We start from the raw sequence: 56225 nt of genomic DNA, 5'->3' as shown, positions 1-56225 counted from the left end.
GAGGACGCCGTCATGCAGGTGTGCAGCGCCATCTCGGATTTCTACCGCCTGTCGCCGGCACTGAAAGGAGCCAAGCCATGATCGCGTTTTACGACTACCAGAGGCGCCACCCGCAGGCCAAGGCCGATCTGCTGCGCATCATCCGCGAGCGCGGCGCCAGCGCCGAGTTCATCCTCAAAACGGCGAGCGCCGAGTTGGAGGAGGCGCTTTGCCGCGGCACCGGCGCGGCGCACGCGGTGTGTGTCAGCTCGGCCACGTCGGCCATGATGCTGGCCATGAAGGCGCTCGGCATCGGCCCGGGCGACGAGGTCGTCACGCCCGCCTTTTCCTACATCGCCAGCGCGTCGGCGGTGGCCATGGTCGGCGCCACGCCGGTGTTCGCCGATGTCGACGAGGCCAGTTTCACGCTGGACCCGGCGGCGCTGGCGGCCCGCCTGGGCGCCCGCAGCAAGGCCGTGGTCGCGGTTCACCTGTGCAGCGCGCTGGCCGACATGCCGGCCCTGCGCCGGCAGATGCCCAAAGGCCTGGCGCTGGTCGAGGACAGCGCCACCAGCTTCGGCGCCAAGTTGGACGGGGTGGCGGCCGGTTGCCTGGGCGACGTCGGCGTGTATTCCTTCTTCCCGGCCAAACCCTTGGGCGGCATCGGCGACGGCGGCGCCGTGGTCAGCGCCGACGGCGCGCTGGCCGACACCGTGCGCATGTTGCGCAATCACGGCCAGGACGGCAAGACCCGCTTCACCCACCACCTGTTGGGCTTCAACAGCCGCATGGACGAGATCAACGCGCGCTGGCTGCAGCAGGGCCTGCTCGGCTATCCGCTTGAACTGGCCAGGAAGCAGGCCATCGCCCTGCGCTACGACGAGGGCCTGGCGCGGCTGGAGGGGCGCGTCGCGCTGCAACAGCGCAATACCCAGGACTTCGTGCCGCACGCGTATGTGATCCGGTGCGCCGAGCGCGACGCGCTGGCGGCCCATCTGCTGGCGCGCGGCATCGAAACGCGCGTGCACTTTTCGCAGGCCTTGCCGCTGCAGCCGGCGTTCGCCCACCTGGGCCACCGGCCGGGCGACTTCCCGGTCGCCGAAAAATTGGCGCGCGAGACGCTGGCCATTCCGCTGCACGCCCAGTTGAGCGACGCCGAGGTGGCGCAGATCCTGCAAGCCATCAACGGGTTCTGGCAATGAGCGCCGGCGCCTTCCTGACCGGTATCGCCGACGAGGCGGCCGCCGGCCTGGCCGAGCAGATCGCCTGCCACCGCGCGCTGGGCTGGCGCCACCTCGAGCTGCGCAGCGTCGACGGTGTCGCGGTGGCCCGGCTGTCGCCGGCGCAGCGCGACAGCGTGTGCCTCCAGCTCGCCGAGGCCGGCTTCAGCGTGCCCGTCATCGACTCGCAGATCGGCAACTGGAGCAGCACGATCGCCGCGCCGTTCGCGCACGACCTGGCCGAACTGGATACGCTGCTGGCCCTGGCGGCGCGCACCGGCACACGGATGATCCGTGTCATGTCCTACCCGAACGTGGCCGGCGCGCCGTGGTCCGAGTCCGACTGGTCGGCCGAGGTGGTGCTGCGCCTGCGCGCCTTGGCGCGACTGGCCGGCGAGCAGGGCGTGACCCTGCTGCACGAAAATTGCGCCGGTTGGGGCGGTTCGAGCATCGTCAACGCGCTGCACCTGGCGCGCGCCGTGGACGACCCGCACTTCCGCCTGTTGTTCGACATCGGCAATGGCCTGAGCTACGGCTACACTGCGCTGGACTACCTGGAGCAACTGCTGCCCTGGATCGCCCATGTGCATCTCAAGGACGGCCAACTGGTCGACGGCGAGGTGGTCTACACCATGCCCGGCGAGGGCGGCGCCGGCGTGCGCGACTGCCTGCGCTACCTGGCCGAGCGGCAGTACGCCGGCGGTTACGCGATCGAGCCGCATTTGCACCTGATCCCCCATTTGCGGGCGGGCGGCGGCGACGGCGCGCTGATGCTGTCGAGCTATCAGGCCTACGCGCGGCGCACCGCCGCGCTGATCGAACAGGCCGGCGGCGCGGCGGCGGGAGTCTTGCATGCTGCTTGATTCCGACTACACGGCCGCCTTGCTCGCGCTGATGCGCATCGACACCGTCACGCCGATGGAGGACGGCGACGGCGCCCTGCACGCCAGTGCCAACCAGGCCTATGCCGCGCTGGCCGAGGGGTTGGGGATGCGGGTGGTGTTCGCCGGAGCGGGCTGCCTGCCCGAGCAGGCCGACGCCGTGGTGCCGACCACGATCGCGCGGCGCATGGCCGAACAGGCCGACTTTTTGCAGCGCCAGCCGCATCTGGTGCTGGAGCTGGGCCGGGGCGACGCCGAGCACACCTTGATGTTCAATTTTCACATGGACTGCGTCGGGCCGCACCTGCCGGCCAGCCTGGACTGCGGCGTGCTGCGCGGCCGTGGCGCGGTCGACAACAAGGGGCCGGGCGTGGCCGTGCTGGCCGCGCTGGCGGCCGTGCGGCGCCAGTGTCCGCAGATCTTCGACAGCACCCGCGTGCTGGTGATGGCGGTGGCCGGCGAGGAGGGCGGCGCGATGGGCGTGTACGGCACGCGCCACCTGATCGAGCGCGGCTTCGTCGGCCGGCTGAACGTGTTTGTCGAACCGAGCGACGGCGCCTACTTCGACGCCTCGACCACCTCGATGACCTGGGAGGCGCGGGTCGACGGCCAGGGCTCGACCGACGATTTCCCCGACCAGGGCCAGAACGCCACCCTGATGCTGGCCTTCCTGGCGCAGCACATGGCGGCGGTGTTGAGCCCGCGCATGGTGGCGCTGGGCGTGAAGATGACGCTGGCCGGCCTGCACACCGGCCACCAGCACAACCGGGTGTACGGCGAGGGGCGCCTGCTGTTCAATTTCGCCTATGCCGACGCGGCCGGCGCGCAGGCCGCCCGCGCGGCGGTCGAGGCGGCCTTCGACGGCGGCCTGGCGGCCTTCGCCGACCGCTTCGGCGCCCGGCCGCCGTTCGTGCGCAGCGCCGCCAGCGTGCGCGAGGTGTGCCACGCCAGCTGGATCAAATGCGGCCTGCCGGTGTTGAACAACCGCCACGGCGAGCTGGAGTCGGTGCTCGCCAGCGTGGGCCTGCTGCGCAATACCAACATCAACGAGGCCTTCACCTGCGACGCGATGTGGGCGCAGCGGCCGGGCGCCTACAGCATCGTGTTCGGCCCCGGCTCGCTGGCGCGCAACGGCGCCCATACCGCCGCAGAACACGTCGCCATCGCCGAGCTGGAGGCGTTCGCCGTCGCCACCGCCCGCCTCATCGTCGCTTTCGCGCACGGGCACAGCCCGCTGCCAGCGGCCATCCTAGACCACTTCAACCCAGAGAAAACATGAAGCTTTCGACCATCCCCGCCACCGCGCTGTACCAGTTCACCGAAGACGTCTTCGCCGCCCTGGGTTACAGCCGCACCGCCGCCGCGCGCGCCGCCGCCGTGCTGCATTATGCCGACCTGCGCGGCCACGACACCCACGGCGTGGCCAATCTGGCCGGGCTGTACTGCCCGGCCGTCAAGGCCGGCGAGATCCGCCTGCAGGCCGTGCCGCGCTGGCACAGCCGGCGCGGCGCCTGCGGCCTGCTCGACGCCGACGGCGCGCTGGGCCTGCTGGCCGGGCAGGAGGGCATGCAGGGCGCGATCGCCAGCGCGCGCGACGCCGGCATCGGTTGCGTCGCGGTGAGTAACAGCTCGCATTTCGGCGCCGCCGGCTTCTACGCCCACATGGCGCTGGAACACGGCATGCTCGGCATCGCCTCGACCAACCTGGGCAACGACCCGGTGGCCAGTCCGCTGGGCAGCGCGGCGCCGCTGCTGGGCACCAATCCGATCAGTTTTGCCGCCGGCGCCGGCGACGCGGCCGACCCCTTCCTGCTCGACATGAGCACCACGGTGGTGGCCAGCGGTAAGATCAAACAGTATGCGCGGCGCGGCCAGAGCGTGGCCGACGGCTGGTTGCACGACGCCGCCGGCCGCCCGGTCAGCGAGCCGGCCCGCTATGCCGAAGGCCGGGCGCAACTGCCGATGCTGGGCGGCGCCTACGCCGAACAGGGCGGCCACAAGGGCCTCGGCCTGGGCCTGATGGTCGAGGTGCTGTGCGGCGCGCTGGCCGGCGCCCACACCAGCGCCGACCGTGGCGTCGGCGGCCGCAACAGCGTCGGCCACTTTTTCATCGCCATCGATCCGGCCTTTTTCGGCCCGTCGGCGGCCTTCGGCGCCGCGCTGAGCCGGCTGCTGGGCAGCATCAGCGGGGCGCCGGTGCAGCCGGGCTTTGCGCCGCTGAGGTATCCCGGCCAGCCCGACGGGCAGACCCTGCGCGCCCGCCAGGCGCAGGGCGTTCCGCTCGACGCGGCGCTGCTGGCCCAGTTGGACGGGCTGGCGCAGACACTGGGACTGGCGCCACTGAGCGGGGAGCAGGCATGAGCATCGGCATCGGCATCATCGGCATGGGCGTGATCTCGCACTATTACGTGGCGGGCTTCGCGCGGGTCGGACAATGCAAGCTGGTCGCCGTGTGCGACCTGAATCGGGCCAAGCTGGCGGCGCACGACGCCGGCCCGGTCGCCACCTACCTCGACTACCGCGACTTGCTGGCCGATCCGCGCGTGGTGGGGGTGGTCATCAACCTGCCGAACAACCTGCATTTCAAGGCCGGCATGGAGGCCCTGGCGGCGGGCAAGCACGTGTGCTGCGAAAAGCCGCTGACCTTGTCGCTGGAGGAGGCGCAGATCCTGGCGGCGAGCGCCGAGGAGCTCGGCCTTTGCCTGCTGACCTCTTTCCACCGCCGCTACAACCTGCACCTGATCGCCGCGCGCGAGGCGCGCCTGTTCGATCCGGCCGCGCGCGACATCCGCGCCGTGCACGCGCACTACGACGAGCGCATCGAGGACCATGCCGGGGCCGACACCTGGTATCTCAACCCGGCCTCCTGCGGCGGCGGCTGCATCGCCGACAACGGCCCGAACGTGTTCGACTCCCTGTCGGCGGTGCTGGGCCGCCTGCGCCTGGTCGACGTCAGCGCGCGCTACGACGAGACGGGGCTGGACGTGGGCGCGCAGGTCGAGCTGCTGACCGGCGGCGGCATTCCCGTCACGGCGCATCTGTCGTGGGACTACGCGCACGGCGAGCGCAAGGACATCGTGCTCGAGGACAGCCAGGGACGGCTCACCGAGGTCGACTTCCTGCAGGACTCGGAGGGCTTCAAGACCTCGCTCTACCATGAATACGAGGGGGTGCTGGCGCACTTCGCCCACGCCATCCAGGCCGGCGGCGAGTATGGCGCCGACGGCGTCGACGCGGCGCGCCTGGTGGCGCAATGCTACGCCATGCTGGCGGCCAAGCGCGCGCCGGCGGCCAACAAGCTGGTGCTGGGCGGACGCCTGGTCAAGCTGCTGCGCCACAGCAGCCATGCGCGCGGCATGACGCTGATCGAGGCGCGTTCGCGCTGCGTGCGCGCGGGCGAGCTGCACGAGCTGGTGAGCACCGACCAGGCCGGGTTGGGCAGCGGCGACCGGGTCGACCGGGTCGGCTTCATCGGCTTCATGGAGGCGACCGGCGCCGGCGTCATCGACGTCGGCGACACCTTCCATATCGGCGACCAGGCGATCGGCGTGGTGCTCGGCTTCGACGAATGCCATTTTCCGAACCACTACAACATTTTGATCTCGACCGACCGCCTGCTGACGGCGAGCGACATTCCACCGGCCACACCTGGCGCCGCCGTGCGCTTCGAGGAGACTGTATGAGCACACCGCAACAAATTGAAGTCAGCGCCGCCGCGCGCGCCCGCTATCCCGGCGTCGCGGTGTTGGCCTGCCATGTCGACGTCGGCGATTGCGCCGACGTCGCCGCGCCCGACTGGTCGGCCGCCCGCCGGCGCTGGCACGGCTGGAGCAAGCAGGACCTGCTGGGCCACTCCGGCGTGGCGCCGTTCGCCGACTTCCTGCGCAGCTTGGGTCTGAATCCGCTGCGCCAGCCGCCGTCGTTCGCCAACTTCATCCTGCGCGCCTTCGCCAAGCCGGACGCCGCTGTCCCCAGCGTCCACGGCATTGTCGACCACGTCAACCAGGTCGCCGTGGACAGCCTCAATTCGCTGGGCGTGTTCGACGCGGCGGCGGTGGTGGGCCCGCTCACCTTGGACCTGAGCCGGCCCGGCGAGCGCTTCGAACCGCTCGGCGGCGACGGTGTCGAAAGTATCGACGGCGGCGCGCTGGTGCTGCGCGACGGCGAGAAGATCCTCTCGCTGTTCTCGGTGCGCGACAGCGTGCACCAGGTCATCACCGAGCGCACCCGCGCCGTGTTGGTGCTCGGTTGCGTGGTGCCGGGCATCGCGGCCGGGCAAGTCGAGGCCGCCGTCGGCGCGGCGGCGGCGCGTTTGCGCTCGCTGCGCCGCGCCCCTGCGGCGCAGGCGTCGGCGTGGTTCGGCCAGTTCGGCGGCACCTTCATCCCGGAGACGCTGAGTCCCGCTGTGGCCGAGATGATCGCCGCCTACGAGCGCATCGTCCCCAGCGAGGCCTTCCAGACGCGCTACCAGAAGCTGCTGCGCTCCTTCGTCGGACGTGAAACCGCGCTGACGCTGGCCAGCAACCTGTCCGACGCGCTCGGCGTGAAGACCTATTTGAAGCGCGAGGACCTGGCCCACACCGGCGCCCACAAGATCAACAACGCGATGGGCCAGGCCTTGCTGGCGCAGCAGATGGGCAAGCGCCGCGTCGTCGCCGAAACCGGCGCCGGCCAGCATGGCGTGGCCACCGCCGCCGCCTGTGCCTTCCTGCGCATGGAGTGCGTCATCTACATGGGCACGCGCGACATGGCGCGCCAGCACCTGAACGTGCTGCGCATGCGCCTGATGGGGGCCACGGTGATCGGCGTCGACAGCGGCTCGCAGACCTTGAAGGACGCCGTCAACGAGGCCATCCGCGATTGGGTCGGCGATCCCGGCGCCACCTACTACCTGCTCGGCTCCGCGCTGGGGCCGCACCCGTACCCCACCATGGTGCGCGACTTCCAGTCGGTGATCGGGCGTGAAACGATGGCCCAGTTCGCCGCCGAGGAGGACGGCGCGCTGCCCGACGCGCTGGTCGCCTGCGTCGGCGGCGGCTCGAACGCGATCGGCCTGTTCCACCCCTTCATCGGGCTGCCCAGCGTGCGCCTGTTCGGCGTCGAGGCGGGCGGCGCCGGCGCCGCTTCGCAGCAGCATTCCTTGCGCCTCGATCCGGCCTCCGACAGCCGCCTGGGCGTGCTGCAGGGCTGTCGTTCGTACGTGCTGCAGGACTCGCACGGCCAGATCCGGGAAACCCACAGCATCGCGCCCGGCCTGGACTACCCGATGGTCGGGCCGGAGCATGCCTGGCTGCGCGAATCGGGCCGCGCCGAGTACCTCAGCGCGACCGACGACGAGGCCTTGAAGGCGCTCGAACTGCTGTCGCGCAGCGAGGGCATCATCCCGGCGCTGGAAAGCGCGCACGCCATCGCCGGCGCCTTCAAGGTCGCCCAACTGCTGCCGCGCGGCGCCAAGATGGTGGTCAATGTCAGCGGCCGCGGCGACAAGGACCTGGCCGTCATCGCCGGCCTGATCACCTCCCTGCAATCGTGAACGAGAGTGCCATGAACTTAATCGACAGCTGTTTTACCCGCCTGGCCGAGCAAGGCCGGCCGGCCCTGATGCCCTATCTGACGCTGGGCTATCCGCAACTGGATTCGGCGCTGGAGTTGATCCCGGCGCTGGTCGCCGGCGGCGCCGACGTGCTGGAGCTGGGCGTGCCCTTCAGCGACCCGCTGGCCGACGGCAAGGTGATCCAGGCCACCTCGCAGCAGGCCATCGACAACGGCATGACCATGCCGCTGGCGCTGGCCCAGTTGCGCGAACTGGGCGGCCGGATGGCCTTGCCGCCGGTGGTGTTGATGACCTACACGAACATCCTGATGCACCATGGCTTCGAGCGGTTTGCCCGCGACGCCGCCGCCGCCGGCGTGAGCGGCCTGATCGTGCCCGACATGCCGCTGGAGGAAAGCGGCACGCTGCGCGCGGTGCTGGAAGCGCAGGGCATCCATTTCATTTTCATGGTGACGCCGAACCTGGCGCAGGCCCGCATCGACGCCATCGCCGAGGTGGCGCGCGGCTTCATCTACATGGTCTCGGTCACCGGGGTCACCGGCGAACGCAGCGAACTGCCTGATATCGCCGATTTCGCCGGCAGGATGCGGCGCGCCACCGGCGTGCCGCTGGCGCTGGGCTTCGGCATCAGCACGCCGGCCCAGGCGCAGTCGCTGCGCGGCCAGGTCGACGGCGTCATCATCGGCAGCGCCCTGATGAAGCGGCTGGCCGACCCGTCCAGCGCCTGCGCCGAGGCGGGCGCCTTCCTGGCGCCGTTCAAGCCGGCCGCCGTGGTCGCCGCCCATGCGTGAGCGCGCCGACCCCGTCATCAAGATTTGTGGCATCACCCGTGGCGCCGATGCCGAGGCGGCCATCGGCGCCGGCGTGCAGATCGTCGGCCTGATGTTCGTGCCCGGTTCGCGCCGTCTGGTGACGCTGGCGCAGGCGCGCGCCCTGGCCGAGCAGTTGCGCGGCCGGGTCCAGTTGGCCGGGGTCTTCATGGACCAGCCCTACCGCGAGGTCGAGCAGATTGCCGCGGCATTGGACCTGGACCTGGTGCAGCTGCATGGCGACGAGGTGGCCGCCGACTGGCTGCGTCTTGGCCGGCCCTTGATCAAGCGCGTCCTGCCCGGCGCCGGCGGCGCCGGCCTGCCGGCGGGCGTCGTGCCGCTGTTGGATCCCGGCGCCGGCAGCGGCATCGCCTACGCCTGGGGCGACTGCCGGGATGACTGCGGCAACGCCCTGATCGCCGGCGGGCTGGCGCCGGACAACGTGGCGCAGGCGATCCTGGCCTGCGCGCCATGGGGCGTGGACGTCTCGTCCGGGGTCGAGGCGGGCACGCCCGGCCACAAGGACCCGGCGCGGATCGACAGCTTCGTCGACCAGGTCCGGCGCGCTTACCGGGAGCTGGCCGCGCGCAAGGTCGCCGCGTAAGCGTCGCCGTGCCCGTATTTGCCAGAACCGGCTGTGGCGCGCGCGCCGGCAAGCTGCGTGCGCCGCCGGTGGTGTGCGTGCTGGGTGCGCCGGCGAGCGGCCTGCCGATCGCGCGGCGCATCGGCGCGCGTTTGCCGGTGCTGTGTTTCGACACGGGCCGCAGCCACGCGCCAGGCGGTCGCGCGCATGCCGGCCGGCTGCGGCCCGCCCGTCCGTTGCGGCAGCTGGCCGGCGCGGACGTCTACGTGATCGCCATCGACCGCAAGCGGTTCGACAACGCGATCGGCACCGTCAGCCTGGTGCTCGCGCTGGGCGACATCATCGTGTTCGCCACGCCGGCGCGGATGCGGCGGCGTGACGGCCGCGCGGTCGACTATATCGAGGCCACCGTCGGGCTGCGCTGCAACCGCGATTTCTACGTTGCCCGTTGCACCGCGCGCGGCTGTTGCCTGCACGGCGCGCGCGGCACGCCAACCATGGTGGCGCGTTACCTGCAGGGCCTGCGCGGCCTGCCGTGCGCGCCGCGTCACCACCACGCATAGGAATAGTCCAGCATGAGCATCACAGCACAACAAGCACTGCAGCGCGCCGTCGCCGGCCATGATTTGCCGCACGAGGAGATGGTTTGTCTGATGCGCGCCATCATGGGCGCGGAGGTGGCGACCGACATGGTCGCCGCGCTGTTGATCGCCTGGCGCGCCAAACCGGAGAGCATCGCCGAGATCAGCGCCGCCGCCCAGGTCATGCGCGAATTTTGCGTGCCGGTGCGGGGGCCGCGCGACGCCCGCCATTTCGTCGACCTGGTCGGCACCGGCGGCGACGCCAGCCACAGCTTCAATATCTCGACCACCGCCATGCTGGTGAGCGCGGCCGCCGGCGCCGTGGTGGCCAAGCACGGCAACCGCAGCGTCAGTTCGAACAGCGGCAGCGCCGATGTGCTTGAGGCGCTGGGCGTGAACCTGATGCTCGACCCGGCCCAGGTGGGCGCCTGCATCGCGCACACCGGCATCGGCTTCATGTACACGCCGAACCACCATCCGGCGATGAAGCGGCTGGCGCCGTTGCGCCGCGCGCTGGGCCTGCGCACCCTGTTCAACATCCTGGGGCCGCTGTCGAATCCGGCCGCCGCACCGAATCAGCTGCTGGGCGTATTCCGCCCGGACCTGGTCGGCACGCTGGCGCGCGTCATGCAGCGTCTCGGCTCGCGGCACGTGCTGGTGGTGCACGGGCGCGACGGCATGGACGAGATCTCGCTGAGCGCGCCCACCATGGTGGCCGAGCTGCACGACGGCAGGATCAGCGAGTATGAGATCGCGCCGGAACAGTTCGGCCTGGCGCGCGCCGACAGCGCCTGCCTGCGGGTCGACTGTGCGCTGCAATCGCGCCAGATACTGCTCGAGGTGCTGGCGAATCGGCCCGGCGCGGCGCGCGATATCGTCATCCTCAACAGTGCTGCTGCCTTGTACGCGGCCAACCTGGCGCCGTCCATCGGCGACGGCATCGGCATGGCGCGCGAGGCCATCGCCAGCGGCGCGGCGCTGCGCCGGCTGGAGATGCTGCGCGCCTTCAGCGTCGCCTGCGCGGCGCCGGAGCAGCTGCGCGCTTGAAAAGGAGGGCTTGAGAGGCTGGCTTGAATGGTTGGCTTGAGAGGCGGGCTTGGAACGGGGGCTTGAGCGGAAGGCGGCAGAGGAGGGCGGAAAACCAGGGCGGAAAACGGGGGCTAGCGTTTGCGCTTGACGAACTTGGCGACGCGGCCCGGCGTGATGCCGAGGAAGCGGCGGAAATGGCGCGTGAAGTGGGCCTGGTCGGTGAAGCCGGTGGCGAACGCCGCCTCGGCCACGAAGGTGCCGGCCTCGATCATGCGCTGGGCGCGTTGCAAGCGCCGGTTCATATGGTAGGCGTAGGGCGAAATGCCGAACTCCTCGGTGAAGCTGCGCACCAGGTGGAAGGTGTTCATGTCGCCGACCCGGGCCAGCTCGGCCAGCGCGATGCTGCGGTCGCAGACGCTGTCGAGCATGTCGCGCACCCGCAGCAGGGCTCTGGCCGAGGCCTTTTTTTCCTGCGACGGGCCGCGCGCGATCTGCCCCAGACGGGCCAGCAACAAGGTGTATTCGCATTCGGCGGCCATCGATTCGGCGCCGGGAACGCTGGCCTCGGCCAGGGCCTTGAAGCGGGCCACCGCGAACGGGTCGTCCAGCACATGTTGGCGGAACCAGATCGGGCTGGCGTTGGCCTCCTTGCCGAGCGCGCCGAGCAGGGCCGACTGTTCGAGGAACAGATTGGTGTAGGTCCAGCCCTCGCAGTCGGCTTCGCCGCTGTGGATCTGTTCCGGATTCATGACGCACAAGGAGCCGGGACGGGCCGCCCAGCTGCTGCCGGCGCACTCGAAGCGGTTCACGCCGCTGTGGATCAGGCCGATCGAATAGCCTTCGTGCATGTGGCGGGGGAACGCGAAGGCGCGGAAGGTGCCGAGGATTAACAAGGCACCGGTGGTATTGGGTAGCACTTCGGACGCGATGAATTCTTTCATTGTCTCTGCGGTGGATCGCCAGTTGAAAACGCACGGCGACCGCGTCGTCATACCTGCATCAGGGACCGAGCCGGGCTTGGTTCCGTGGTCTGGGCAACAGCTGTGGCATGGTGTTAATGCGCGGTGTCAGCTGGTGCCGGTGCAGTGCTGCGCATGGCGGCGAGGGCGAGGAGGGGACTCGCGGAAATATTACCATAAATATAATTTTCGGCAAAGGTTGGCGGAAAATGGGCGCCGCGCGGGCGCTTGCCCGGTAAACGCTGCCGGGGGATACGATCATCTCCCCGCGCCAAGGCCCGACTGTGGCAGGCCGCCTGATTAATACTTGCAACTTGGTAAGTTACCCCCAAGTACCTCTGTACATCAACCCCTCAGAAAGTGAAATCCCATGCCTGCATTGCTCAATCGACTCGAATGGCGCTACGCCACCAAAAAGATGGACCCAAGCAAGGATGTTGCGCAGGAAAAGGTCGATCGCATCCTGGAGGCGGTGCGTTTGACGGCCAGTTCCAGCGGCTTGCAGCCGTATGAGGTCATCGTGGTCACCAATCCGGCGGTGCGCGAACAGATCAAGCCGCACGCCTGGAACCAGGGCCAGATCACCGATTGTTCGCATCTGTTGGTGTTTGCCGCCTGGGACAATTACACCGCCGAGCGCATCAACAATATGTTCGACCTGGTCAACGAAGAGCGCGGCCTGAAAAACGAGGGCTGGGAGGCCTACCGCCAAAAATTGCTGGGCAGCTACCCACAACGCGATGCGGAAACCAACTTCGAGCACGCCGCCCGCCAAGCCTATATCGGCCTGGGTTCGGCGCTGATCGCCGCCGCCTACGAGGAAGTCGATAGCACACCGATGGAAGGTTTCGACCCGGTCAAGGTCGACGAGGTGCTCAAGCTGCGCGAGCGCGGCCTGCGCTCGGTGGTCATTTTGCCGCTGGGCTATCGCGCCGGCGAGGGCGACTGGCTGGTGCAACTGAAGAAAGTGCGCCGTCCGCGCGCCGAATTCATCACCGAGGTGGCGTAAAGCCACGTTTTACCGGCCCGGCGGAGCGTGCGCCGCCGGGCCGGCAAGCACCATCCGACCCCTGTCCCAGGGTTTTTTTTACGTCCATATAATTATTGCCGAGTGAAAACTGGTTACTGAAAAAGCTTATAATTAGTTAAAATTGGATTTTTAATCATAACCCAGCGCTTAAGGGCACTTCGAAAAACCACCAAATTGTCGTTCCGCATCGGCGGACCGCCGCGTAGGCGGGAACCCATGCTGAGCCAATGGACATGCGGGGTATAGATTCCCGCCTGCGCGGGAATGACGGTTATTCGAGGTGTCCTTAATCGGTAAGGCGGTATGCATATGACCACGATATCCCCAGTTGGCGCGGCGAACGCGATCCCGAACGGCGCGTCCGTCAGCACGAACCGGGCCGACACGCCCGCCTCCCAAGCGGCGGCGGCCGACGCCCTCGTCAACCTCAGCCCGGCCAGCCTGGCGGCGGCCCTCCAAGGCACGCAGCGGGTGACGGACTCGACGGGCACGCCCCTGGTCTGGGAAAACAAGTTGCGCGACCCGATCACTTCCGTGATCGAGCGGAATTATTCGGCGCAATCGACCGCCGGCCGCTTCCGTGGCTTGGGCGCGGCGCTGCTCGAACGCTTCAAGAGCGACGGCGCGGACCTGTCGCAAGCGGCGCAGCAACTGCCGGCGGGAACGCATGTGGCCGGCTATGGCGCGCTGTTCTCGACCCAGCCGTCGTCGCTGCACGGCCGTGGCGACAACCAGATCAGCCTCAGCATCACCACCAAGAGCGGCGCCCAAGTCAAGTTGACGATGGACAGCCAGGACGACGGCATGGCCGTTGACATAAAAACCAGCGGCACGCTGAGCGAGGCCGATCGGGGCGCGTTGGCCGGCCTGTCGGCCGCTTTCCAGGACGCCATCGACGGCATGACGCAGGAGCCGCCGAAGCTCAATCTGGGCGGCCTGACGAAGTTCGATCGGACCTTGCTGGCGTCGGTGGACTTGCACGCCGCGGTGAAGTTGCCGGGCGGCCCGGATCAGACACAAACCCTGGACTTCCGCGCCGACGGCGCGCAAAGGAAGGTGAGCGTCAGCGGCCCGTCCGGCACGGCGCAGGTCAGCGTCGATGTGGTCAAGCTGGCCGGTCTGGGCAGCACGGAGCAGCAGGCCAAGGCGCTGAGCAGTTATCTGAAGCAGGTCGACCAGGCCGCCACGCGCGGCCGTGGCGACGCCGGACTGGTCGCCATGTTCAAGGATGCCTTCACCAGCATGAACAGCAATGTCGGCGCGGCGAACCAGCCGGCCGTCGGCGGCTACAAGTCCACCCAATTGACGCTGGCCGACGAGGACCACGCGATGTTGACCGGCCTGGCCGACTTCAGCGCCTCGATCACGCAAGCCGCGAAGTCGAGCAATCCCCTGCGCACCGGCGAGCTGGACCGGTTCTCCTACCAACTGTCGCAGAGCACCGACATCGGCGGCCGCAACCAGGGCGAGCGTTCGATCGGGCAGCAACAGAAGTCCGAGCTGAGTGCCGGCTTCCATGCGCCGAGCAAGTCCGGCACCCAGCTGCGCCTGGACCTGACGCAGGAGTCGCAGAACTACGACTACTATCAGATCGACGACGCGGCCAGCAGCAAGGTGGACATGGCCTACCACGACGGGCTGCTGACCAAGGCCACGCTGAACCAGGAGGCCAGCCAGTCGACCCGCCTGATGCGCTACGAGTTTGGCCGCCTGATCTCCGACAAGACCACGCCCGGCAAGCAGTCCTTGCAGCGCGACCTGGTGGCGGCGCTGGCGCCCGACTTGAAGGGCGAGCGTTACAAGAGCGCCGAGGAAATCTACCAGCACAAGCAGGAGTTGAAGGCGGTCAACGACCTGGTCTTCCTGCAGGCCTATCCGGAGCAGGCGGACAGCCCGTGGTCGGTCAAGCAGGATGCCTAAGCAGGCGTGACAGCACCCGCTGAGCATTCGCGAAATAATTCCATGAGGAAACCATAGTTTCGATAAAGTGCATGAATAATGCAGATTTGGATTTCAATAATGCAATTTGTATGTTCTAATGGCAATATACCTTAGAACATCGGATGGATTTGAAATGACATTTGCACGTATTTTTGCTGGCGCTCTGTTCGCCGTCGCACTGCTCGGTTCGGCCCAAGCCAACACCGTCACCCAGGAATTTGATTCGAGCTGGCAGGTTTCGCCGTGGAACTACTACGGCGACATCGCGGCGCAACAATGGCAATACCAGGCCTTCACACCCTTCGATTCGTCGCTGGGCACGCTGGAAAAAGTCACCATCAAGACCACCATCACCGGCAGCCGCGCCGATGCGGCCGACAGCGTCGCCGTGCGTTACTCCTTCTTCACCGGCTGGTCGCCGAACCAATACCAGTTCTACCAAGCCAACGTGATCGCCGGCGGCGCGACCACGTTCTCGGACACGCGCACCTTCACCTCGGGCAGCGACTTCGCATTGGACAACTTCGCCCACTACAATTATCTGCCGCAGGCGAATTACTACTTCGAAAGCAAGTCGACGCTGGCGCACACCATCAGCGCCAAGACCGAGCTGACCTATCAGTACGGCTTGACCTCCGCCGTGCCGGAACCGACCACGTATGCCATGCTGATGGCGGGCCTGGGCGCGCTGGCGCTGGCCAGCCGTCGCCGCAAGGCATCGCCGGGCGCCCGTTCGGCGAGCTAAGCGCGCCTTTCACGCCAACATTCGCAAGCAGTTGCCACGCCCCGCCGGGAGACTTCCCGGCGGGGCGTTTTTGTTTCTCGCTCAATCACCGACGCTCAATGACGCGCATTGCCGGCCAGCGTGGCGTCGAGCGCCGCCTGATGCTCGGCCAGGAAGCGGCGCAGCACGGCGCGGGCCGCCTCAGGCTGCTCGTCGAGCGGGGTGTAGAGCAGTACGACGGCGCCGTCGTCGCTGCCGTGCAGCAGTCGCTCGCGCACCGTCCACAGTTTGCCGACATAGTCGCTGGCGGTGCGGCGGCCGTCGATGGCGTACCAGTGCCACACCAGCAAACGGCCGTGGACGCTTTTCAGCACCGTTTCGTTCACCGCCAGCGTCTGGCCGGGCAGGCTCTCCTGGCGCAGCGTGCTGCCCGCCTCGTGCCAGACTTGATTCTTGCCCTCCTGGGTCAGACGGTTGCCCGAGCTGATCATCAGTTGCTCCGGCTGTTGGTTGCGGTAGTACAGCAAGGTCAGGCCGAGCCGCTGTTGGCCGGCGGCGTAGCTTTGCCGCAGTTGGGCGGCGGGCGCGGCGAAGGCCGGTTGCCAGTCGGCGAACGGGGCGCCGGCCGGCCAGCTGGCTTGGAAGCCGTCCAGGCGGGCCGGCTGCGGATTGAACTGGACCCGCTCCAGATAGCCCGCCGTGAACGGCCCGGCGGCTGCGGCCAACAGCACGGCCAATGCGGCCGCCGTCAGCCGCGCGGCGGAGGCCGACGGCATGGCGGCCGTCGCGGCGGCGCGGGCCTGGGCGGCGGCGCCGGGGACGGGCTGCTGGCGGTCCTCGCGCCACCGGCCGCCGATCAGGAACAGCAGCGAGATCACCAGGCCGAAGAAAACCCAGCCGTAGATCAAGTGGTCGAAGCCGACCGCCATGGTCATGCCGCTCAGGTGGCCCATCAGCACGATGCCGTAGGCGCGCACCGCGTTGGCGCCGATCGGCACGACGATGGCCAGGGCGATGAAGGCCAGCTGGCGCAGCCGCGAGCGGTAGGTGAGCCAGGCGTACAGGCAACCCAGCGTCAGCGAGGAGATCAGGTAGCGCAGGCCGCTGCAGGCTTCGACCACCGACCAGCTGCCGCTCGGAATCATGAAGGTGTTGCCTTCACGCAGGACGGGGATGCCGCTCAGGCGCAGGGCGGCGATGGTGGCGTTGGCGGTCACGTCCATCAACGGCGCAATGAAGACGTCGCCGAAGGGCACGGCGAACACCAGGAACAGCAGCGGGAAGGCGATGGCGCGGGCGATACGGTAACCGGGCAGCAGCAGCACCGACAGCGGCAGCATGGCGACCAGGGCGTATTGGCGCACGATCTGCACCTCGCCCAGTTGCGCCAGCAGCCAGGCGGCGGCGCAGGCCAGCAGCAGGGGCAGGGCGGCCCAGCAGGGGCGCAGCGGCAGGCGCGCCAGCGCGGCGCGCTGCTGCCAGATCAGCCACAGCGAGCCGGGCAGGATCAGGTAGGCGTGGGCGAAGGTGTCGGAGCGATTCCAGATCGCCACGATGGAGCGCGCCGTGGCCAGGTTCAGCAGCAGCGGCAACAGCAGCGCCAGCGCCAGGCAGAGCGCGAGTCCGGCGCCGGAACGCGGGGCGGGGGCGGGCGCGGCGACGGGAATGGCGGCGGAGGGGGCCGTCGTCGGCTGCGGCTGGGTCGGCTTGTCGTCCGGCATGTCTGTTCTTTTGCGGTGGGCTGTGAGGCACCGACCATCGAAGGCCAGCACAGATATTTTCCTGCTATCTTGATAATTATCGAAATTGCATCGAGGTGACTTATGTTACCGTAGTTTCCTTTGCATTATTGTAATTTTTTTGTGCTAAGGTGGCCGCTTCAGCCCCACTTTCCGGTGCCCCGCATGCCGTTTTTGCTTGCCCTTCCGTGTCGCCGACTAGCCACCGCGTTGTTGACGACGTTGCCGGCCGTATCTCTGGCCATCTCTTTGCTCATGCCCTTGGCAAGTTCGGCGCTGGCGGCGGCCGGGGCGGACGGGCTGGAGCAGACCATCGTCCGCGTCAAGCCGGCGGTGGTGGGCGTCGGCAGCATGCTGGCGGGGCGCAGCCCGCCGATCCGTCTGATGGGCACCGGCTTTGCCGTCGATGACGGCTTGAGTGTGGTGAGCAACGCCCAGTTCGCGCTCGGTCCGGCGCCGCTGGCGCCGGGGGAGACGCTGGGTGTGTTGTTGGGCGATGGCGCGCAGATCGAGTTCCGGCCTGCCACGGTGCGGGCAGTCGACAAGGTGCACGACTTGTTGCATCTGCGCATAGCCGGGCCCGCCTTGCCGGTGTTGCAGTTGGAGTTGGCGGCCGAGCGCGCGCCGCAGGAAGGCAGCGCGCTGGCCTTCACCGGTTTTCCGCTCGGCCTGGCGTTCGGCCTGCGCCGGGTCACCCACCGCGCCACCTTGTCGGCGGTGACGCCGGTGGTGCTGCCGGCGCTGGGCACGCGCCAGTTGAACCCGCGCGCGATTGCCCAGTTGAGCCAGACGCCGTTTTCCGTGTACCAACTCGACGGCACGGCTTTCGCCGGCAACAGCGGCGGCCCCGTCTATGAGCCGGACAGCGGCCGGGTGGTCGGCATCATCAACCAGGTGTTCGTCAAGGGATTGAAGGAAACGGCGTTGAGCACGCCGACCGGCATCACCTACGCGGTGCCGGCGCGCCATATTGAGGACTTGTTGCGGCAGAAGTGACGGGTTTAAAGTTCCCAGCGGCACTGGAAAACCCCAGCGGCGCAAATCCAGGGTCAGACCCCGAGGGGTCTGACCCTAGCTCTTTGCCGCTGGGGTTTGCCGGCCTCGCCAGCGCCTTAAGTACCCCACCGCGCGGCTAGGCGGGCGCGCCGTTGCAGCCGGCGCAAACGCCGTACAGCGACAGCGAATGCTCCATCAGGGCGAAGCCGCGCTCGCGGGCGATCTCTTCCTGGCGCCGCTCGATGTCGGCGTCGACGAACTCCTCCATTTTGCCGCAACGGGTGCAGACCAGGTGGTCGTGGTGCTCGCCCTGGTTCAGCTCGAACACCGAGGCGGCCGATTCGAACTGGCGCCGGCTGAGGATGCCGGCGGCGGCGAACTGCATCAGCACGCGGTAGACGGTGGCCAGGCCGAGGTCGATATGCTCGTCGCGCAGCAGATGGTAGACATCGTCGGCGCTCAGGTGTTTCTTTTTGCCTTCCTGGAACAGCTGCAACACGCGCAGACGGGGCAGGGTGGCCTTCAGGCCGGAATTGCGCAATTCTTTTGGAATATCCATTGGTCTCCTTGGGCGGTTCTCTCGATATTTTTGAGAACGATTCTCATTCCGAATGATATTCGTAATAGGAATCATTTGCAATAAAGAGTTGCATGAGTTGCACCAAGGGCGGGAGAATATGGCGTTCTTACTTAAACGATTTTGAATAAATGGATCTCAACTTATGCGGGGATGTATGGATGCCGTCGCGAAGATCAAGCCAGGCCGGGCGTCCGGCCGTCAACTCGGCTAAAGATGATCTACGTTAAGATCGGCCGCAGTTTCGTGTGTTAGACGGTCGGGCCATCCCGTATAATTGCCGTATGGTTACAAATGTGAAAAGAAGAATGTTGTGCGCTTGGGTGGCCTGTCTGGCGATCCTGTTCAGCGTGCTGGCGCCTTCCATTTCACACGCGCTGGCTGCGGCCACGCCGACATCGGCGTCCGCTTCGGCTTCGGCATCCGCGCCGGGCCTGATGGTGATCTGTCGCAGCGACGGTGCCACATTGGCCACTCCGGCGGCCAACGACCGGCAACCCGCAGCGCTGCAACACCATCTGGAGCACTGCCCGTATTGCATGACGCACGGCGGCTCCTTCGCGCTATTACCCACCTCGGCCCATGTCTTCCCGCTGCTGGCCGGACACGATTTCTACCCTCCCTTGTTCTACCGGGCGCCGGCGCCGCTGTTCTCCTGGTCGGCCGCCCGCCCGCGCGGCCCGCCGGCCGCCGCCTGATCCTCTCCTGAACCACGTTCCACCACGCCCGCGTCGATAGGCCGGGATGTGCCGCCGCGTCCAGTGCCGCTCCGTTGCCGGGCTGCGTTGCGCCGCGCCGTCACGTCGCTGCTTCCCTGCATCCCTGCGTCGTCGCGCCGTTGCGCCGTTGCGCCCCTCCACGGCGGCCCCTCGTATCCTTGCACGGCTGTAGTGCTGCGGGGCTGCGCGGCGGCGCCTCGGCGTCTCGGCCGGGCATAGCGTGGCTCGCTTCAGTAACGCATCGCTTTTGAGCACCCTAGAAAGGAAGTACCCCGTGAAATATCCCAAACAATTGTCCCCGCTCGCCATCGCCCTGTGCATGGCCCATCCCGCCATGGCGCAAAGCCTGGGCGTGTCCGGCACGCTGCCGGAAGTGCGCGTGGTCGGCCAGGCCATGCCGCAGCCGCTGGCCGGCAGCGACAGCAGCCAGTTGCTGTCCAACGTGGCTGGCTACAACGTCGCCGCCGGTGGCGGCGTCTCCGGCCTGCCGGTCATGAACGGCTTCGCCGACGACCGCCTGAAGATCCGCATCGACGGCATGGAACTCAGCTCGGCCTGCGCCAACCACATGAACGCGCCGCTGTCCTATATCGCGCCGAAGCAGGTCGGCAAGATCCGCATGCTGGCCGGCCTGACCCCGGTGAGCATGGGCGGCGACAGCATCGGCGGCAGCATCGAGGTCGAATCGACGGCGCCGGAATTCGCCGATGCGCCCGGCGTCCTGCGCAGCAGCGGCAGCGTGTCGCTGGGCGCGCGCAGCGTCGACCGCAGCGTCTCGGCGGCGCTCAGCGCCGGCGTCGCCAACGACCGGCTGAGCATCGCCTACAGCGGCAACCGCGTGCGCGCCAACAGCTACCGCGACGGCAATGGCGAGCAGGTGCTCGATACGCTGTACAAGAGCACCAACCAGAGCCTGACGATGGCGGCGCAGGGCAGCGGTCAGTCGCTCACGCTGCGCCTGGGCACCCAGCGCATTCCCTACCAGGGCTTTCCCAACCAGTACATGGACATGACGCGCAACCACGCCGATTTCGCCAACCTGAACTACGCCGGCACGCTGGGTTGGGGCAAGCTGGACGCCCGCCTGTACTGGCAATCGACCGAACACGATATGGGCTTCTTCAGCGCCGAACGGATGGGCAAGATGCCGATGACGACCGAAGGCCGCGACCGTGGCTACGCCGTCAAGGCCGAGCTGCCGCTGGCGCAAGGCGGCGCCGTGCGCCTGGGCCACGAGTTCCACAGCTTCCGCCTGGAGGACTACTGGCCGGCCGTGCCGGGCGCGATGATGATGTCGCCGCTGACCTTTTTGAACATCCACGACGGCCGGCGCGACCGCGTCGTGCTATTCGCCGAGTGGGAGCAGAACCTCGACGCGCGGTGGTCGACCCAGCTCGGCCTGCGCGGCGAGCGCGTCGACAGCGATGCCGGCCAGGTCCAGCCCTACAACTACATGGCGATGAACGCCGCCGACGTCGACGCCGCCAAGATCTTCAACGGCCGCGACCACGCCCGCCGCGACAACAACATCGACCTGACCGCGCTGGCGCGCTACGAGGCCGGCGCCGGCGCCAGCTACGAGTTCGGCTACGCCCGCAAGACGCGCTCGCCGAACCTGTACGAGCGCTACACCTGGGGGCGCGGCACGATGGCCATGCGGATGGTCAACTGGTTCGGCGACGGCAACGGCTACGTCGGCAACCTCGACCTCAATGCCGAGGTGGCGCACACCCTCAGCGCCAGCGCCGACTGGCACGACGCAGCGCGCCAGCGCTGGAGCGTCAAGCTGACGCCGTACTTCAGCTTCGTGCGCGACTACATCGACGCCGACAGCGTCGGCAGCTTCAATCCCTACGGCGTGAAGACGGCCGAGGGCAAGCTGCTGCGCTTCGCCAACCACGACGCCCGCCTGTACGGCGTGAATTTGGCGTGGAGTCTGGCGCTGGCGCAGGACGCCGGCTTCGGCAAGCTGACCTTGAAGGGCAACGCCAGCCTGACGCGCGGCGAGCGCAGCGACGGCCTGGACCTGTACCGCATGATGCCGTTCAACGCCAGCGTCGCCGTCGAGCAGGTGAAGGGCGCCTGGCACAACACGCTGGAGGCCAAGCTGATCGGCCGCAAGCACCTGGTCGACAGCCAGCGCCTGGAGCCGCAAACCGGCGCCTACGCCGTCTTCAACGCCCGCGCCCAGTACCAGGCCGGCCGCAACCTCAGCCTGTCGGGCGGCGTCGGCAACCTGTTCAACCGCTACTACGCCGACCCGATGGGCGGGGTCAACCTGGCCGGCCTGGCGGCCAGCCGCAGCGGCGCGCTGCAAGCCTTGCCCGGCTACGGCCGTTCCTTCGATGTGGGGCTGACTTACGCCTTCTGAGCCCGCACGCGCGGGGCTGCCTTTCCCGCCGCAAATGAGTCGAGCGGCCGGTGAGGATGGTGTTACCATGGCCGCTCAAAGATGCGCTGCTGCCGACCAGGCGGCGGCGTTTGATCAGCACTCCTGGCTGGTTGACGATATTTTTGTCCGCACGCCACCAGGAAAGCAGCTCAGATGCATACCGATCCGTCCCCCATCCCGTCGTCGACGGGAGCGTGGCTGCACCAGCGCACGCTGGACCAACTGGCCAGCCACGGCTGGTCGCAACAAAACCATTTTCTCTCCGAGGAACTGACGCTGGCGCTGGCGGCCGAATGCCGCCAGCTGGCCGAGGATGGCGCGCTGGCGCTGGCCGCCGTCGGCCGTGGCGACGCGTCGCTGCTGCGGCCGGAGATCCGTGGCGACCGCACGCGCTGGTTGGCGGCCGGCCAGTCCGACGCCTGCGACCGCTATCAGGACATCATGGAGCAGCTGCGGCTGGCGCTGAACCGCGCCTTCTTCCTCGGCCTGGACAACTACGAAAGCCATTTCGCCCTGTACGCGCCGGGCGCCTGCTACCAGCGGCACCTGGACCGTTTCCGCGACGACGACCTGCGCACCGTCTCGGCGGTGATCTACCTGAACGCCGACTGGCCGAACGGGCAGGGCGGTGCGCTGCGTCTGCATCCGCAGGGCGAGCCGATGCTCGACATCGCACCGCTGGGCAGCCGGCTGGTGCTGTTCCTGTCGGCCGACATGCCGCACGAGGTGCTGCCGGCCACCTGCGAGCGGCTCTCGCTGGCCGGCTGGTTCCGCCGCCGCGGCTAAGCCCGGCAATCACATTGGTGAGGAATCTATTCTCTTGGCAAGATGGAATTTTCACTATACTATGCGGTATAGTATGTTTATCAGCAGGTCAACAGGTCACCATGTCCCTAAACACTGAACCCAAACGGCGGGAAGCCAAGCTGCCACGCGTTGCCTGGTTGGAGGCCGGCTTGGGCCTCTTGTCCGAGCTCGGTCCGCAAGCCATCACGGTCGAGCAATTGTGCCAGCGGGTGGGACGCTCCAAAGGCTCCTTCTATCACCACTTTGCCGACGTCAAGGCCTACAGCGACGAGCTGGTGTCGTTCTGGGAGCAGCGCGCCACCGCCAGCGTGATGCAAATGGTCGAGCAATCCGCCGGCGCCTGGGAAAAGCGGCAAACCTTGGCGGCACTGGTCTTGTCGCTCGACCGCGGCACCGCGCGCGCCATGCGCCAGTGGGCGGCCAGCAACGCCGAAGTGGCCATTCGGGTGGCGGCGATCGACCAGCGCCGCATCGCCTACCTGGCCAGCCTGATCGACGAGATCAACGGCCACACCGATCCGGCCGACGCGCTGGACCTGGCGCGCATCGAGTACGCCGCCTTCATCGGCCTGCTGTATATCCTCCCCAACGGCGAGCGTAGCGAGTTGAGCCGCATGTTGCGGCGCTTCTTGATGCTGCTAACACCGCACGGGCCAGCGCTGCCGGCCAACTGGCCCGATGCCTGACGCAAGCTGGTCCGCCACACCTTCCTTGTCCGCCATGGACAACCGCATTTTTTGACTCAGTCCCTTGAAAGCACATATGAACCGACCACTGCTCGCCGCCACGCTCCTCGCCATAGTCACCACCCTCGCGCACACCGTTGTCGGCACGCCCGAAATTGAAGCGCCGCTGCTGCGCTCGGGCCTGAAGTTCGAATTGATACTGTTGCTGCTGGCCTGCTGGCATTTGGTCACCGCCGCGCTGGCAATCTCGTCGATCGCCCTGGGACTGGCGCTGCGGCCGACGGTGGCGCGGGTGCGGGCGCGGGCCAGGGTTCGGCTGGTGTCTTACCTGTGGTTGAGTTTTGGCAGTGTGTTTATTCTTGTCGCCTTGATGTATGCCGGGCCGTCCATGCTGCTCCAGTTGCCGCAATGGCTGTTGCTGCTGCCCGTCGGCGCGCTCGGCCTGTGGGGCGCCCGCGTCGACGGCTGGAAGCAGGTCGGCGGCGGCGCCGCCATCGCCTGATTGCTCAGGCCGCCATGGCGGCGTCGCGGCGCGCTTCGCCGACCAGGCCGCGCCGCGTCGCCAGCACCACGGCGTGGGTGCGCGCTGTGGCGCCGAGTTTGTCGAACAGGCCCTTGACGTGGGTCTTGACGGTGCCCACGCCAATGCCCAACTGGCGCGCGATCGACTTGTTGCAGCAGCCCTCGGCCAGCAGTTGCAGCACGTCGCTTTCGCGTCCGGTCAGGCCGACGCGGGAAAAGCTGTCGGCCACGCAGCGGCTCAGCTCCGGGCTGATGTAGCGCAGGCCCCGGCCCAGCGTGCGCACCGCCGTCAGCAGTTGCTCGGCGTCGCAGCTTTGCAGCAGATAGCCGTGCACCCCCGCCGTCATCGCCGTGCGCAGTTCCCATTCGCGTTCGAGCTGCGTCACCACCAGCATGCGCGCCACCGGCGCCGGGCCGTGGCCGTCGGCCGGGCGCACCCGCGCCACGCCCTGGCGGTAGTCGGCCAGGATGACGTCGACGCCATCGCCGGTGGCCTCGTCCAGATTCACCTCGATGTCGGCGCAGCCGCGCAGCAGCGCGACCAGGCCGGCATTGACGATGGCGTCTTCGTGGATCACCAGCACGCGGATTTTTTCATCGCGATTCATATACTCTCCCGTAAAAATGATGCCCCTTACGAATCGGGCTTGAATGGATCGGACGGCAGCAGCAGCCGGCGCCGGCCGAACAGGCGGGCGTCGAGTGCGTAGGCGCCGGGGCCGAGCAGCAGCAGCGCCAGCGCGCCGAACACGGCGACGGCCGGCGCCGGCCCGGCGCTGGCCCAGTTGTTGAACAGGCTGAGTGCCTGGTAGACGGCGCAAACCGCCGCCGCGAACGGTGTCAGCAGGCCCAGGCCCAACAGCAGCATGAGCAATGCCAGCAACAACCACCACCAGAGCGGCAGCGCGCCACCCAGGCTGTCGAGCAGCAAGCGGGTGGCCACGGCCAGGCGCAGCAGCAGCAAGCCGGCGCCGGGGCCGCCGGTGGGGAAACTCAATGTGAATCCATGCATGGCTGGTGCTACCCTGTGGGCTAAGCTGTCATGGCATGCAGCTTAACCGTCCGCGCGGCGCAGCGCAGCCCTCGATCCGGTTAGTGCCGGCTAACCCTATCTAGGTATGGCAATAACGGCAATCTTGTGACACACTGGGCGGCTAGGCAGAACCAAGTAAAAAGGCGCGATGAACACAGGCAGCGACACCGGCGCAGACACGGCAATCCGGGCCATCACGGTGATGACGGTCGACGACCATCCGCTGTTCAGGGAGGGCATCGCCAGCGTGATCGAAGACGAGGCCGACATGCGTTTGCTGGCCGAGGCCACCAGCGGCCGCGAGGCCATCGCCCGCTACCGCGAGCTGCGGCCGGACGTGACGCTGATGGACATCCAGATGCCGGACATGAACGGCATCGACGCCACCACGGCGATCCTGCGCGACTTCCCCAACGCCCGCATCGTCGTGCTGACCACCTACGAGGGCGATGTGCTGGCGCAGCGCGCCATCAAGGCCGGCGCGGTCGGCTATCTGCTCAAAAGTATGCTGCGCAAGGAGCTGTTGGCGACGGTGCGCAACGTGCATGCCGGCCGGCGCTGCATTCCGGCGGCGGTGGCCAGCGGCATGGCGGCGCATTGGCATGTCGACGCGCTGAGCAAGCGCGAGGTCGAGGTGTTGCAGCTGGTCGCCGGCGGTCAGAGCAACAAGCGCATCGGCGTGCTGCTGACGATCTCCGAGGAGACCGTCAAGGTGCACATGAAGAGCATTCTGGCCAAGCTGGCCGCCAGCGACCGCACCCACGCCGTCACGCTGGCCATCGAGCGCGGCATCCTCGACCTGCGCGCCTGCGGCACCGTCGGGGTGATTTGAGCGCCGGCGCTTACGCATACAGTCAGCGGCGGTCAACGGCAGGCCGCGCGGCTAGTGCAGCTTGTCGCTGCGCGCCAGCCAGCCGTTGAGGCGGTTGAGCCAGGTGCGCGTCGGCGGGCGGGCGTAGGCCCGCGCCGCCGCCACCCGCAGTGTCACCTCGGTGCCCATGCCGGGGCGGCTCCACAACTCCACTTCCCCCGGAATCTTGCGGGCCCGCTCGCGCATGCCGGTCAGGCCCCAGTGGCCGGGCCGCTGGCCGGCGCTCAGCACCGTCTCGTCCATGCCCTTGCCGTCATCGTTCACGCGCAGGTGGAACTGTTCGCGGCCGTAGCCCAGCTCCAGTTCGATATGTTTGGCGGCGCCGTGCTGGAAGGCGTTCTGCAAGGCCTCGCGGCCGATGTGGTAGACGTTCTCGCAGGCGTTCGCGGCCAACGGTGTCGGCTCGCCGGTCAGCGCCAGGCTGAAGCGCGACGGGTACTGCTCCTCCAGCGCCTGGCCATATTGGGCGAAGGCCAGCGGCAGGTCGCCGCCGTGCGACGGCTCGACGCGCAGCCCGGTCAGCTGGTTGCGGCCCTCGACCATCACCTCGTCGGCCTGGTCGAGGATGCGCTCGGCCAGCGCGCGCGCCTCGCCGTCCGCCGGCAGGCGCTTGAGCAGGGTCTGGAAGCGCAGGATCAGGCCCTGCACGCTTTGCAGGAAGGTGTCGTGCAGCGCGCGGGCGATGCGTTCGCGCTCGTCGAGGCGCTCCTCCATGCGCTGGCGCAGCTGGCGCGTGACCTGCTGCATGCGCAGCACATACAGCAGCGACAACAGGCCGGCCAGCGCGGCGACGCACAGCGCGGCGAACCAGCCGGTCTGCAAGAAGGACGGCCGGATGCGGAAGCGCAGCTCGGCCGGCTGCGGGTTCCACATGCCGTCCTCGTTGGCCGCCATGACGCGGAAGCGATAGTCGCCCGGCGCCAGGTTGGTGTAGAAGGCCTGGCGCAGGCGGCCCGGATCGTGCCAGTCGGCGTCGTAGCCGTCGAGCCGGTAGCGGAAGCCGATCCGCTCCGGCATGGACAGGCCGAGGGCGGTGAAGTCGAGCCGCAGGCCACGGGTGTTCTCCGGCAGCGCCAGGCCGTCGCGCGGCGGGTAGCTGCGGCCGTCGGCCGTCACGGCCTGGATTTGCAGCGGCGGCGACAGGCGGTTGCGGTGGATGGCGGCGGGGTCGATCCAGCTGATCTTGCTGGCGGTGGACAGCCACAGGCGGCCGTCGTCGGCCTCGACCAGCGAGGGCACCGGGCGGATCTGCGAGGCGGCGCCGACCAAACCGTCGTGGGCGTCGAAGCGCTCGTAGGCGACGCCGCCGCCGGGCCGGCGCAGTTCGGCGGCCAGTTCGGCGGCGCCGATGTGGCTCAGGCCGTCGGCGCCGAACAACCACAGCTCGCCGGCGCCGGTGCGCACGATGCCGGAGACGCCACGGAAGTCCTCGCCGTTGCGGCCGCGCAGCGGCACGAAGCGAGCCCGCGCGGCGTCGAACCAGGCCACGCCGCGCTCGCCGCCGGCCCACAGCCGGCCGTCGCGCCGGTACAAGGTCAGCACCGCGCCCAGCTCCAGCCCCTGCGCCGCCTGGTACATGACGACGCGGCCGGCCTCGACGCGGGCGACGCGGTTGCGCGGATAACCGGCCCACAGCACGCCGTCGTCCTGCGTCAGCAGGCTGACGGCGTAGCTGTCGGGCAGGCCGGCCAGGCCGCCATTCTTTTGCCAGGCGCCCTGGCGCAGCAGGAACAGGCCGGCGCGCGAAAACGACAGCCACATGTCGGCGCCGTCGGCGTGGCTGATCGCTTGCAGGTCGTAGCCGTCGGCGGCCGGCGGCCGGGCGATGCGGCGCATCTGCGTGCCGCTGCGGCGCCACAGCTCGCGCTCGGCACCGAGCCAGACGGCGCCGTCCGGCGCGCGGTAGGCGGCCGACACCTGGACCGGCGCCGCGACGCTGACCTCGCCCTCGGTGCCGAACAGGCGCAGCGCGCCGACGCGGTCGCCCACCAACATGCGGCCGCCGCGTTCGGGCAGCAGGAAGGCGTGGTCCAGCTCCGTCTCGGTCGGTACGGAGAGCAGGCGGTTGCGGCGGAAGCGGTCGACGCCGGCCGAGGTGCCGATCCACACATTGCCTTCGCGGTCCTGGAAGAAGCACTGCGGCAGGCCGCCGCTCAGGCCGTGGTCCTGGGTCAGCTCCTGGCCCGGCTGCAGCGGCAGGTTGGGCAGGCGCCGTTGCACGCTGCTGGCGCGCATCAGCCACATATAGCCGTCGCGGTCGAAGTGCATGCCGCTGCCGGGCAGTTCGGCCTTGACCGGCGTGCCGGCCGGCGGCGCCTCGGCGCGCATGCGGTAGTAGCTGTCGACCGCGTCCGAGGCCCACAGCGTGCCGTCCGGCGCCAGGCCCATGCCCATCAGGTCGAGCCGGGGCCAGGCCGGCGCGAAGCGCGCCTCGCCACGGCGGCGGAAATAGACGCCGCCCTGCATGGAGATCCATTGCGTGCCGGCGCGGTCGAAGATCACCTGGCGGCCGATGTGCGCGGGCAGGCCCAATTCGGCGCCGGCCGGCACGAAGCGCGCGCCCTGCAGGCGCGCCATGCCGTCGCGGGTGGCGGCCCAGACCACGCCGTCCGGCGCCCGGCTCAGGTGCATCACGGCGCCGTCGGGCAGGCCCTCGGCCTCGCCGTAGTGCTCGGCGCGGCCGTCGTGGAAGTGGCTGACGCCGCCGAAGCGGTAGCCCAGCCACAGGCCGCCTTCGGGCGGCGCGTACATCGCCAGCACGTTGGTCGAGGGGAGGCTGTGGCCGTCGATGGCGTCCATCATTTCGAAGCGCTTGCCGTCGAAGCGGAACAGGCCGGTGGCGGTGGCCAGCCATAGCCAGCCGTCGCGGGTCTGCACGAAGTTCAGCACGTCGACCGGGGCGCCGTCCTGCGCGCCCCAACTGGTGTGGCTGTATTCGTCGAGCAGGCGCGGACGCGGTGCGCTCAGTTGCTGCTGCAGCGCCGGCGTTGTGCGCGGCGCCGGCGGATTGGTCGCCCGGCCGGGGAGGACCATCAACAGCAGGGCGATGGCGGCGCCGACGCGCCGCGCCGGCAAAGGGAAAGTGTGAAATGGCATGGCGGGCATCTTAACATCGGCTTGAGCCAAAGTTAACGCCGCCGCCTTCTTTGCCGGCTCCCTCCGATGGGGGAGCTTGCGCTCACTTGTATTGGTGATTCGGTATTGCGCGGAACTGGCTATGCTGGTGGTACTTGCCGTTGCGTGCCGAAAGGGCGCGGCGACGGCGGGTTACCACCATCAGGGAGTAAGCAATGACAACAGAAGACAAATCGCCGGAATTCAACCGGCGTCGCCGCACCGTGCTGCTGGCCGGCGCGGGCGCGGGGGCCGGCGTTGCGCTGACCGCCGGCATGCCGCTGGCCGCGATGGCGGCGCAGAAGGCCGGCGCCGCTGCGGCGCCACACCATTCACATTCCAAAGGAGTCAATCAGATGGGCACTATCACCACCCGCGACGGCGTTGAACTGTATTACAAGGACTGGGGCCCGCGCAACGGCCAGCCGATCGTCTTCAGCCACGGCTGGCCGCTCAATTCGGACAGCTGGGAATCGCAGATGATGTTCCTGGCCTCGCTGGGCTATCGCTGCGTGGCGCACGACCGCCGTGGCCACGGCCGCTCCAGCCAACCATGGGACGGCAACGACATGGACCACTACGCCGACGACCTGGCGCAAGTGATCGACAAGCTGGACCTGAAGAACGCCGTGCTGTTCGGCTTCTCCACCGGCGGCGGCGAGGTGGCCCGCTACATCGGCCGCCACGGCACCAAGCGCGTCGCCAAGGCCGGCCTGATCTCGTCGGTGCCGCCGCAGATGCTGCAGACCGCCGCCAATCCGGGCGGCCTGCCGCTGAAGGTGTTCGACGACATCCGCGCCGGTTCGCTGGCCGACCGCTCGCAGCTCTACCTGAACATCGCCAGCGGTCCGTTCTTCGGCTTCAACCGTGCGGGCGCCAAGGTGTCGCAGGGCCTGATCAACTCGTGGTGCGCGCAGGGCATGCAGGCCGGCCACAAGAACACCTACGATTGCATCAAGGCCTTCTCCGAGACCGACTTCACCGAGGATCTGAAGAAGTTCAACATCCCGACCTTGATCGTGCACGGTGACGACGACCAGATCGTGCCGATCGACGCCGCCGGCCGCGCCGCCGCCAAGCTGGTGAAGAACGCCACGCTGCTGGTCTACGCCGGCGCGCCGCACGGCCTGACCGACACCCACAAAGATAAGCTCAACGCCGATCTGCTCGCCTTCATCAAGGGCTGAGCGTCTTTTCATTCGTCATAAAGGAAACACACATGTCCATCAAAGCCACCCCAACCCCCGGTTCGCAACTGGTCTCGCCGAAAGACCACACGCTGATCATGATCGACCATCAATCGCAGATGGCCTTCGCCACCCATTCGATCGACGCCGTCACCCTGCGCAACAACGCCGCGCTGGTGGCCCACGCGGCGGCCGGTTTCGGCGTCTCGACCATCGTCACTTCGGTGGCCGAGAAGAGCTTCTCCGGTCCGATCTTCGACGAGATCAAGGCCGCCTTCCCGAAACTGGAAGTGACCGACCGCACCTCGATGAACACCTGGGAGGATGCCAACGTCATCGCCCGCGTCAACGCCATCGGCAAGGACCGCCTGGTGCTGGCCGGTCTGTGGACCTCGGTCTGCATCGTCGGCCCGGCGCTGTCGGCGCTGGAGCAGGGTTACGAGGTCTATGTGATCGCCGACTGCTGCGGCGACGTCTCGACCGAAGCGCACCAGCGCGCCATGGAGCGCATGGTGCAGGCCGGCGCGCGTCCAATGACCTCGCTGCAGTACATGCTTGAGTTGCAGCGCGACTGGGCCCGTGGCGAGACCTACGAGCTGACCACCGGCATCGCCAAGAAGTTCGGCGGCTCCTACGGCCTGGGCATCATCTACGCCCAGACCATGTTCAACGCCCACGAGGGTTAATGCCGCTGCGGCCGCGTTGCGCCCGCGCGCCGTCATGGCGCGCAGGTGCAACCCGGCCGCTGCCGCGCCTGATTCTTTTGCGTCTGACTGATTGGAGTCACATCATGAAAATTTATCTGGTATCGTTGGCGGCGGGGCTGCTGGTCGGCGTGATCTACGGCGTGCTGGACGTGCGCTCGCCGGCGCCGCCGGTGATCGCCTTGGTCGGCCTGCTCGGCATCCTGCTGGGCGAACAAATTCCGCCGCTGGTGCGCCAATGGCGCCAGCCGGAAGCCGCCAAGGTGGCCTGGTTCGGCGACCAGGTCAAGCCGCACTGTTTCGGCCAACTGCCCGGCGCCGCCGACAAAAGTAAGACCGTCAAGGCCGACGCCTGACCCTTCACCCCGGAGTACCCCGACATGAGCACTGACAGCCACACCACCCACCCCGACCTGATCCTGCATCGCGGCCTGTTCACCACGCTGGACCGCAGCAATCCGCACGCCGAGGCGGTCGCCATCAAGGACGGCCGCTTTACCCGCGTCGGCCGCGCCGACGAGATCATGGCGCTGGCCGGTCCGGCCACGCGGATCATCGACCTGAAGGGCAAGCGCGTGCTGCCCGGCCTGATCGACAACCACATTCACATCATCCGCGGCGGCCTGAATTTCAACCTCGAACTGCGCTGGGACGGCGTGCGCAGCCTGGCCGACGCCATGGCCATGCTCAAGGCGCAGGTCGCCATCACGCCGGCGCCGCAGTGGGTGCGGGTGGTGGGCGGCTTCACCGAACACCAGTTTATCGAAAAGCGACTGCCGACCATCGAGGAGCTCAACGCGGTGGCGCCGGACACACCGGTCTTCATCCTGCACCTGTACGACCGCGCGTTGCTGAACGGCGCCGCGCTGCGCGCCGTCGGCTACACCAAGGACACGCCCGAGCCGCACGGCGGCCAGATCCTGCGCGATGGCGCCGGCAACCCGACCGGCCTGCTGCTGGCCAAACCCAACGCCGCCATCCTGTACTCGACCCTGGCCAAGGGGCCCAAGCTGCCGATGGAGTATCAACTGAATTCAACGCGCCACTTCATGCGCGAGCTGAACCGCCTCGGCGTGACCGGCGCGCTGGACGCCGGCGGCGGCTTCCAGAGCTATCCCGACGACTACCAGGTGATCCAGCAACTGGCCGACGCCGGCCAGCTGACCATCCGCCTGGCCTACAATCTGTTCACGCAAAAGCCGCAGCAGGAGAAGGAAGACTTCCTCAACTGGACCAAGAGCTCGACCTACCAGCAGGGCGACGACTACTTCCGCCACAACGGCGCCGGCGAGATGCTGACCTTCTCGGCGGCCGACTTCGAGGACTTCCGCCAGCCGCGTCCCGACATGCCGGCCAATATGGAGGACGACCTGGAGGGCGTGGTGCGCATACTGGCGCAGAACCGCTGGCCGTGGCGCATGCACGCCACCTACGATGAGACCATCAGCCGCGCGCTCGACGTGTTCGAGAAGGTCAACCAGGAGATTCCGTTGACGGGATTGAACTGGTTCTTCGACCACGCCGAGACCATCTCCGACCAGTCGATCGACCGCATCGCCGCGCTCGGCGGCGGCATCGCCGTGCAGCACCGCATGGCCTACCAGGGCGAGTACTTCGTCGAACGCTACGGCCACGGCGCCGCCGAGGCGACGCCGCCGGTGGCCAAGATCCTGGCGGCCGGCGTGAAGGTCTCGGCCGGCACCGACGCCACCCGGGTCGCCTCGTACAACCCGTGGGTCTCCTTGGCCTGGCTGGTCACCGGCAAAACCGTCGGCGGCATGCAGCTGTACCCGCGCGCCAACTGCCTGGACCGCGAGGCGGCGCTGCGCATGTGGACCGAGAACACCACCTGGTTCTCCAACGAGGTCGGCAAGAAGGGCCGCATCGAGGTGGGCCAGCTGGCCGACCTGATGGTGCCCGACCGCGACTTCTTCGCCTGCGCCGAAAGCGAGATCGCCGACATGAGCGCGCGCCTGACCATCGTCGGCGGCAAGGTGGTCTACGCGGCGGGCGAGTTCGCCGAGTTCGACCAGCCGCCGCCGCCGGCCATGCCGGACTGGTCGCCGGTGCGGCGTTTTGGCGGCTACGCCGGCTGGGGCGAGCAGTTGGGCAAAGGCGCCGCCGCGCGCAAGGAACAGGAGAAGCAAGAGCTGTTGCGGCGCCAGCAGCAGGCCGCCTGCGGCTGCGCCCACCAGTGCAATGTGCATGGCCACCAGCACGCCACCGCCTGGACCAGCAAGCTGCCCATTGCCGATCTGAAGGGCTTCTGGGGCGCGTTGGGCTGCGCCTGCTGGGCGGTGTGACATGGCGCGCCTCGATATGACCCCATCTTCGACGGCCACGGCCAGCGGCGGCCGGCTGCGCGCGCTGGCCGCCGCGCCAGCCGCGCGCTGGTTTTGCCTGCTGCTATTGTGCAGCGCTTACCTGCAAGGCGGTATCAACAAGCTGACCGACTTCGCCGGCGCCGTCGGCGAAATGCAGCACTTCGGCCTGACCCCGGCCGCGCCGCTGGCGCTGGCCGTCATCGTCGGCGAACTGGGTGCCTCGGCCTTGATACTCAGCGGTTTCTATCGCTGGCTGGGCGCCTGCGGGCTGGCGCTGTTCACCGTCATGGCGACGCTGCTGGCCAACCGCTTCTGGGAAATGAGCGGCATGGAGCGCTTCATGGCTGCCAACAGCTTCTTCGAGCATCTGGGCCTGGCCGGCGCCTTCCTGCTGGTGGCCTGGCACGACCTGCAAGCGCCGGCACCGGCCGCGCGGCGCTGAGATGGGCTGCTTACGCAATGGCGCCGTGCCGCTCGTCGCGCCGCGCGTGGGGGCGGCGCTCGGCTTCCTCGCCGGCTACGTCGACACGCTGTGCTTCATCGGCCTGTTCGGTTTGTTCACCGCCCATGTGACCGGCAATTTCGTCTTGATCGGCCGCGCCCTGGTGCAGCCGTCCGACGAGATCCTGTTAAAGCTGCTGGTGTTCCCGGTCTTCGTGCTGGGCGTCGCGGCGACCCGTGTGCTGGTGCTGCGCTGGCGCGCCGGCGGCCAGCCGGCCTTGCGCTTTTGCCTGCTGCTGCAACTGGCCTTGCTGGTTTGCGGCATGGCGCTGGGCTGGCTGGGCGCTCCGCTGACGCGGGCCGGCCATGTGTTGAGCCTGTCGACCGGGATGCTCTGCGCGGCGGCGATGGCGGTGCAAAATGCCGCCGGCAAGCTGTTGATGGGCAGGAGCGCCGCCACCACCGTCATGACCGGCAATGTGACGCAGTTGGTCATCGAACTGGTCGACGTGTTGCATGGCGACGCCACGGCACGGGTCCGGTGCGCCGCCTTGCTATGGCCGGTGCTGGCCTTCGCCGCAGGTGCCATGGCCGGCGCGTTGGCGTTCATGCGTTTTGGCTTCGGCGGGCTGCTGTTGCCGTGCGCGGTGCTGGTCTGGCTGGCGCTGCGGGTGGCGGAGCCGGCTTAAGGGCACTTCGAAAAACTGTCATTCCGCATCGGCGGACCGCCGCGCAGGCGGGAATCTATACCCCGCATGTCCATTGGCTCAGCATGGGTTCCCGCCTACGCGGGAACGACAATTTGGTGGTTTTTCGAGGTGCCCTTAAGGCTGCCGCGGCGCCTATTGCAGCTGCGGCGGTTGCGGCAGCTCGATCTCGTTTTTGCGTTCGGCGATCGCCTCGCCCAGCGCGGCCAGGTCCAGCTTCGCCTTGCGGGCTTTGGGGAACATGTCGTTCTCCTCTTCCTGGACGTGGTGCTCGATCTGCTCGGAGAGTACCTTCACCTTGGCGTCGTACAGCTCGTCGCCCGGTTCCATGGCCAGTATCTCGCTGATCAATTCCTTGGCGGCGGCGTGCTCCACCACCGCCTCGTCGATCAAGTCCTGGTTGTCGTCGCTGGCCTCGCGCACGGCCGGGTAGAACAACTCCTCCTCGGCGGTGGCATGCTTGATCAGCTCCAGACAGATTTGCTCGGCCAGCTTTTTCTTGCTGACTTTGGCGCGGTCGCTCAAGCCCTGGAACTTCTCGAACAGCGCCCTGACGTTCTCATGGTCCTGCATCAGCAAGGTGATGGCGTCGACGCCGGCCGGGGAGGTGGTTGGTATCTTTTTCGGCATGGCTGGCGCAATTTTGGACGTGGTTGGCATGATCTGGCTCCGTGAAAATGGTGTTGAGGGGAGCCGGGCATGGCCGCGTTGGCGCGACGGTGCCCGGGTCAGTTCATGTTAGGCCAGGCCCGGCGGCACGATGTAGGCGTCGTGGCTGACATTTTGTAGGATTTCAACGTATGGCGTGCCGGCGCCATGCGCCGTCAGTGGCCTTGGTGGCCCGGCGCACCCTCCGGAACGACCAGCTTCACGGTCTCGCTCGTCAGTATCGCGTGGTTGGCGTTGGCCAGATCGAAGGTGATCTTGTGCGGGCCTGCCGGCAGGCCTTGCAGCACCAGCGGCTCGCCGCTGGCGTCCAGCCAGTGCCAGGGGGCGTCGTCGACGCTGATGTGCAGATGACCCAGACGCGGACTGACGGCGGCGGCCACCTTGCCGAATACCGGCAGAATACGGATGTTCTCGACCTGATAGGGAATCACCACCAGTCCCTGGCTCAGCGGGCCCGCCAGCGGCGTGGCGACGATCAGCTTGGGCGCCGGCTCGGTGCTGGCGGGCTTGGCGCCGTTGGCGTCCTGCGCCTTGGCCGGGAGGACGATGGCGCCGGCGCTGGCCAGCAGGGCGGCCAGGCCGCCGGCGCGGACCAGCCGATAGCTGGCGTTGAGGGCGTGAAACAGTTCGGGCATACAAAGTCCTTGGCGTGGGTTGGCGGGTGTTGGCGGATGTTGCCGGCCGCGTGGCGCGGTTGGCCAGACCCAGTAGACCAGCTGCGGGTGTATGGATTGTGTCGGCCCTGCGGCATTTCGCAAGCCTGTGTAGCCTCGCCCGGGACGGATACACGGGCATACAAAACTGTAGGCCAAGGCGGCCGACTTGCTGCCGGATCAGTCGTTTTTGTTTGGCTCGGCCGCCAGCGTCAGGCGCGCTTCCAGGCCGCCGCCGGGACGCTGGTGCAAGGTCAGGCTGGCGTCAATGGCCTGCGCCAGCTGGCGCGCGATGGCCAGGCCCAGGCCGGTGCCGCCGGTGGCGCGGTTGCGCGACGACTCCAGGCGGTAGAAGGGCTGGAACACCGCCTCCAGTTGCGTGTCCGGTATGCCGGGGCCGCGATCGAGCACGGCGATGTTGAGCCGTCCGGCCGCGTCGACGGCCACCTCCAGCTCGGCGGCGCCGGCGAACGCCAGCGCGTTGTCGCACAGGTTGCCGAGGATGCGGCGCAGCGCCAGCGGCCGGCTGTGCAACGCGGCGCCGACGCGGCCGCGCAGCACCACCTGTTGGCCGGCGTCGCGGTAGTCGCAGACCATGCTGTCGAGCAGGGCGTCGGCGTCGATGCGGCGCGCCGGTTCGGCGCTGCCGTGCAAGGTGCGCGCGTAGCTGACGCCTTCGCGCACCAGCGCTTCCATCTGTTTCAGGTCGGCGCACAGCTTGTCGCGCTGCGGTTCATCCTCCATCAGGTCGGTACGCAGGCGCATGCGGGTGATCGGCGTTTGCAGGTCGTGCGAGATGGCGGCCAGGATCTGCATGCGCTCGCTTATGTAGCCGGCGATGCGCTGCTGCATGGCGTTGAAGGCGCGCGCCGCGCGGGCCACTTCGCTCGGTCCCTGTTCGGACAGATGGGTGGCGCGCAGGTCCGGGCCGAGCGAATCGGCGGCTTGGGCCAGCTCGTTCAGCGGCCGTGTCGCCAAGCGCACGGCGGCCCAGCAGCTGGCCGCCAGCAGCGCCAGTTGCAGCAGCATTAGCAGCGGCAGCCAGGGCGACAGCGGCATGCCGCGCGGATGCAGGTCGATGGTCAGCGCGGCGCCGTCGCGCAGGCGCAGGTGGACCTGGAAGCGTTGGCCGGCGCCGGGCAGCGGGTGGGCGCTGACGGTGTAGTGGCTGCCGATGGCTTCGGCCAAGGAGGCCTCCACTTGCGCCGACAGGCGCGCGTCCGCCACGCTGCCGGCCGCACCCGCACCCGCACCCGCACCCGCACCCGCACCCGCACCCGCACCTTCACCCGCGCCCGCGCCGAGCATGAAACTGTAGCCGCCGCGTTCAAGCCGGGGCAGCCAGGCGGCGCGTTCGGCGGCCGGCAGGCGGTCGAGTAGGGCCAGCGAGCTGGCGACGTCGCGTTCCATATAGCCGAGCATCATGCTGGTGGCGGCCTGGCCACGTTCGTAGGCGACCAGCGCGAACGACAGCCCCTGCGCCAGCGCGAGGCCGGCGCACAGGATCAGCGCCAGACGGCCGAACAGGCTACGCGGCCAAACGCTCCGGCCGGGCCAACCGTGCCCGCCCGACCAACGGGTCCGGTGCGGCAGGGGCGGGCTCAAGGCAGCGTTCCAACGGCGCTGACGCTGGCCGAGAACACATAACCCTCGCCGCGCAGCGTCTTGATGTAGCGCGGCTCGCGCGCGCCGTCACCCAGGCGCTGGCGCAAACGGCTCACCAGCAGGTCGATCGAGCGGTCGAACTGGTCGGCGTCACGACCCTGGGTCAGGTTGAGCAGCTGGTCGCGCGTCAGCACGCGCTGCGGGTGGTCGAGGAAGACGCGCAGCAGGCGGTACTCGGCGCCGCTCAGCGCCACCATGGTGTCGGCCGCGTCGAGCAAATGGCGCGCGCTGGTGTCGAGCCGCCAGTCGCCGAAGTGCAGCAGCGGCGCCGGCTCGTCCTGCTGCTGCAGCAGGTTCGGCGGCAGCATGCGGGCGCGGCGCAGCACGGCGCGGATGCGCGCCAGCAGCTCGCGCACGGCGAACGGTTTGCTCAGGTAATCGTCGGCGCCCATCTCCAGACCGATGATGCGGTCGGTTTCCTCGGCCAGCGCGGTCAGCATCAGCACCGGCGTGGCGCGCCAGGCGCCGGCGCGCAGATTGCGGCACAGGGTCAGGCCGTCTTCGCCGGGCAGCATCAGGTCGAGCACGATCAGGTCGACCGGGCCGTCCTCCAGCGCGGCGCGCATCTGCCTGCCGTTGGCGGCCAGCGTGACGCGCATGCCGTTCTTTTGCAGATAGGTGGCGAGCAGCTCGCGGATTTCGCGGTCGTCGTCGACGATCAGAATGTGGTCGGGATTGTCCATCGGCGCATGATACCGCAGCGCGAAGGCGGTTTGTGTCACAGTGTATCGGCGCCCGCCGGCGATACAAAACCTTGCACGCGGCACCGTTCGGCGACATATGCGCGATACGCCGGCGCACTTCAATACAGGCTTTCCCCCGTTCAGGAGTCCGCATCATGCGCAATACATTCGTCAAACCGTTTGCCGCCGCCGTCGGCCTGAGCATCGCCGCCCTTGTCGTGGCGGCGCCCGCCGCGCTGGGCGCCGCCCTGGCCAAGCCGCTGCCGGCGCCGCCGTTCAGCGGCATCGAGCAATGGCACAATTCGCCACCGCTGGTGCTCGCGCAACTGCGCGGCAAGGTGGTGCTGGTCGATTTTTGGACCCACAGCTGCATCAACTGCTACCACACGCTGCCCTTCGTCAAAGCCTGGCACGACAAGTACCAGGCGCAGGGGCTGGTGGTGGTCGGCGTGCACACGCCGGAGTACCCGGAGGAGCGCGACAGCGCCGGCGTGGCGGCCGCCATCCGCAAGTTCGGCATTCGCTTCGCGGTGGCGCAGGACAACGGCTACGCCACCTGGAACGCCTACCACAACCGCTATTGGCCGGCGTTCTACCTGATCGACAAGCAGGGCCGCATCGTCTACCAGCACTTCGGCGAGGGCCGTTACGAGGAGACCGAGGCGGCGATCCGCGCGCTGTTGGCGCAGGCGGGCTAGCACGGTTGTGCTACGGCGGCGATTCATTACTGCCAGATAATTGTGGTAGCGCTACCTTAATAGCGTTGCAAGGATCACATTATTGTAGTGAAAGGGCTCTAAAATACCCACCATTTTGATGGTCTGAAAACAACTTCCACCACCGGTTTCTGTTGTAGACTTGTTGCCTTGTATCAACTTTCTCAATAAAAAACAACCAAGGGGTAAAGATGAAATCAGCAATTTTGGCGGCCGGACTGGCCCTCACCGTATTCGCCCAGGCGCCGGCCCAAGCCTGGCAGCAGGAGACCCACCGCCGCATCGTGCTCGACGCGATCGATTACATGAAGGCCAACCCGGGCAGCACCAACTACACCAAGCTGGCCGCCGGCGTGACCCGCGCCGGCTACACCATGGAGCAGTTCGCCAAGGCGCTGGGCCAGGGCGCCTATGACGTCGACGACTTCGCCGACACCTACCTGTGCGGCGCCTCGACCGGCAACTGCCAGCAGGCGCCGGTGTGGGGCGCGGGCGCCAGCATCGTCAAGTACACCTCGTACTGGCACTTCCAGAACCACACCTCGGGCGCCGACGTGCACGGCAACCCCTTCGGCGGCTACAACTACGCCAAGCTGGCGGTGGCCGGCGATGTCGACAACCTGGCCGCCGGCTGGTTGTACGGCGACTATCTGGACGACGGCGCCGGCGGTCTGAAGGGACTGTTCGGCGACAGCAGCAAGTACAACAGCTACGGCGTCACCGAGGCGCACTACCGCCTGGGCGGCAGTTCCAGCGCCGAGCAGTACACCGACTTCGAAAAGGCGCCGTTCCAGCCGATCGACAATCTGGGCCAGTACTGGTGGCAGCAGTTCCTCGCCCAGCCGACCGCGCAGACCCTGGGCTTCGTGCTGCACACCACCGACCTGCTGCAGCCGCACCACACCTGGACCACCTCGGCGCACGACCACGGCGGCTGGGAACAGTGGGTGCTCGACTACTACGAAAAGGAAAACCTGAACAATCCGGCCCTGGTGACGGCCGCGCTGGCCGACTTCACGCCGGTGCCGGCCAACGGCGTCGACATCCGTCCGCTGCTGACCCAGGGCGGCACCTACTCGTACGCCAACGGCGGCATCGTGCTGTCGTCGAAGGACCAGGCCGACCGCAGCCGCGTCGGCCGCCAGATGATCCCGCACTCGATCGCCATGGTGGTCCACGTGCTGAACCGCGCCGCCGAACGGCTGGCCAATTGATCGAGCTGGCGAGGATGATGGCAACGGCAACGGCAACGGAGCAGGCGTTTGCGTCGACGCTGGCCGGTGGCCGACGCGGGCGCCGGCCGGCCGTGCTGGCGGGGCTGCTGCTCGGCGTGGTGCTGGCGACGGCCTTGCCGGCCGGCGCCGAGGTGAGCTACCCGGTGCGCGACGCCGCGTTGGCGGCGCGCGTCAACGGCGCGCCCTTGCACGCCTTCGCGCTGGACGCCGCCTGGCGCCTGGCGCGCTTCAAGCAGCCGCAAGTCTCGCGCACCGCGACCTTGGAGACCTTGATTGGCGAGCGTCTGCTGGCCGCCGCCGCGCGCAAGACCTACGGCGAGGCGGCGCTGTATTCGGGCCAACGGGTCGGCTTCGTGCAGGACGTGGCGCTGGACGACCAACTGGCCGGCAGCCTGCGCGGCTTGTATGGCAAGGAGCTGGAGCAGGTCCTGCTGCGCCTGCCGGGTGGCAGCCTGAATGGCGTGGTCACGGAGCGTCCCGCGCTCGACGGCGCGGCGCTCGACGGCGCGGCGCTCGACGCGGTGTTCGGCAAAGCGGGGCAGCTGCGCCTGGAGCTGGCCTTGAACGAGCAGCAGCAGGCGCGGGCGAAGAACGTCGTTGTGCTGCGCTATGCCATGCCGAGCGGTGCCAAGGGTGTGTTGAGCCTGTACGACATCTATCGGCGGCAAAACGTGCAGGGCCGTTCGCAACTGTTCGCCCGCCAAGCCGACTTCCTGCAGCAGCAGGCGATGCAGAGCCTGGCCGCGTTGTTCGTGCTGGACTGGGCGCGCAGTCAGTTCGGCGGCGCCGCCGTCGACGATTTGCGCGGCGTGCTGGCCGACCAGGAGGCGGTGCTGGCGCTGCAACGCCTGCATGGCATCGGTATCGACACCGATTCCGGCAGCGCGCTGCTGGAACAGTTGGCGCGCCAGGCCGGCGCGGCCGAGATCCAGGCATATTATCGGCAGCATCAGGAGGAGTTCGTGCGCATCGAGCGGGTCAAGGCGCGGCATATCCGCCTGCCCGACGAGGCTAGCGCGCAGGCGGTGTATGCGGAGCTGCGCGCCGGCGGCGACTTCGCCGCGCTGGCGCGGCGCCATTCGCGCGCGGCCGACGCGCGCAACGGCGGCGACCTCGGTTGGATCAAGCACGAAGGCAAGCCGGACTGGCTGGCGCAACTGGCCTTCGCGCAGGACAAGGGTGAGGTGTCGCGGCCGATTCGCGCGCCGGTCGGTCCGCACGATCCGGCGTATTGGGAGATCGTGTTGGTCGAGCAGCGGGTGAACGGCATGCAGGCGGCCGATTCGGAAGCGGTGCGCTATGTCGCCAGCAACGCGGTGGCGCGCGAGAAGGCCTTGGCGCAGCTGGCCGCACTGCGCGCACGCGTGCTGCGCGAGGCGCGCATCGAACTCAATCGCGGCGTGTTGGATCAACCTTTGCAGATATTGGAGCGGAGCTGATGAAACCACTGCATGGACTGGCGGGCTTGTTGTTGGCGGGTGCGGTGGCCTGGTGGAGCTGGCCGCCGCATGCCGGGGTGATGCCGTTGGCGCCGTCGGCGGCGCAGGGCGGGGGCGCCGCGCTGGCCGGCGCCGCGCCCGCTTCGGCGGCCGGCGGACAATGGTTCGGCGCCATGGCGGACGATGGGCAGGAGTTGAAGCGCGTGCCTTTGCCGCCGATCGAGGGCAACCGTTCGGCGTGGTTGAGCATGGCCGAGGCGCGCGAGCATGGCGACCAGCGCACGCCGCCGTTGCAACGCGACGAGGCCGCGCCGGAGCGGGCCAGCGCGGCCCAACTGGCCGACCCGGAGGCTTACCGCCAATACGAACAGGGGCAGAAGCAGCGCATGCTCAGCGCCTATGTGACAGCGGCGGAGAGCGAGCTGCCGGCCTTGCGCGCCGACGTCGAGCGGGCCAGGGCGGCCGGACTGCCGGCTGCCGACATCGCCAAGGTGGAGGAGAAGATCCGTCGCATCGAGGAGCAGCGGCGGCTTGTTATCAAGGACAATCCCGGCCTGGCCAGCGCGCCGGCGCCGACCAGACGCTAGGATCGCCGCCCGTCATGCCGTTAGCGTGGCGGGCGGTTTGGCTTTTTCGGCCTGGGGCGCGGGAATGCCGGCTAGGCCCACAGGCGAGGAGCCAGGGTCGGACCCCGCGGGTCCGACCCTAGTTTGTGCCGCTGGGGTTTGCCGGCGTTTCAGCCATCGTTAGTAGAAGTAGGGCGTCTTGCGCGCCCATTCGTCGCCCTTGTAGCGCTTGTGTAGCAGGTTGAAGGCGTTCTTCGACAAGGCTTTGGCGTCGGTGTCGAGGCAGCCGCCACGGGTCGACTGCACGACCACGTGCAGCAGCCACGGCAGGTCCGGGTCGGCCGGCACGGCGGCGACGCGTTGCAGCACGTGGGCGCCGATGAAGCCGGTCGAGGTGGGCAGGGCGCCCAGCGCGGCCATCTCCTGCTTGCGCGACTCGGCGCGGCCGGTCTCCGGCGCCGGCGGCGACAGTTCGACGGCGGTGTCGGGCTCGCCCCAGCCGGCGGCGCCGCGCGGGATTTTGCACCACAGATCGGCCAGGGTCTCGGCCTTGTCGCGCGGCGTGCTGCCTGCCTCGATGCGGCTGCCGTTGACGACCGGCGACAGGCCATACTGTAGCGCGCTAAGGACCATGGCGTGGCGCCGCGCCGGGGCGGCGGGCAGGGCGCGGTACTGGCGCATGGCGTCGGCCAGCGCCGGCGCGGCTTGCGCCAACTGGGCCGCTTGCAGCGCCAGCTCGCCCTGGCCGAGCAGGTCGGCGCGCATCCAGGCCGCCACGGCGATGCTGGCGCGCAGGCCGGCGTCGAGTTTCGGGTGGCTGGCCAGGGCGAGCAGCTCGGCGGTGCTCAGGCCGCCGTTGAGCCAGCGCAGGCCGTCGGCCGCCACTTGCGGCGCTTCGGCGACGCGCGCGCTCTCGCCGGTGTCGGCGTCGGCGCTGCGGCTGACGCTGCGCAGCAGGTAGTTGGCGGCGTCGGCCGGCGAACTGGCGACGGCGAAGCGCTCTTGCAGGAACAGGTTGCGCGCATCGGACGAGGCGCTGGCCGACAGCGCCGGGCTGGCCAGCATGGCGTCGCCGATGGCGCGGGCCGGTTCGGCCTGGCCCTTGAGACGGTAGTGGCGGGCCAGGGCGTAGCGCACGGTCAGGTACTCGGGCGCGCCGGCCGGCACCTTCAGCGCGGCCTGTTCGAGGTCGGCCGGCATCTGGCCGGCCTTGAGGGCGGCGGCGACCAGCCAGACGCGCGTCTGGCCGGCGTCGCCGCCGTGCTTACGCCACTGTTGCAGGGCATGGGCGCGTTGCGGCGCGCAGCCGCTGTCGGCGGCCTTGGCGGCGGCGCCGTCGCTATCGCCATCGCTATTGTGCGGCGCGCCGCATTGCTGCAGCGTTTGTATCCAGTCCATGAAGCCGGTGACGGCGCGCAGCTGCTGCGAGGCGGCCTGCTTCTCCTTGCTGGTCCAGTCGGACAGGCGGTCGTCGGCCAGCACGCGCCAGTCGCCCAGGTGGTCGTCCAGGTAGGGATCGGCGCGCGGATCGTCGAGCAGCTTGCTGAGTTGGGCGAAGCGGGCCTCCGGCGTCAGCCGCACCTGCATGGCGCGGACGATGGCGCGGCTGGCCTCGTGCAGGCTGGCCAGCGCCGGGTCGCGCTGGATTTTTTGCGCCGCGACGCTGATGGCCGTCAAGCGGTCTTCTTGCAGGGTGCTGGCACCGACCTTGACGGTGCGCGCCGCGCCCTGGTTCTGTTCGGCCGCCTGATTGTTCGCTTGGCTGGCGGCTTGGCTGGCGGCGCGCGCCAGCGAACGCAGGTTCAGGTAGTCGCCCCATTGCCGCAAGGGGTGGTCGGCGGTGGCGCCGATCTGGCCGAAGCGCTGCGCGCTGACGATGTAGTTGCCGTCGTAAAAAGCGGCGGCGGCCAGTTGATACTGCTGCATCTGGCGCCAGTACAGCGCCTCCGTGGCCGGCAGTTCGAGCGGTGGCGTCACGACGACTTTCGCGTCGCCATAGCCGCGTTGCGTGGCGTCCGGATCGTCGCCGCAGAATTTGAACACCTGGCGCTGGCTGGCGACCCAGGCCGCCAGCCGCGCCGGCGTGGCGTCGGCGCGCTTGGCCAGCTCGCCCAAGGTGCCGGTGGCGAAGACGTAGGCGCCGCTCGGGCAGTTGAGATAGCCGGAGGCCAGCATGTCGTTGTCCTTCTTCGGCGCCGGGGCGCGCTTGAGGGCGGCGGCGACGGCGCCCTGCCAGGCGGCGTAGATCTTGCTGCCCTGGCCGGCGTCGAGCCAGCCGCCGACCTTGCTGCCGAGCGAACGTTCCAGGCCGCCGGCGCGGTTGGGCAGCGTCTTCAGTTCCTGCGGGCCGAGCGCGATGGCGCGCCAGGCGCTGTACAAATACATCCGCTCGAAGCTGGGCAGCAGCACGCCCAATTCGCCGTTCTGGTAGCGCGTCGGCGCGATGTCGCTGGCGCCACGGTTGACGAAACGGTCGTAGTTGTCGCCGCCGCCGCTGGCGGCGGCGTCGGCGCAGGCCAGGGCCGCGCAGGCGGCGATCAGGCGTAGCATCATGGGGTGCTCCTTAATTGGCTGGGGATGAAGGTGGAGCGGCGCCAGGCGCGCCGGTCGAACCAATAGCGTTTGTTGTAGCGCGCCTCGACCTCGGCGCTGAACGGTTCCTGCGGCGAGAAGCCGGCGGCGCCGCCACGGCAGCGCTGGTGCAGCTGCTCCGGTTGGTGTTCGATCAGTTGGCGCAGCTCGGCGTTGTCGCGGCCCATGCGGAAGAACATCGGCACCACTTCGTCGGCGTCCAGGTTGTCGAGCCAGGCGGGCGAGCGGCACCACCAGGTCAGCGCGGTGACGCTGAGGCGCATGCGCGGCGGCAGCGCGGCGCGGATCTGCCGCACCAGCGATTGATAGAACTGGCGCTGCGAGGGTTTGGCCTCCATGTCCAGCTGGACCCAGCCGGAGGTGCTGTCGGCGGCGGCGTCGAGCGCGGCGCCGACGATCAGCGCGCGGCTGCCTTCGATGTCCTCGGGCGGGCGCACGATGCTGACTTCGACGTGCAGCACCGGCGTGATGCGGGTGCCCGCCGGCAGCGCCGGTTGGCGCATGCGCGGCCGGGTGCGGATGGCGGCGCCGCTGAGCAGCACGTGGCGGTGCAGCACGGCGGCCTCCGGCGCCGACCAGGCGGGCAGTTCGGCCTCGTCCCACAACCAGGCGATCTGTTGGGCGCTGGCGGGAGCGCCGGCGCCGAGCAGGGCGCACAGCAGCATGGCGGGCAAGGGGCGCAACAGCGTTGCGGGCGGGGCGCATGGTTGCTTGATGCCGAGGGCGGCGAATAGGCGGCGCGCGAACGCGCGGCCGGCGCCACCGCGTGGCGGTGGCCGGGCGGCGGTGTGACGAGGGTGAAGCTGCATGGTCAGGCGATTTCTTTGCTGCGCGCCCCGGCCGGGTGCCGGGCGCTCAAGACGAAATTGTAACCGATACAACTGTGCGCAAAAGCTAAGCGTGCGACTGAGCGTACGGTTAGCCGCGCAGTTAGCCGCCAGTCAGCCGCGTAGTTAGCCGCGAATCCAGCGGGCGAAGGGTTTCAGATCCAGGCCGGTGGGCACGAACCAGGCCTTGCGCGCCAGGTCGTACTCGGCGCCGAGCGCCTTGACTTCGAGACGCTCGTGGAAGGTGGCGGTCAGATACTGGCGCGCCGGCGCGGCGGCGCGCGGCCGCTCCTCGTTGCGGCCCAGCGCGGCGTCGGCGGCGGCCATGGTCTTGGCCAGCCGCATTTGCGCGATGAAGGGGCTGCGCTGCGCCGCGTCGCTCGGCGACAGCAGGGTCAGGCGCGCCTTGGCGCGGGTGGCGGCGACGTAGAACAGGTTCTCCTCGTCGCGCAGCGCGCACAGGGCGCTGGGGAACTCGCCCACCTCCAGGAAGGGCAGCAGCACGTGGGCGTACTCCTTGCCCTTGGCGTTGGCGACGCACTCGATGGCGACGACGTCCTTGTCGCGCTTGCGGCTGGCGAAGGCCTCGCTGGCGTTGATCCAGGCCCAGAAGTCGCGCAGCGACATGCCGGTGCCGGCCGCCGCCGCCAAAAAGCCGGCCAGCGATTTGGCCACCACGCTGGCGTCGTAGGGACGGACAAAAATGCGCCGCGCCGCCGTCTCCAGCTGCATCTGGACGCAAACGGCGCGCAAGGCCTGCTCGGCGTTGGTCTCGGCGCCGGCCTCTTTCAGGGCGGCGATGACCTCGGTGATCTGCTGCGCCGCCGCGCGCGACTGTTCGCGCTCGTCGCTGCTGATGTAGGCGCTGAAGAAGTCGCGCAGCAGCTGCGGGTCCTTGGCGATGGCGAACTTGGCCTGTTCCATTTTCTGCGGCGTCAGCTCGACCTCGGCGAAGATCGCCAGCGCCTCGACGATGGCGGTGCGCACCTCGTAGGACTTGACGGCCTGCAGGTCGTCCAGCGCCAAGGCCATCATCCCGCGCAGGAACAGGATCTCGTCGCGCTGCAGATAGCCGGCCATCTCCGGCGTGCGGTAGCCGATTTTGGCGCGCATCAGCGCGTTCTCGATGGCCACCGACTGGTGGCGGTCGCGGATCAGGATGGCGCAGCCGTCGAGCGGATTGCCGTCGCGCTTCCACTGCGCCAGCGCGGCGACGGCCTGCTCGGCGCAGGCGTCCAGGCCGGCGCCGCTGTCGTAGTGGCCGTCGCGGATCTCGGTGCGCAGCGGCAGGTTGGAGTCGACCGGCTTGCGTTTGAACTCGGACATGGCGTAGGCCAGGTGCGGGCCGTGGCGGTAGGTGTAGGTCAGCGGGTAGCGCACCAGGTTCGGATAGCTCTGGCCGAAGCGGTGGCGCAGGAAGTCCTCGCTGGCGCCCAGCTTGGCGTGGATCACCTGGTCCTTGTCGCCGGCGCCGACGAAGAAGCAGGTCGGCTTGGCGATCAACGCGTTGAGGATGCGGAAGGCGGCCTCGTTCAAGTCGTGCAGCTCGTCGCAGACGACGACGCGGTAGGCCGCCATGTCCTGCGCCAGGTCGGGCATGGCCGACAGGCTGCGCGCTAGGTCGTAGGTGGCGTCGAAGGGGCCGCGGAACAGCGCGCCCTCGCGGCTGCCCAGGCGGATGCGCTCGTATTCGGTGGTGACCAGGAAGTCGGTCAAGGTCATGTTGAGCTGCTCGGCGCACTCCTCCGGGCCGAGGTAGTCGACGTCGACCTGCTCCAGCGCCATGGTCGCCTTCAGGCTCAGTTGCACGTCGAGGAACTGGCTCAGCGCGATGTTGTGGGTGCGCAGGTCGAGGTCCTCGTAGTGGCCGCTGAAACGCGCGCCGGCCTGCTCGATGGCGGCCAGGGCATAGGGCTTGAGCTGGCGCGGCTGCGGGCAGGCCTTGGCGTCGTCGCTGTCGACGCGGGCCAGCTCGCGGGCGGCGAAGTCCTCGAAGGTCAGCACGGCGATGCGCGCCACGGTGGCGTAGGGCACGCCGACGTCGAGCAGGCGCTGGCGCATCACGTCGCGCGCCTCGGGGGTGAAGGTCAGCGCCAGGATCTGCTCGGGCGCCAGCTTGCGGGCGATGGCCTCGCCGATGCGGATGGCCAGCGTGGTGGTCTTGGCGGCGCCGGCGTTGGCGTCGATCAGCACGACCTTGTTCTGCGCCAGCTGGATGGCGGTCTGTTCCGGGGTGGGGCGCAGGCCTTGCGGGATGAAGCGGGGGAGGTTGGGCTCATTCATCGCGCCCATTATACCGGCCGGGGTGCGGCGGCGGGGTTGCGCCGCGGGGTGCGCCGCCGACTCAGGCGGCCAGCGGTTGCGCCTTCGGCAGCAGGCTCGGCGCGCCGAGCCGGGCGGTGGCGCCGGCGATGAACTGGGCGCTGAAGACGCGCCGCTCGGCCGCCGTGTCGTGGCTGTCGATCAGGTTGACCAGCAGGTCGGCGGCGGCGGCGGCCATCTTCTGCATCGGCTGGCGCAGCGTGGTCAGGTTGTAGCTGAGCCAGTTGGACGGCTCGACCGCGTCGAAGCCGGCCACCGACAGGCGGCCCGGCACGTCGATGCCGAGCTCGTGGCGGGCGCAGTCGAGGCAGCCGATGGCCATCACGTCGTTGCCGCAGATGACGGCGTCGGGCACCCGGCCCAGTTCGGCGATGACGGCGCGCAGGCCGTCGGCGCCGCTGCTGTAGTCGTAGCGGCCGGGCACCACCACCGGCGGCGGCAGGCCCAGCTCGGCCAACCGCTCGCAGGCGGCCCGGCGCCGCTCGGCCGAGACGCTGGAGTCGGCCGGGCCGTCGATGATGGCGAACTGGCGGTGGCCGGCGGCGGCCAGGCGCGACACCAGCATGCGGCTGGCGTCGCGCTGGTCGCACAGCACGCTGTTGACGCGCTGGTCGGGCGCGGCGCGGTTGAACATCACCAGCGGCACGTGGCGCCGCTCGAATTCGGCGATGTGCTCGTCGCTCAGGCCGGCCGAGGCGATCACGCCGTCGACCTGGTATTGCCAGATGTCGGACAGGGCGGGGCCGACGTCGGCCTCGCGCGCCAGGTTGAACAGCAGCACGCGCTTGCCGTGGCGCACCAGTTGCTGGCTCAGCTCGGACAGCGCCTCCGGGTAGTACAGATTGGTCAGGTTGCTGATGACCACGGCCACCATGTTGCTGCGCCGCGTGATGAGGCTGCGCGCGGCGGCGTTGGGGATGTAGTCGAGCTGGGCGGCGGCGGCCATGACGCGGGCGTAGGTCTCCTTGGACACGCTGGCGCCGGGCTTGAAGCAGCGCGACACGGCGGACTGCGACACGCCGGCCGCCAGCGCCACGTCGTAGGAGGTGACGCGGCGCGCCTCGTGGGCGGCGGGGTGCCCGCACGGCGGCGAGCTGGGGGACGGCTTGGCTTTTTTCATTGTCTCATGTGCGCGGACGGGCGGCCGCCGTGCGGCGCGGTGCGCGCCGCCGTTGGCTCTGCTATGGCTTTGAGCATAGCCGAACATATTACTTTATGGCAATACCCCGGATGATGCTTGCATGAAATAAGTTTCCGGAGCGCACAAGAAAGGCGCGAACTGCCTTATCCGGCCCGAATGGCCGTGGAAAGTTCGGCCGCCGTGTGCGAAGGTGGCGCCGGGGCCTGTCGGTGTGGACATTTTTCTGATACAATCCCGCCCCTTTATCACGTGAAGGGTCGACATGGCCATTGCTTGCGGCGTCGATTTCGGCACGTCAAATTCCACAGTGGGCTGGGTACGGCCCGGGCACCCGGTGATGCTGGGTCTCGAGGACGGCAAGACGACCTTGCCGTCGGTCGTATTCTTCAACGCCGAGGACGAAGCGGTCAGCTTCGGACGTGCCGCGCTGGCCGAGTACTTGGCCGGCTACGAGGGGCGCCTGATGCGCTCGCTCAAAAGTTTGTTGGGAACCAGCCTGATCGACGGTCAGACGGAGGTGGGCGGCCGCGCCTTGCCGTTCCGCATGTTGCTGGCCCAGTTCATCGGCGAGATCAAGCGCCGCGCCGAGCAGTCGGCCGGCCGCGAATTCACCTCGGCCGTGTTCGGCCGGCCGGTGTTCTTCATCGACGACAGCAAGGCCAACGACCAGTTGGCCGAGGACACGCTGGCCGAGGTGGCCCGCTCGGTCGGCTTCAAGGACATCGCCTTCCAGTTCGAGCCGATCGCCGCCGCCTTCGACTACGAGTCGCAGATCGCGCGCGAGGAGCTGGTGCTGATCGCCGACATCGGCGGCGGCACCTCGGACTTCTCGCTGGTGCGCCTGTCGCCCGAGCGGGCCGGCAAGGCCGAGCGGCGCGACGACATCCTGGCCAACGGCGGCGTGCACATCGGCGGCACCGACTTCGACAAGTACCTGAGCCTGTCGGCGGTGATGCCGCTGCTGGGCTACGGCAGCCGCCTGCGCAACAACAGCGAAGTGCCGTCGAGCTACTACTTCAACCTGGCCACCTGGCACACCATCAACCTGGCCTACACCAAGAAGATGTGGACCCAGCTGGCCGACATCAGCCGCGACGCTGCCGAGCCGGAGAAGATGAGCCGGCTGCAAAAGCTGATCGACGAACGGGCCGGCCACTGGCTGGCGATGAAGGTGGAGGAGGGCAAGATCGCCCTGTCGGCCGATCCGGTGGTGCAACTGGAGCTGGACCGGCTGCGTCCGGCGGCGACGCTGGAGCTGCGCCGCGAGGGCTTCGACGAGGCCATCGTCCACCTGGTCGGCTCGGTCGAGAGCACCGTGCTGAACCTGCTGCGCGACGCCGGCGTCAAGCCGGCGCAGGTCGACACCGTGTTCTTCACCGGCGGTTCGAGCGGCGTGCGCTCGCTGCGCGAGAAGATCGCCGCGCTGGTGCCGGGCGCGCGCAAGGTCGAGGGCGATTTGTTCGGCAGCATCGGCGCCGGCCTGGCGATCGACGCCGTGCGCAAGTTCGGCTGAGGTCCCGGGCCGGCGGCTTGGCCGAGCTGTCCGGCCGAGCTCTTCGGCCGAGCTGTTTGGCCCGGCCTGCCCGCTGCGGTACAATCGCGCTCTTTCCCACCCTGGCTCCACCGCAAGGAAACGCGCAATGAATGTGTTCGACAAACCGATCGTCATGATCGACTTTGAAACCACCGGCCTGTCGCCCGACATGGGCGACCGCATCACCGAGGTGGCCGCCTTGCGCATCGTCGGCGGCCGCGTGGTCGACCGGTATGTCTCGCTGATCAACTGCAATGTGCGGATTCCCTCCTTCATCACCGGCCTGACCGGCATCACCCAGGCGATGGTCGACGGCGCGCCGGCGGTGGCGCAGGTGATGCCGGCGCTGCTCGACTTCATCGGCGACGACGCCCTGTCGGCCCACAATGCCAGCTTCGATGAGAAATTCCTGCGCGCCGAGGCGGCCCGGCTGGGCCTGCGGCCGGCGCACCAGGGACTGGTCTGTTCGCTCAAGCTGGCGCGCCGGGTGTTCCCGCAACTGTCCAGCTACAAGCTGGGCAATCTGTCCGGCCAGCTGGGCATCGCCTTCAAAAGCGCGGCGCACAGGGCCGAGTCCGACGCCGAGGTGGCCGCCGAGGTGCTGATCCATATCGGCCACCACATCGGCCGCACCTACGGCATCACCGAGGTCGATCCGGCGTTGCTGCAATCGGTCAACAAGCTGGCCGCCGCCAAGGTGCACCAGTTCCTGCAGAAGCAGGCGCCGCCGGTTTGAGCCTCGCCCGGGCGACGCCGGGCGCGATGACTTGATACGAAAATTTCGCCGAGTCGGACCGGATCGCATTACAATATCCGCCATCGTGACCCTTTAATTAATATTTTGTGAACGTTCGTCGCACCTTCGTCTATGCCTTGCTGTCGCTTCTGCTGCTGGTTTCGCAGCAGATGGGGATTTCGCACGGCCTGACGCATTGGGCCGGCGCGCGTGCTGGCGGCGAGCAGGCGCAGGTGCTGGAACGCTCCGAGAGCGCCTCCAAGTCGCTGGCGCTGGACCATAGCTGCAACCAGTGTCTGGCCTTCGCCCAGATCGCTTCCGCCCTCGATACCCCTTTCCATTCCTTCCCGGCCGCGCGCGTTGACGCCACGGCCGTCGTCTCCACGCCCGCGCTGTCGCTGTGCCAGCGCACCGTGTGCGTGTTCCAGTCGCGCGCGCCGCCCGTCCTGTCCTGATTGCATCGTTTTTTTGATACAACGTAGCGCTGCCGCTTTGGCCGCGCCGCGCCGCATTCATTCGTACAGGACAAATAACATGTTGAAACACAGCCTGCTGGCGGCCGCTGTGGCCGCCGCTTTCGCCGCACCCATGGCCTCGGCCGCCGATAGCAAGGAACTCAAGGAGATCCGCGCGCAGATCCGTCAGATGAAGGATTCCTACGAGGCGCGTCTGCAAGCGCTGGAGCAACGCCTGGAGAAGGCGCAAGTCGCCACCACCGAGGCGCAGGCGCAGAGCAAGGCGCTGGCCGCTAGCGTGGCCGCCGCGCCGGTGGCGTCCGGCGTCGCAAGGGAACCGGTCGCCACGGCGGCGCCTGCACCGGCCGTTGCCGCCGCCGCGCCGGCGTCGAATCTGTTTAACCCGAACATCTCGATGATTCTCGGCGGCACCATGCAGAACCTGTCGCAGGACCCGGGCCAGTATCGCCTGCAAGGCTTCGTGCCGAGCGGCGGCGAGGGCGGTCCCGGTTCGCGCGGTTTCAGCCTGGGCGAGTCCGAGTTGACCATGGCGGCGAATATCGATCCGCAGTTCGCCGGCCAGCTGACCTTCGCGCTGGGCGCCGACAACACGGTGGGGGTGGAGGAGGCTTTCGTGCAGACCCGCGCGCTGTCCAATGGTCTGAATCTGAAGGCCGGCCGCTTCCTGTCCTCGCTCGGCTATATGAATAGCCAGCACGCCCACACCTGGGACTTCGTCGACGCGCCGTTGGCCTACCAGGCCTTCCTCGGCGGCCAGTACAAGCCGGACGGCGTGCAGGCCAAGTGGCTGGCGCCGCTCGACCAGTTCCTCGAAGTCGGTGTCGAACTGGGCAACGGCTCGGCCTTCCCCGGCACGGCGCGCAACAAGAACGGCAACGGCGCCACCACCGTTTTCGCCCACCTGGGCGACGACATCGGCGACTCGGCCAGCTACCGCGTCGGCCTGTCGCACCTGCGCACCGGCGCCAACGAGCGGGCCTTCGAGGATGGCGGCCTGAACCATGCTTTCAGCGGAAAATCGCGCACCTGGGTGGCCGACGGCATCTTCAAGTGGGCGCCGAACGGCAACCCGACGCAGACCAATTTCAAGTTGCAGGGCGAATACTTCCGGCGCCACGAGAGCGGCGTGCTGGCGCTCGACAGCGGCGGCGAGAACGCGGCCAGCGGCAGCTACGCCAGCACCCAGTCGGGCTGGTATCTGCAGAGCGTCTACCAGTTCAAGCCGAACTGGCGCGCCGGCCTGCGCTATGACCGCCTGGCGTCGGGCAGCCAACGCATCGGACTGGTCGACGACGGCACGGTCGGCCTGGCCAGCCTGCCGATCCTGGAAGCCTACACGCCGTCGCGCAGCAGCCTGATGTTCGACTACAGCCCGTCCGAGTTTTCGCGGCTGCGCTTGCAGTTGGCGCGCGACAAGTCGCGTCCCGGCGTGAGCGACAATCAGATTTTCCTGCAGTACATCATGAGCCTGGGCACGCACGCGGCCCACGCTTTCTAAGGAGTTGCCATGAACTTGAAACGATACTCCCTGGCCGCCGCGCTGGCCTGTCTGGCGGCCGGCGCGGCGTTGCCGGCCCGTGCCGAATTGAACATCCTGGCCTGCGAACCGGAGTGGGAGGCGCTGAGCAAAGAGTTGGGCGGCGACAAGGTCAAGGTCTCCAGCGCCACCAACGCGCTGCAGGACCCGCACCGCATCGAGGCGCGGCCCAGCCTGATCGCGCGCACGCGCAACGCCAACCTGCTGGTCTGCACCGGGCTGGAACTGGAGGTGGGCTGGTTGCCGGTGCTGTTGCAGCAGTCGGGCAACGGCAAGATCGCCGCCGGCCAGCCGGGCAACTTCGAGGCCGGCGTGCTGGTGCCGCGCCTGGACGTGCCGGGCAAGGTCGACCGCAGCGAGGGCGATGTGCATGCCGCCGGCAATCCGCACATCCAGCAGAATCCGCACAATATCGCCCTGGTGAGCGTCGGCTTGGCCAAGCGTCTGGCCGAGCTGGACCCGGCCAACGCCGCCTATTATCAGGCGCGGCAGAAGGATTTTGCGGCGCGCTGGGACGCCGCCATGCTGAAGTGGGAGAAGCAGGCGGCGCCGCTGAAGGGCGTCGCCGTGGTCGAGCACCATAAGAACATGGAGTACCTGATGGGCTGGCTGGGCCTGCGCCAGGTCGGCACGCTGGAACCCAAGCCCGGCGTGGAGCCGAGCGCGGCCCACTTGTCCGGGCTGCTGGCCCAGTTGCAACGCCAGCCGGCCAAAATGGTGCTGCGCGCGGCTTATCAGGACGGCCGCGCCTCGCAATGGTTGGCCGAGCACGCCAAGATCCCGGCGCTGGTGCTGCCGTTCTCGGTCGGCGGCGACGACAAGGCCAAGGACCTGTTCGGCCTGTTCGATTCGACCGTGCAACGTTTGACGGACGCCGCCAAATGATGCCGGCCGATCTGGACCTGATGATCATCCTGCCGGCGCTGCTGGCCGGCCTGCTGGTGCTGGTGACGCACATCCCGCTGGGCGCCCAGGTGCTCAAGCGCGGCATCGTCTTCATCGACCTGGCGATCGCCCAGATCGCCGCGCTGGGGGTGATCATCGCCGGCGTCGGCGACCTCGATCCGCAAGGCTGGGCGGTGCAGGGCGCCGCTGCGGCGGCCGCCGTGCTGGGCGCCTTGCTGCTGACCTGGACCGAGAAGCGCTGGCCGGAGGTGCAAGAGGCCCAGATCGGCGTGATGTTCATCCTCGCCGCCACCGGCGGGCTGTTGCTGGTGGCGCACAATCCGCACGGCGGCGAGCATTTGCAGGATTTGCTTGCCGGGCAGATTTTGTGGGTGCGTTACCAGCAACTGTTGTTGCCGGCCATAGGCACCGTGCTGATCAGTGCCGCGCTGTTCTTCTTCCAGCACAGTCTGAGCCGGCTCGGCTTCTACCTGATCTTCGCGCTGGCGGTGACCGCCTCGGTGCAACTGGTCGGCGTGTATCTGGTGTTCACCAGCCTGATCGTGCCCGGCTTGGCGGTGCGCCACTATGTCGGCAAGAAGCGCATGGCGCTGGCCTATCTGGTCGGCGCGGGCGGCTACGCGGCCGGCCTGGTGCTGTCGACCTTGTACGACCTGCCGTCGGGCGCGCTGATCGTTTGGTGTCTGACCGCGCTGGCGGTGCTGGTCTACGCGCTGGGACCCAAGCCGCCGGGCGGCTTGCGCACCTTGCATTCCTGAGCGCTTATCCCGCGCGACGATCCACTCGGCTTGTCGCGTTTGCCAGGCTCTTCCCGGTTCGCCGCGAAGAGCCTTTTTTACGTGGTTCGCATAATTAATAATTCCTTTCGGCACCAGTTGATGCAATTTTATTACTTTCCTTGAGCAGCCTCAAACCTATCCTGCAAGCCGGCATTTATAATTTAGGCAACATTGTCGCGCTGGGTTTGCGCATTCGCGCAGGGGTGGCGTTCGCCGGCTGGACCGGCTGGAGGTGGAGCATGAATAATCAAAGTTCGGCCAAGGATAGAAACGACTGCTACATGTGGTTCCGCGAGGCTGCGGAACACGGCAACGCCTACGCGCAATTCAACCTCGCGCTACTGCTGAAAAAGGGCCAGGGCGTCGAACGCGACGACGTCAGCGCCTTTCTATGGATGCGTTTGGGGGCGCTGCAGGGGCTGGCCTTCGCGCAGAACCACCTGGGCGCCATGTACTACAACGGGCGCGGCACCGAGCGCGACGACGGCGAGGCGGCGGCTTGGTTTCGCCGCGCCGCCGAACAGGGCGATCCATCCGCGCAACAAAACCTCGGCCAGATGTACCGTCGCGGGCGCGGCGTGCCGCGCAGCGACGAGCAGGCGCTGGGTTGGTTCCACCGCGCCGCCGACCAGGGTGTGGCGGGCGCGCAGACCTTGCTGGGCGAGGCCTATGCCCAAGGCCTGGGCGCGCCGCGCAATTATCCGCTGGCGCTGGCCTGGTTCCGCAAGGCGGCGCTGCTGGGCGACGCCGCCGCCCAGCTCAATCTTGGTTTGATGTACAAGCGCGGCCAGGGCGTGGCGCAATGCGATGCGCAGGCGCTGAGCTGGTTCCGCCAGGCCGCCGCGCTGGGCGACGCCGCCGCCCAGCGCCAGGTCGGCGTCGCCTACGCCGAGGGGCGCGGCGTGGCGGCCGACCAGTTGCGCGCCTACGCTTGGCTGTCGCGCGCGGCGGCGCAGGACGATCCGGACGCGCAGTTCAATCTGGGCATCATGCTGGCCAACGGCCAAGGCGTCGACAAGGACGACGCGCGCGCCATCAGTTGGTACAAGCGCGCGGCCGAGGTCGGCCATGTGTTGGCCCAATACAACCTGGGCGGCATGTACGCGCATGGCCGGGGCGTGCCGCGCGACCCGCTGCGGGCGCTGGAATGGTATCGGCTGGCGGCGGAGCAGGGCGCGCCCAATGCCCAGTTCAATGTCGGCGTGATCTACGCCAACGGCCATGGCGTGCCCAAGGACGAGCAGCGGGCCGTGTCCTGGTATCGCACGGCGGCCGAGCAGGGCGATGCCAGCGCGCAGAACAATCTGGGCGTGATGTACGCCAACGGCCAAGGCGTGGCGCAGGACGACGCGCAGGCGGTGCGCTGGTATCGGCGCGCCGCCGAGCAGGGCCACGCCTTGGCGCAGTACAACCTGGGCGGCATGTACAGCAGCGGACGCGGCGTGCCGCGCGACGCCCTGCAGTCGTATATGTGGATCTCGCTGGCGGCCGAGGCCGGCGACGAGACGGCCAGCACCAACCGCAAGCTGATCGCGCGCGGCATGACGCCGGCCCAGCTGGGCTGCGCCCAAGACCTGGCGCGGCAGTGGCATGCCGCCCACCGCGCCTGAGCGGAGCTGTTAAAACCCGTCGTTGCGCCG

52 protein-coding genes (1 of these 52 running past the window's edge) are annotated in these 56225 nt (G+C 68.4%); 38 read left to right on the top strand and 14 right to left on the bottom strand.

The annotated features are described in order from the left end of the window. The 11 genes in view from H7U20_RS13855 to trpD are tightly spaced (at most 12 nt apart) and all read left to right on the top strand, a layout consistent with a single transcriptional unit that may run on beyond the window. A protein-coding gene (locus H7U20_RS13855; RefSeq protein WP_199759724.1) for a DegT/DnrJ/EryC1/StrS family aminotransferase crosses the window boundary here: on the top strand, nucleotides 1-81 show its end. The gene continues 1065 nt to the left of window position 1, outside the view; the window shows 81 of its 1146 coding nt (coding positions 1066-1146); its start codon lies beyond the left edge, outside the window; its stop codon occupies nucleotides 79-81. After that, nucleotides 78-1181: a DegT/DnrJ/EryC1/StrS family aminotransferase gene (locus H7U20_RS13850; RefSeq protein WP_199759723.1), complete on the top strand. Its 1104-nt coding sequence runs from the start codon at nucleotides 78-80 to the stop codon at nucleotides 1179-1181. The genes H7U20_RS13855 and H7U20_RS13850 overlap by 4 nt, the downstream gene beginning before the upstream one ends. Continuing rightward, entirely contained in the window at nucleotides 1178-2062 is an 885-nt protein-coding gene (locus tag H7U20_RS13845) for a sugar phosphate isomerase/epimerase family protein (protein WP_199759722.1), read from the top strand. Before H7U20_RS13850 ends, H7U20_RS13845 begins: the two co-directional genes overlap by 4 nt. Continuing rightward, complete coding sequence (locus H7U20_RS13840; protein ID WP_199759721.1) at nucleotides 2052-3359, top strand: M20/M25/M40 family metallo-hydrolase; 1308 nt, start codon at nucleotides 2052-2054, stop codon at nucleotides 3357-3359. Before H7U20_RS13845 ends, H7U20_RS13840 begins: the two co-directional genes overlap by 11 nt. After that, complete coding sequence (locus H7U20_RS13835; RefSeq protein WP_199759720.1) at nucleotides 3356-4441, top strand: Ldh family oxidoreductase; 1086 nt, start codon at nucleotides 3356-3358, stop codon at nucleotides 4439-4441. The genes H7U20_RS13840 and H7U20_RS13835 overlap by 4 nt, the downstream gene beginning before the upstream one ends. Next, a complete protein-coding gene (locus H7U20_RS13830; RefSeq protein ID WP_199759719.1) occupies nucleotides 4438-5763 on the top strand; it encodes a Gfo/Idh/MocA family protein in 1326 nt (441 codons plus the stop codon). Before H7U20_RS13835 ends, H7U20_RS13830 begins: the two co-directional genes overlap by 4 nt. After that, nucleotides 5760-7613 carry a tryptophan synthase subunit beta gene (trpB, locus tag H7U20_RS13825; protein ID WP_199759718.1) on the top strand — a complete coding sequence of 618 codons (1854 nt, stop codon included), beginning with the start codon at nucleotides 5760-5762 and terminating at the stop codon, nucleotides 7611-7613. The genes H7U20_RS13830 and trpB overlap by 4 nt, the downstream gene beginning before the upstream one ends. Before the next feature lie 11 nt (nucleotides 7614-7624). Continuing rightward, complete coding sequence (gene trpA / locus H7U20_RS13820) at nucleotides 7625-8425, top strand: tryptophan synthase subunit alpha (protein ID WP_199759717.1); 801 nt, start codon at nucleotides 7625-7627, stop codon at nucleotides 8423-8425. Continuing rightward, nucleotides 8418-9047 (top strand): phosphoribosylanthranilate isomerase, encoded by a 630-nt coding sequence (locus H7U20_RS13815; protein ID WP_199759716.1) that lies wholly within the window; start codon nucleotides 8418-8420, stop codon nucleotides 9045-9047. The genes trpA and H7U20_RS13815 overlap by 8 nt, the downstream gene beginning before the upstream one ends. Nucleotides 9048-9055: 8 nt before the next feature. Beyond that, nucleotides 9056-9589 carry a hypothetical protein gene (locus H7U20_RS13810; RefSeq protein ID WP_199759715.1) on the top strand — a complete coding sequence of 178 codons (534 nt, stop codon included), beginning with the start codon at nucleotides 9056-9058 and terminating at the stop codon, nucleotides 9587-9589. Between the two features lie 12 nt (nucleotides 9590-9601). Continuing rightward, nucleotides 9602-10654 (top strand): anthranilate phosphoribosyltransferase, encoded by a 1053-nt coding sequence (trpD, locus tag H7U20_RS13805; RefSeq protein ID WP_199759714.1) that lies wholly within the window; start codon nucleotides 9602-9604, stop codon nucleotides 10652-10654. A 113-nt stretch (nucleotides 10655-10767) separates the two neighbouring features. Here trpD and H7U20_RS13800 read toward each other — a convergent pair whose 3' ends face one another. Continuing rightward, entirely contained in the window at nucleotides 10768-11577 is an 810-nt protein-coding gene (locus H7U20_RS13800; protein WP_199759713.1) for a helix-turn-helix transcriptional regulator, read from the bottom strand. 388 nt (nucleotides 11578-11965) lie between these two features. Here H7U20_RS13800 and H7U20_RS13795 point away from each other — a divergent pair, with 388 nt between their 5' ends. The 3 genes from H7U20_RS13795 to H7U20_RS13785 all read left to right on the top strand — a co-directional run bounded on the left by H7U20_RS13795 (nucleotide 11966) and on the right by H7U20_RS13785 (nucleotide 15311). Next, entirely contained in the window at nucleotides 11966-12604 is a 639-nt protein-coding gene (locus H7U20_RS13795) for an NAD(P)H-dependent oxidoreductase (protein WP_199759712.1), read from the top strand. Nucleotides 12605-12934: 330 nt separating this feature from the next. Beyond that, entirely contained in the window at nucleotides 12935-14545 is a 1611-nt protein-coding gene (locus H7U20_RS13790) for a hypothetical protein (RefSeq protein ID WP_233410748.1), read from the top strand. Between the two features lie 154 nt (nucleotides 14546-14699). After that, a complete protein-coding gene (locus H7U20_RS13785; RefSeq protein ID WP_199759711.1) occupies nucleotides 14700-15311 on the top strand; it encodes a PEP-CTERM sorting domain-containing protein in 612 nt (203 codons plus the stop codon). Between the two features lie 95 nt (nucleotides 15312-15406). On the opposite strand, the gene xrtA is transcribed toward H7U20_RS13785, so the two are convergent. After that, on the bottom strand, nucleotides 15407-17011 hold the full coding sequence (gene xrtA, locus H7U20_RS13780) for an exosortase A (RefSeq protein WP_199759710.1): 1605 nt from the start codon (nucleotides 17009-17011) through the stop codon (nucleotides 15407-15409). Nucleotides 17012-17284: 273 nt separating this feature from the next. Here xrtA and H7U20_RS13775 point away from each other — a divergent pair, with 273 nt between their 5' ends. After that, nucleotides 17285-18025, top strand: a complete 741-nt coding sequence (locus tag H7U20_RS13775; RefSeq protein WP_199759709.1) for a S1 family peptidase — start codon at nucleotides 17285-17287, stop codon at nucleotides 18023-18025. 136 nt (nucleotides 18026-18161) lie between these two features. Here the strand turns inward: H7U20_RS13775 and fur are convergent, their stop codons facing one another. Further along, nucleotides 18162-18584 (bottom strand): ferric iron uptake transcriptional regulator, encoded by a 423-nt coding sequence (fur, locus tag H7U20_RS13770; protein ID WP_199759708.1) that lies wholly within the window; start codon nucleotides 18582-18584, stop codon nucleotides 18162-18164. Between the two features lie 326 nt (nucleotides 18585-18910). Between fur and H7U20_RS13765 the strand changes: the two genes are divergently transcribed. From H7U20_RS13765 to H7U20_RS13745, 5 genes are all read left to right on the top strand, one after another. After that, nucleotides 18911-19300, top strand: coding sequence for a DUF2946 domain-containing protein (locus tag H7U20_RS13765; protein WP_233410747.1), 390 nt, complete (start codon nucleotides 18911-18913; stop codon nucleotides 19298-19300). Nucleotides 19301-19595: 295 nt separating this feature from the next. Then, nucleotides 19596-21692 (top strand): TonB-dependent receptor, encoded by a 2097-nt coding sequence (locus tag H7U20_RS13760; RefSeq protein WP_370593151.1) that lies wholly within the window; start codon nucleotides 19596-19598, stop codon nucleotides 21690-21692. Between the two features lie 174 nt (nucleotides 21693-21866). Next, nucleotides 21867-22499, top strand: a complete 633-nt coding sequence (locus tag H7U20_RS13755; protein WP_199759706.1) for a 2OG-Fe(II) oxygenase — start codon at nucleotides 21867-21869, stop codon at nucleotides 22497-22499. A 170-nt stretch (nucleotides 22500-22669) separates the two neighbouring features. Continuing rightward, nucleotides 22670-23206 (top strand): TetR/AcrR family transcriptional regulator, encoded by a 537-nt coding sequence (locus H7U20_RS13750; RefSeq protein ID WP_199759705.1) that lies wholly within the window; start codon nucleotides 22670-22672, stop codon nucleotides 23204-23206. A gap of 76 nt (nucleotides 23207-23282) precedes the next feature. Further along, entirely contained in the window at nucleotides 23283-23708 is a 426-nt protein-coding gene (locus tag H7U20_RS13745; RefSeq protein ID WP_199759704.1) for a hypothetical protein, read from the top strand. A 4-nt stretch (nucleotides 23709-23712) separates the two neighbouring features. Here H7U20_RS13745 and H7U20_RS13740 read toward each other — a convergent pair whose 3' ends face one another. Further along, nucleotides 23713-24336: a LuxR C-terminal-related transcriptional regulator gene (locus tag H7U20_RS13740; RefSeq protein WP_199759703.1), complete on the bottom strand. Its 624-nt coding sequence runs from the start codon at nucleotides 24334-24336 to the stop codon at nucleotides 23713-23715. A gap of 26 nt (nucleotides 24337-24362) precedes the next feature. After that, nucleotides 24363-24725, bottom strand: coding sequence for a hypothetical protein (locus H7U20_RS13735; protein ID WP_199759702.1), 363 nt, complete (start codon nucleotides 24723-24725; stop codon nucleotides 24363-24365). Between the two features lie 184 nt (nucleotides 24726-24909). Here H7U20_RS13735 and H7U20_RS13730 point away from each other — a divergent pair, with 184 nt between their 5' ends. Next, a complete protein-coding gene (locus H7U20_RS13730; RefSeq protein ID WP_233410746.1) occupies nucleotides 24910-25593 on the top strand; it encodes a response regulator in 684 nt (227 codons plus the stop codon). A gap of 51 nt (nucleotides 25594-25644) precedes the next feature. On the opposite strand, the gene H7U20_RS13725 is transcribed toward H7U20_RS13730, so the two are convergent. Then, on the bottom strand, nucleotides 25645-28728 hold the full coding sequence (locus tag H7U20_RS13725) for a sensor histidine kinase (protein ID WP_199759701.1): 3084 nt from the start codon (nucleotides 28726-28728) through the stop codon (nucleotides 25645-25647). A gap of 194 nt (nucleotides 28729-28922) precedes the next feature. On the opposite strand from H7U20_RS13725, the gene H7U20_RS13720 reads away from it, so the two are divergent. The 6 genes from H7U20_RS13720 (at nucleotide 28923) to H7U20_RS13695 (ending at nucleotide 34091) form a co-directional block, all read left to right on the top strand. Then, a complete protein-coding gene (locus H7U20_RS13720; RefSeq protein ID WP_233410745.1) occupies nucleotides 28923-29933 on the top strand; it encodes an alpha/beta fold hydrolase in 1011 nt (336 codons plus the stop codon). Nucleotides 29934-29965: 32 nt separating this feature from the next. Continuing rightward, on the top strand, nucleotides 29966-30619 hold the full coding sequence (locus H7U20_RS13715; protein ID WP_199759700.1) for a hydrolase: 654 nt from the start codon (nucleotides 29966-29968) through the stop codon (nucleotides 30617-30619). Between the two features lie 104 nt (nucleotides 30620-30723). Continuing rightward, a complete protein-coding gene (locus tag H7U20_RS13710; RefSeq protein ID WP_199759699.1) occupies nucleotides 30724-30993 on the top strand; it encodes a DUF1427 family protein in 270 nt (89 codons plus the stop codon). A gap of 24 nt (nucleotides 30994-31017) precedes the next feature. Beyond that, nucleotides 31018-32940, top strand: a complete 1923-nt coding sequence (locus H7U20_RS13705) for an amidohydrolase (protein WP_199759698.1) — start codon at nucleotides 31018-31020, stop codon at nucleotides 32938-32940. 16 nt (nucleotides 32941-32956) lie between these two features. Continuing rightward, entirely contained in the window at nucleotides 32957-33403 is a 447-nt protein-coding gene (locus H7U20_RS13700) for a DoxX family protein (protein WP_199759697.1), read from the top strand. A gap of 1 nt (nucleotide 33404) precedes the next feature. Beyond that, nucleotides 33405-34091, top strand: coding sequence for a YoaK family protein (locus tag H7U20_RS13695; RefSeq protein ID WP_199759696.1), 687 nt, complete (start codon nucleotides 33405-33407; stop codon nucleotides 34089-34091). Nucleotides 34092-34244: 153 nt separating this feature from the next. On the opposite strand, the gene H7U20_RS13690 is transcribed toward H7U20_RS13695, so the two are convergent. The 4 genes from H7U20_RS13690 to H7U20_RS13675 all read right to left on the bottom strand — a co-directional run bounded on the left by H7U20_RS13690 (nucleotide 34245) and on the right by H7U20_RS13675 (nucleotide 37779). Continuing rightward, entirely contained in the window at nucleotides 34245-34739 is a 495-nt protein-coding gene (locus tag H7U20_RS13690) for a hemerythrin domain-containing protein (protein WP_233410744.1), read from the bottom strand. A gap of 194 nt (nucleotides 34740-34933) precedes the next feature. Then, on the bottom strand, nucleotides 34934-35413 hold the full coding sequence (locus H7U20_RS13685) for a DUF6130 family protein (RefSeq protein WP_199759694.1): 480 nt from the start codon (nucleotides 35411-35413) through the stop codon (nucleotides 34934-34936). A 198-nt stretch (nucleotides 35414-35611) separates the two neighbouring features. Beyond that, the gene (locus tag H7U20_RS13680; protein WP_199759750.1) at nucleotides 35612-37024 is read right to left on the bottom strand and encodes an ATP-binding protein; all 1413 of its coding nucleotides are present in this window, start codon (nucleotides 37022-37024) and stop codon (nucleotides 35612-35614) included. Between the two features lie 8 nt (nucleotides 37025-37032). Further along, the gene (locus H7U20_RS13675; protein WP_199759749.1) at nucleotides 37033-37779 is read right to left on the bottom strand and encodes a response regulator; all 747 of its coding nucleotides are present in this window, start codon (nucleotides 37777-37779) and stop codon (nucleotides 37033-37035) included. Nucleotides 37780-37934: 155 nt separating this feature from the next. Between H7U20_RS13675 and H7U20_RS13670 the strand changes: the two genes are divergently transcribed. The 4 genes from H7U20_RS13670 to H7U20_RS13655 all read left to right on the top strand — a co-directional run bounded on the left by H7U20_RS13670 (nucleotide 37935) and on the right by H7U20_RS13655 (nucleotide 41756). Beyond that, entirely contained in the window at nucleotides 37935-38477 is a 543-nt protein-coding gene (locus H7U20_RS13670) for a redoxin domain-containing protein (protein ID WP_199759693.1), read from the top strand. 209 nt (nucleotides 38478-38686) lie between these two features. Then, on the top strand, nucleotides 38687-39709 hold the full coding sequence (locus tag H7U20_RS13665; RefSeq protein ID WP_199759692.1) for a phospholipase: 1023 nt from the start codon (nucleotides 38687-38689) through the stop codon (nucleotides 39707-39709). A 17-nt stretch (nucleotides 39710-39726) separates the two neighbouring features. Continuing rightward, the gene (locus H7U20_RS13660; protein WP_199759748.1) at nucleotides 39727-41169 is read left to right on the top strand and encodes a peptidylprolyl isomerase; all 1443 of its coding nucleotides are present in this window, start codon (nucleotides 39727-39729) and stop codon (nucleotides 41167-41169) included. Next, nucleotides 41169-41756 (top strand): hypothetical protein, encoded by a 588-nt coding sequence (locus H7U20_RS13655; RefSeq protein ID WP_199759691.1) that lies wholly within the window; start codon nucleotides 41169-41171, stop codon nucleotides 41754-41756. Before H7U20_RS13660 ends, H7U20_RS13655 begins: the two co-directional genes overlap by 1 nt. 159 nt (nucleotides 41757-41915) lie before the next feature. Here the strand turns inward: H7U20_RS13655 and H7U20_RS13650 are convergent, their stop codons facing one another. The 4 genes from H7U20_RS13650 to H7U20_RS13635 form a co-directional block, all read right to left on the bottom strand. After that, on the bottom strand, nucleotides 41916-44288 hold the full coding sequence (locus H7U20_RS13650) for a hypothetical protein (protein WP_199759690.1): 2373 nt from the start codon (nucleotides 44286-44288) through the stop codon (nucleotides 41916-41918). Further along, complete coding sequence (locus H7U20_RS13645; RefSeq protein ID WP_233410743.1) at nucleotides 44285-45010, bottom strand: DUF3142 domain-containing protein; 726 nt, start codon at nucleotides 45008-45010, stop codon at nucleotides 44285-44287. Before H7U20_RS13645 ends, H7U20_RS13650 begins: the two co-directional genes overlap by 4 nt. 270 nt (nucleotides 45011-45280) lie before the next feature. Continuing rightward, a complete protein-coding gene (locus tag H7U20_RS13640) occupies nucleotides 45281-47437 on the bottom strand; it encodes an ATP-dependent helicase (RefSeq protein WP_199759689.1) in 2157 nt (718 codons plus the stop codon). A gap of 61 nt (nucleotides 47438-47498) precedes the next feature. After that, complete coding sequence (locus tag H7U20_RS13635) at nucleotides 47499-48596, bottom strand: LacI family DNA-binding transcriptional regulator (protein WP_199759688.1); 1098 nt, start codon at nucleotides 48594-48596, stop codon at nucleotides 47499-47501. 283 nt (nucleotides 48597-48879) lie between these two features. On the opposite strand from H7U20_RS13635, the gene H7U20_RS13630 reads away from it, so the two are divergent. From H7U20_RS13630 to H7U20_RS30770, 7 genes are all read left to right on the top strand, one after another. Further along, complete coding sequence (locus tag H7U20_RS13630) at nucleotides 48880-50130, top strand: Hsp70 family protein (RefSeq protein ID WP_199759687.1); 1251 nt, start codon at nucleotides 48880-48882, stop codon at nucleotides 50128-50130. Nucleotides 50131-50257: 127 nt separating this feature from the next. Further along, nucleotides 50258-50887, top strand: a complete 630-nt coding sequence (locus H7U20_RS13625) for a 3'-5' exonuclease (RefSeq protein WP_199759686.1) — start codon at nucleotides 50258-50260, stop codon at nucleotides 50885-50887. 107 nt (nucleotides 50888-50994) lie between these two features. After that, a complete protein-coding gene (locus H7U20_RS13620; protein ID WP_199759685.1) occupies nucleotides 50995-51342 on the top strand; it encodes a hypothetical protein in 348 nt (115 codons plus the stop codon). Nucleotides 51343-51421: 79 nt separating this feature from the next. Further along, nucleotides 51422-52861 (top strand): carbohydrate porin, encoded by a 1440-nt coding sequence (locus H7U20_RS13615; protein ID WP_199759684.1) that lies wholly within the window; start codon nucleotides 51422-51424, stop codon nucleotides 52859-52861. 9 nt (nucleotides 52862-52870) lie between these two features. Further along, nucleotides 52871-53785, top strand: a complete 915-nt coding sequence (locus H7U20_RS13610) for a metal ABC transporter substrate-binding protein (RefSeq protein WP_199759683.1) — start codon at nucleotides 52871-52873, stop codon at nucleotides 53783-53785. Then, on the top strand, nucleotides 53782-54564 hold the full coding sequence (locus H7U20_RS13605; RefSeq protein WP_199759682.1) for a metal ABC transporter permease: 783 nt from the start codon (nucleotides 53782-53784) through the stop codon (nucleotides 54562-54564). The genes H7U20_RS13610 and H7U20_RS13605 overlap by 4 nt, the downstream gene beginning before the upstream one ends. A 260-nt stretch (nucleotides 54565-54824) precedes the next feature. Further along, nucleotides 54825-56195 (top strand): tetratricopeptide repeat protein, encoded by a 1371-nt coding sequence (locus H7U20_RS30770; protein ID WP_199759681.1) that lies wholly within the window; start codon nucleotides 54825-54827, stop codon nucleotides 56193-56195. The last annotated feature ends 30 nt before the right edge of the window (nucleotides 56196-56225 follow it).

It is taken from the genome of Rugamonas violacea (genome assembly GCF_016461825.1).
Taxonomy (GTDB): domain Bacteria; phylum Pseudomonadota; class Gammaproteobacteria; order Burkholderiales; family Burkholderiaceae_D; genus Rugamonas.
This window is presented reverse-complemented; position numbering and strand designations above follow the sequence as displayed.

Coding starts and splice junctions, on each gene's coding strand:
- H7U20_RS13850 (WP_199759723.1), top strand. CDS start 78: ATGATCGCGTTTTACGACTACCAGAGGCGCCACCCGCAGGCCAAGGCC.
- H7U20_RS13845 (WP_199759722.1), top strand. CDS start 1,178: ATGAGCGCCGGCGCCTTCCTGACCGGTATCGCCGACGAGGCGGCCGCC.
- H7U20_RS13840 (WP_199759721.1), top strand. CDS start 2,052: ATGCTGCTTGATTCCGACTACACGGCCGCCTTGCTCGCGCTGATGCGC.
- H7U20_RS13835 (WP_199759720.1), top strand. CDS start 3,356: ATGAAGCTTTCGACCATCCCCGCCACCGCGCTGTACCAGTTCACCGAA.
- H7U20_RS13830 (WP_199759719.1), top strand. CDS start 4,438: ATGAGCATCGGCATCGGCATCATCGGCATGGGCGTGATCTCGCACTAT.
- trpB (WP_199759718.1), top strand. CDS start 5,760: ATGAGCACACCGCAACAAATTGAAGTCAGCGCCGCCGCGCGCGCCCGC.
- trpA (WP_199759717.1), top strand. CDS start 7,625: ATGAACTTAATCGACAGCTGTTTTACCCGCCTGGCCGAGCAAGGCCGG.
- H7U20_RS13815 (WP_199759716.1), top strand. CDS start 8,418: ATGCGTGAGCGCGCCGACCCCGTCATCAAGATTTGTGGCATCACCCGT.
- trpD (WP_199759714.1), top strand. CDS start 9,602: ATGAGCATCACAGCACAACAAGCACTGCAGCGCGCCGTCGCCGGCCAT.
- H7U20_RS13800 (WP_199759713.1), bottom strand. CDS start 11,577: ATGAAAGAATTCATCGCGTCCGAAGTGCTACCCAATACCACCGGTGCC.
- H7U20_RS13795 (WP_199759712.1), top strand. CDS start 11,966: ATGCCTGCATTGCTCAATCGACTCGAATGGCGCTACGCCACCAAAAAG.
- H7U20_RS13790 (WP_233410748.1), top strand. CDS start 12,935: ATGACCACGATATCCCCAGTTGGCGCGGCGAACGCGATCCCGAACGGC.
- H7U20_RS13785 (WP_199759711.1), top strand. CDS start 14,700: ATGACATTTGCACGTATTTTTGCTGGCGCTCTGTTCGCCGTCGCACTG.
- xrtA (WP_199759710.1), bottom strand. CDS start 17,011: ATGCCGGACGACAAGCCGACCCAGCCGCAGCCGACGACGGCCCCCTCC.
- H7U20_RS13775 (WP_199759709.1), top strand. CDS start 17,285: ATGCCCTTGGCAAGTTCGGCGCTGGCGGCGGCCGGGGCGGACGGGCTG.
- fur (WP_199759708.1), bottom strand. CDS start 18,584: ATGGATATTCCAAAAGAATTGCGCAATTCCGGCCTGAAGGCCACCCTG.
- H7U20_RS13765 (WP_233410747.1), top strand. CDS start 18,911: ATGTTGTGCGCTTGGGTGGCCTGTCTGGCGATCCTGTTCAGCGTGCTG.
- H7U20_RS13755 (WP_199759706.1), top strand. CDS start 21,867: ATGCATACCGATCCGTCCCCCATCCCGTCGTCGACGGGAGCGTGGCTG.
- H7U20_RS13745 (WP_199759704.1), top strand. CDS start 23,283: ATGAACCGACCACTGCTCGCCGCCACGCTCCTCGCCATAGTCACCACC.
- H7U20_RS13740 (WP_199759703.1), bottom strand. CDS start 24,336: ATGAATCGCGATGAAAAAATCCGCGTGCTGGTGATCCACGAAGACGCC.
- H7U20_RS13730 (WP_233410746.1), top strand. CDS start 24,910: ATGAACACAGGCAGCGACACCGGCGCAGACACGGCAATCCGGGCCATC.
- H7U20_RS13725 (WP_199759701.1), bottom strand. CDS start 28,728: ATGCCATTTCACACTTTCCCTTTGCCGGCGCGGCGCGTCGGCGCCGCC.
- H7U20_RS13720 (WP_233410745.1), top strand. CDS start 28,923: ATGACAACAGAAGACAAATCGCCGGAATTCAACCGGCGTCGCCGCACC.
- H7U20_RS13715 (WP_199759700.1), top strand. CDS start 29,966: ATGTCCATCAAAGCCACCCCAACCCCCGGTTCGCAACTGGTCTCGCCG.
- H7U20_RS13710 (WP_199759699.1), top strand. CDS start 30,724: ATGAAAATTTATCTGGTATCGTTGGCGGCGGGGCTGCTGGTCGGCGTG.
- H7U20_RS13705 (WP_199759698.1), top strand. CDS start 31,018: ATGAGCACTGACAGCCACACCACCCACCCCGACCTGATCCTGCATCGC.
- H7U20_RS13700 (WP_199759697.1), top strand. CDS start 32,957: ATGACCCCATCTTCGACGGCCACGGCCAGCGGCGGCCGGCTGCGCGCG.
- H7U20_RS13695 (WP_199759696.1), top strand. CDS start 33,405: ATGGGCTGCTTACGCAATGGCGCCGTGCCGCTCGTCGCGCCGCGCGTG.
- H7U20_RS13690 (WP_233410744.1), bottom strand. CDS start 34,739: ATGCCGAAAAAGATACCAACCACCTCCCCGGCCGGCGTCGACGCCATC.
- H7U20_RS13685 (WP_199759694.1), bottom strand. CDS start 35,413: ATGCCCGAACTGTTTCACGCCCTCAACGCCAGCTATCGGCTGGTCCGC.
- H7U20_RS13675 (WP_199759749.1), bottom strand. CDS start 37,779: ATGGACAATCCCGACCACATTCTGATCGTCGACGACGACCGCGAAATC.
- H7U20_RS13670 (WP_199759693.1), top strand. CDS start 37,935: ATGCGCAATACATTCGTCAAACCGTTTGCCGCCGCCGTCGGCCTGAGC.
- H7U20_RS13665 (WP_199759692.1), top strand. CDS start 38,687: ATGAAATCAGCAATTTTGGCGGCCGGACTGGCCCTCACCGTATTCGCC.
- H7U20_RS13660 (WP_199759748.1), top strand. CDS start 39,727: ATGGCAACGGCAACGGCAACGGAGCAGGCGTTTGCGTCGACGCTGGCC.
- H7U20_RS13655 (WP_199759691.1), top strand. CDS start 41,169: ATGAAACCACTGCATGGACTGGCGGGCTTGTTGTTGGCGGGTGCGGTG.
- H7U20_RS13650 (WP_199759690.1), bottom strand. CDS start 44,288: ATGATGCTACGCCTGATCGCCGCCTGCGCGGCCCTGGCCTGCGCCGAC.
- H7U20_RS13640 (WP_199759689.1), bottom strand. CDS start 47,437: ATGAATGAGCCCAACCTCCCCCGCTTCATCCCGCAAGGCCTGCGCCCC.
- H7U20_RS13635 (WP_199759688.1), bottom strand. CDS start 48,596: ATGAAAAAAGCCAAGCCGTCCCCCAGCTCGCCGCCGTGCGGGCACCCC.
- H7U20_RS13630 (WP_199759687.1), top strand. CDS start 48,880: ATGGCCATTGCTTGCGGCGTCGATTTCGGCACGTCAAATTCCACAGTG.
- H7U20_RS13625 (WP_199759686.1), top strand. CDS start 50,258: ATGAATGTGTTCGACAAACCGATCGTCATGATCGACTTTGAAACCACC.
- H7U20_RS13615 (WP_199759684.1), top strand. CDS start 51,422: ATGTTGAAACACAGCCTGCTGGCGGCCGCTGTGGCCGCCGCTTTCGCC.
- H7U20_RS13610 (WP_199759683.1), top strand. CDS start 52,871: ATGAACTTGAAACGATACTCCCTGGCCGCCGCGCTGGCCTGTCTGGCG.
- H7U20_RS13605 (WP_199759682.1), top strand. CDS start 53,782: ATGATGCCGGCCGATCTGGACCTGATGATCATCCTGCCGGCGCTGCTG.
- H7U20_RS30770 (WP_199759681.1), top strand. CDS start 54,825: ATGAATAATCAAAGTTCGGCCAAGGATAGAAACGACTGCTACATGTGG.